A 56,437-nucleotide genomic window follows, 5' to 3' on the forward strand; every position below is an offset into this window, starting at 1 on the left:
TTGTGGCCTCTGCCAAAGCCTATATCCACGCGCTGAACCGCCTGATCGTACGGCGTGAGAAAGCGGGTCCCGGTGCTGATACGCGTGAGATCAGCTATAAAGACCTGACCTGAACGGCCCAAGGGCTCCCGCACCCGCGGCGGCCCGGCTTCGCCGTCCCTTCTTGGGTTTTGGGCCCGGCAGCGCGCTTAGAGCGCGCTGCCGGGCCCAACTTCTTTTCAAAGCTGGTCAAACAAAGCGGACAGGCGCTCCATTTCGTCTTCGATGCCAAACGGGGCGTTGATGATGAACATGCCGGAGCCGACCATCCGGTGGCCTTCACGAACCGGGGGGAACGTCACCTCGTGACAGACAGCTTTGGGCAAGTTTTGCGACTTCAAAGCACGGACCATGGCCTGGTGGCGCTTGTCCGAGAGGATTGGGTACCACAGCGCGATGACGCCAACGTTCCATTTGCGGTGCAGCTTGGCGATGATGCCGGGCAGGCGGTCATAATCGGTTTTCACCTCATAGCTCGGATCGATCAGCAGCATCCCCCTGCGTGGTGTGGGCGGAAGCAAGGATTGCGCCAGCGCAAAACCGTCTTGCTGGTAAACCTTGGCCCCATAGGGCGACATGGCCAAGGCCAGAGCGGCATGTTCTTGTGGGTGAAGTTCCGCAAAATGCAAACTGTCCTGATCCCGCAGCAGATTGGCCGCAACAAGGGGTGAGCCCGGATAGGCAGCATTGCCGTGACGATTTTGAACGCTTTCCAAAACTTGCGCCATTGGATGATCAGGTCCGAACCACCCTTCCTGCTGCGCCCGCTTAATCCCCGCTGCGGCTTCTCCGGTGCGCACGGCCTCCTCGGCATCCAGCTTGTACAACCCTCGACCGGAATGCGTTTCGACATAGCTGAGCGGCTTGTCCTTGCGTGTCAGATAATTCAGCACCCAGGCCAACAATGCGTGCTTTTGGACATCAGCCAGATTACCGGCGTGGTAAATGTGTTGATAAGAGAGCATTTTGCCTTCTAAAGTCCCAATCAATAAGGCGGAAAGGTGCAGATTGTCGCGGAATCAGCCCTTTTACCGGGCGTGATGGCACCCTATAAGTCATCCGTCCCGGAACCGTCGAGTCGCGGGCAGTTGAAAAACCGACATACAGGATCAGGGGAAACATGGGGATCTTTGGCAATCTGGGCGGCCTGTTCACAGCGGACATGGCTATCGACCTTGGAACAGCAAACACGCTGGTTTACGTCAAGGGGCGCGGTGTCATCCTGTCTGAACCCTCGGTGGTTGCCTATCACGTCAAGGACGGTGTGAAAAAGGTTCTCGCTGTCGGCGAAGACGCCAAGCTGATGCTGGGCCGGACCCCCGGTTCAATCGAAGCCATCCGCCCGATGCGCGAAGGTGTGATCGCGGATTTCGACACCGCCGAGGAAATGATCAAGCATTTCATCCGCAAGGTGCACAAACGCTCGACCTTCTCAAAACCCAAGATCATCGTCTGCGTACCTCACGGTGCGACCCCAGTCGAAAAACGCGCAATCCGTCAATCGGTTCTGTCCGCCGGCGCGCGCCGTGCGGGCCTGATCGCAGAACCGATTGCAGCCGCGATTGGCGCCGGGATGCCGATCACCGACCCGACCGGCAACATGGTCGTCGACATTGGCGGCGGCACAACCGAGGTTGCAGTTCTGTCGCTGGGCGACATCGTGTACGCTCGCTCGGTCCGCGTTGGTGGCGACCGGATGGACGAAGCCATCATTTCGTATTTGCGTCGTCAACAGAACCTGTTGGTCGGCGAATCCACGGCTGAACGGATCAAGACCACCATCGGCACCGCCCGTATGCCCGACGATGGCCGTGGTCAGTCGATGCACATCCGTGGGCGTGATCTGCTAAATGGTGTGCCCAAGGAAATCGAGATCAGCCAGGCTCAGGTGGCCGAAGCGCTCTCGGAACCCGTGCAGCAGATTTGCGAGGCGGTTATGACCGCTCTGGAAACCACCCCGCCCGATCTGGCGGCGGATATTGTGGACCGGGGCGTGATGCTAACCGGCGGAGGTGCGCTTCTCGGTGATCTGGATCTGGCCCTGCGCGAACAGACCGGTCTGGCCGTGTCGATTGCCGACGAAAGCCTGAATTGTGTGGCTTTGGGCACCGGCAAGGCGCTAGAATATGAAAAACAGCTGCGCCACGCGATTGACTACGAGAGCTGAGGCGCGCACCTTTTAGGGGCAGTCTGAATTCGGCACGAGCAGCACGGGAAGGTAACCTGTGGCAAAAGACCGATCACAGCGCGATGACTACACTACCCCCTTGCGTCGTTTGTTGCTGGGGATCGTGATCCTTTGTCTGTTGGGAATCTTCCTGATCTGGCGCATCGATAGCCCGCGCGTGGAACGGTTTCGCGCGCAAGTGGTGGATGCTGTTGTACCCTCGATGGAATGGGCCATGGTGCCTGTGACTGCGACAGTCAACCTTGTTCGTGACTTCCAAAGCTATCAGCGCCTGAGCGAGCAAAACCGCGAACTGCGCAGCGAACTTCGCCTAATGCGCGCCTGGAAAGAAGCGGCACTGCAACTGGAGCAGGAAAACGCGCGTTTGTTGGATCTCAACAACGTACGTCTTGATCCGCGCCTGACTTATATCACCGGTGTTGTGACGGCCGACAGCGGCTCACCTTTCCGGCAATCCGTTCTGCTGAATGTGGGCGAACGCGACGGCATCGTCGATGGATGGGCCACGATGGACGGCATCGGCCTTGTCGGACGGATCTCGGGCGTTGGTTCAGATACAGCCCGCGTCATTCTGGTGACAGATGCCACAAGCGCGATACCGGCTACCATCCAGCCCTCGGGCCAAACCGCGCTGATCAAAGGGGACAACACGTCGGCACCGGTTGTCGAATTCCTTGAAAGCCGTGAACTGGTCCGTCCCGGCGACCGGGTTATTACATCAGGTGACGGTGGCGTTTTCCCGGCTGGTTTGCTGATCGGCCAGATCGCAACGGATCCGGGCGGCCGGTTGCGGGTGCGTCTGTCCGCTGATTTCGAACGGCTGGAGTTTCTGCGCGTTCTACGCTTCAACTCGGCCCCGATCATTCGGGACCCAGGCGGTATAGTCGGCCCAACCCGGCCCGAAGCCGCCCTGTCGCCTGAAGAGCTTAGTGATGGATAAGTCTGCCTCGCATAACTGGGCGATGCGCGGTCTCTACACAGCGCTGGCATTTGGTGTGCTGTTCCTGCATTTGTTGCCGCTGGATGCACAACCAGATCGCTGGCCTTTTCCCGACGTTCTGATTGCCCTGACTTTCGCTTGGGTGTTGCGTCGCCCTGACTATGTTCCGACCTTGCTTGTGGCTGTCGTGATGCTGATGGCCGACCTTCTTCTGCAACGCCCACCGGGCCTTTTGGCGGCACTGGTTGTCTTTGGATCAGCCTATCTGCGTTCGGCGGCACCGGGTATGAAAGATGCCGGTTTCGTCGGAGAATGGATGTCGGTGGGCGTGGTTATTGCGGGTGTGTTTTTCGCAAACAGGATCATTCTTTCAATCTTGTCTGTGCAACAGGCCGCTTTGTTGCCTGTCATGATCCAGCTCGTGCTGACAATTGCCTGCTATCCGGTCATCGTTGCACTGAGCCAAAGCGTGTTCGGTGTCCGTCGCATGACCGTTTCTGATACCGGCGCGGTAGGAGGTCGGGCATGAAGCCGCGCAAGCCCAAATCACAAGGCCTGGCCTATAAACGCTTGCCACGGCGAGCACTGTTGTTGGGCGGCCTGCAGGCCGCCTTCATTGGTGGGCTGGCGGCACGTATGCGGTTCATGCAGGTGGATCAGGCCGATGAGTATCGCCTGTTGGCGGAAGAAAACCGCATCAACATCCGCCTGATCCCCCCAAATCGCGGACGGATCTATGACCGCAACGGGCAGATCATTGGCCAGAACTCTCCATCCTACCGTATCGTCATTGTGCGCGAAGATGCCGGCGATGTGGATCAGGTGATCGGAAAACTGTCAGAACTGATCCCTCTGAACGATGATGAAATCGAACGCGCCCGGACCGAGATGCGCCGCTCGGCCCCGTTCCTGCCGGTCACGCTGGCCGATCAGGTCACGTGGGAGGACATATCGAAAGTTGCCGTCAATGCCCCCGCCTTGCCGGGTGTCACACCCGAAGTGGGTCTGACGCGGCAATATCCACGCTATGAAGACTTTGCTCATATCGTGGGCTACGTCGGACCGGTCAGTGACTACGACCTCAGCCAGATCGAAGACCCTGAACCCGTTCTGCGAATCCCCCGGTTTCAGATCGGCAAAGTGGGTCTTGAGGCAAAACAGGAAATCTCATTGCGCGGCAAGGCCGGTGCAAAGCGTGTCGAAGTCAACGCGACCGGCCGTGTCATGCGCGAGCTGGACCGACAGGAAGGCCAGCCCGGGGCCGACTTGCAGCTGTCCGTTGACGCGGACCTGCAACAATACGCACAGGCCCGGTTGGCTGGCGAAAGCGCCGCTGCCGTAGTCATCGATTGTGAAACCGGTGACCTGCGCGCGATGGCCTCGGCCCCCAGTTTCGATCCCAACCTGTTTGTGCGTGGTATCTCGGTCGCAGATTACCGGATGCTGACGCAAGATAAGTACCGCCCGCTGGCAAATAAGACAGTTCAGGGTACTTACCCTCCGGGTTCGACCTTTAAAATGGTTACGGCGTTGGCAGCGCTTGAGGCCGGAGTCGTCGGCCCCGGAAACACCGTTTACTGCCCCGGCCATCTGAAAGTCGGCAGCCGTCGCTTCCACTGCTGGAAGCGTGGCGGCCATGGCATGGTGGACCTCAACACTTCACTGAAACGCAGTTGCGACGTGTACTACTACGACGTGGCGATAAAGGTCGGCATCGACAGAATCTCTGAGATGGCCAACACGCTTGGACTGGGCATCAAGCATGAAATTCCTATGTCCGCTGTACGCGCTGGACTGGCGCCCAATCAGGAATGGAAACAAAGGATCCACGGCGAAGAATGGCTAATCGGCGACACCGCAAACGCCTCCATCGGACAAGGCTTTATGTTGGCCTCGCCCATGCAATTGGCTGTCATGACCGCGCGGATCGCCACTGGCCGTGCGGTTTCGCCTCGTCTGGTGCGGTCGATCAACGGGGTTGAACAGCCCAGCGGCGCGGGGGAACCGCTTGAGATCAGTCCCGCCAATCTCAAGTATATCCGCGAAGCGATGTGGTCTGTTTCAAACGACCGTCGCGGCACGGCCTATCGTAGCCGTATTATTGCGGAAGATTTCCGCATGGCGGGTAAAACCGGCACCAGCCAGGTACGAAATATCACCAAGGCCGAACGTGCAGCAGGCGTGATCCGGAACGAAGACTTACCCTGGGAACGCCGCGACCACGCGTTGTTCGTCAGCTTTGCCCCGTATGACAAACCCAAATACGCGATTGCCGTCGTGGTCGAGCATGGCGGCGGGGGGTCCAAGGCCGCAGCCCCGGTGGCGCGGGACATCATGCTTCAGGCCCTTTATAACGGCACACCACCGCTCGACGCGTATCCGGTCGGCGACCGTGACCGTATCAAGGAACAGCAAAAACGGCTTGAGGGCGACCGTCGCCCCAAAGCGCGTCCTGACGGAAAGGACCGCGCATGAGCTATCTTGAGTACGCGGTCAAATCCACGCCATCTGGATTTCGCAAATTCCTGTACATGAACTGGCCGCTGACCCTGCTGCTGATCAGCACGGCCAGCGCTGGATTCCTGATGTTGTATTCGGTTGCGGGTGGTTCGTGGACGCCTTGGGCCGAGCCGCAGATGGAACGGTTCGGTCTTGGCCTGACTGCAATGTTCATCATTGCACTGGTGCCAATCTGGTTCTGGCGCAACATGTCCGTTCTGGCCTATCTGGGCTCGGTCGCGTTGCTGGTGTTTGTCGAGCTATTCGGCACTATCGGCATGGGCGCGCAGCGCTGGATAGACCTTGGCTTCATGCGCCTGCAACCCTCAGAGGTCATGAAGGTCGCGCTGGTCATGGTCCTGGCGGCCTATTACGACTGGCTGCCATCCCACAAGACGTCCCGACCGCTATGGGTCTTTATTCCGGTGGCCCTGATCATATTGCCTACCCTGCTGGTTCTGAAACAACCCGATCTGGGCACGTCGATCCTGTTGTTGGCGGCAGGCGGCGGCTTGATGTTCCTCGCAGGCGTCCACTGGGCGTATTTTGCGGCTGTTATCGCTGCGGTGGTAGGTTTGATCGCCGCTGTGTTCAACAGCCGCGGGACCGAATGGCAATTGCTCAAGGACTATCAGTTCCGCCGGATTGACACTTTTCTGGACCCTTCGACCGACCCACTTGGGGCCGGGTATCACATCACCCAGTCCAAGATCGCCCTTGGGTCCGGGGGCTGGAATGGACGTGGGTTCATGCAAGGGACACAGTCCCGGTTGAACTTCCTGCCTGAAAAGCACACCGACTTCATTTTCACGACGCTGGCGGAAGAGTTCGGCTTTGTCGGCGGCATCACCCTGTTAATCCTGTACGCGCTGATCCTTGTGTTCTGCATGGTTACAGCGCTTGCGACCAAGGATCGGTTTTCTTCGCTGGTCACTCTGGGCATTGCGCTGAACTTTTTCCTGTTCTTCGCCGTCAATATGTCGATGGTGATGGGCATGGCGCCGGTCGTTGGTGTGCCGCTGCCAATGGTCAGCTATGGCGGCTCGGCCATGTTGGTGCTGATGGCCGCATTTGGCATCGTCCAAAGCGCACATATCCACCGCCCCCGTTGATCTGAAAGGCCCCCGATGCCCGCAAACGTCCTGTTTTCCGCGCGCCCTGCGCTTTGGCCCGTGTATGAGCCGCTGCTGACCAATTTCCTGGCAGAGGCCAATGTAGACGCACGGCTGAGCACCGAGTTTGAGCCGGATCAAGTGGACTATGTCGTCTATGCTCCGAATGGCGGCCTGCAAGACTTCACCCCCTATACGCGATTGAAAGCGGTGTTGAGCCTTTGGGCAGGTGTCGAGAAGATCGCGGATAATGAAACGCTGACTGTCCCATTGGCGCGGATGGTGGATCACGGGCTGACGCAGGGCATGACCGAATGGGTTGTGGGCCACGTCCTGCGCTACCATCTGGGCATGGACCAGCACATTACCGTTCAGGATGGCGTCTGGACCCCTGTTGCCCCGCCCTTGGCCCAAGAGCGTAACGTCTGTATTTTGGGATTGGGCACGTTGGGTGAGGCCGCAGCCCGAGCCCTGACAGCGCTGAACTTTCAAGTCTCCGGTTGGAGCCGTACCGCCAAAGACATTCCCGGCATTGTTTGTCTGCATGGTCCAGAAGGATTGCGGCAAGCGCTTTCTCAGGCAGAGATCGTGGTGCTGTTGCTTCCTGATACACCTGCCACAGAAAACGCGCTGAACGCCGAAACGCTGGCCTTGCTGCCTAAGGGCGCGCGGATCATCAACCCGGGTCGCGGCCCGCTGATCGATGACGATGCGCTATTGGATGCCCTCAACACAGGTCACGTCGGTCACGCAACACTGGACGTGTTTCGTGTCGAGCCCTTGCCTGCCGATCACCCCTATTGGGCGCACCCGAATGTCACTGTCACTCCGCATATCGCGTCTGAAACCCGCCCGATCACAGCCGCGCAGGTCATTTGCGAGAATATCCGGCGCGGTGAGGCCGGAGAGCCCTTTGTGCACCTCGTAGATCGCACTCTGGGCTACTGAACTCAGGCCGCGATCAGACCGCGGCCTTTCAACAGGGCATCCACACCCGGCAATCGACCCCGGAACGCAAGATACAAATCTTCCGCCTCCTGTGACCCACCGGTGGACAGGATGTTGTCTTCCAGCGCCTTGGCGCGTTCGGGATCAAAGGCACCGCCTGCCTCTTCAAAGGCGGCGAAGGCGTCGGCATCCATCACCTCGGACCACATGTAGCTGTAATAGCCCGAGCTATAGCCATCACCGGCAAAGACATGGGCAAAATGGGGCGTGGCGTGGCGCATTCCGATAGCATGTGGCATACCCAATTCCGCCAGAACTTCGGCCTGTTTTGCCATCGGATCTGCCGGGGCATCGCCATCATGGAAGGCCAGATCAACGAGCGCGGAGGCAACATATTCCACTGTCTGGAATCCTTGATCGAAATTGGCGGCGTTTAACACCTTCTGCAGCATCTCTTGCGGCATTGGCTCGCCCGTTTCGGCATGGGTCGCAAACTCGGCCAGAACCTCGGGAACTTCCAGCCAGTGTTCGTAAAGCTGGCTGGGCAGTTCTACGAAATCACGCGCAACCGAGGTGCCAGAAATGCTTTCATAGGTTACATTCGACAGCATCTGGTGCAGGGCATGGCCGAATTCGTGGAACAATGTCCGCGCGTCGTCGTAAGACAGCAGCGCCGGATCACCTTTGGCAAAATTGCAGACATTGATCACAACAGGTGCCTGAACCTGCGGGAACTTCGCCTGCGCCCGCATCGCGCTGCACCACGCACCAGATCGCTTCGATCCCCGAGCAAAGTAGTCACCGATGAAAACGGCGATGTGCTGCCCGTCACGTGTGACTTCCCAAGCCCGGCAATCCGGGTGATAGAGCGGAACGTTCAGCGGCGCGAATTCCAGCCCGAACAGACGGTTTGCGCAGGCAAAAGACGCCTCGATCATACGGTCCAGTTGCAAATAGGGTTTCAGGGCCGCCTCATCCAGATCGTGCTCCGCCTTGCGCCGCTTTTCGGCGTAGTAGCGCCAATCCCAGGCTTCCAGCGGGCCGTTGATGCCGTCTTCCTGCATCATCTGTGTCAGGATCTCGGCGTCAGCATCGGCACGGGATTTGGCCGGTTCCCACACCTGCATCAACAGTTCACGCACGCGATCCGGTGTGCGGGCCATTTCGGTTTCCAGCTTGTAGTCGGCGAAACTGTCATAGCCCAGCAGCTTGGCGCGTTCCTCACGCAGCGCCAAAATCTCGGCAGCGATGTCGCGGTTGTCGGTGTCGCCCCCATTGGCCCCGCGCGCGGCCCAGGCGCGATATGCCTTTTCGCGCAGGTCCCGACGAGGTGAGAATTGCAGGAACGGTACAATCAGCGACCGCGACAGGGTCACCACTGGCCCTTGTGCCTCTTTCTCTTGCCCCGCAGCGCGGGCTGCATCCAGGACGAAATCCGGCAGGCCTTGCAGATCCTCTTCGGTCAGGTCCATGAACCAGTCCCGCTCATCTGCCAACAGGTTTTGAGTAAAGGACGTTCCCAAAGAGGCGAGGCGCGACTTGATCTCTTGCATCCGGGTGTCGTCTTCCCCTGCCAGTGCTGCGCCAGCACGCACGAAACCGCGATGGGTCAGCATCAGCACACGCGCCTGTTCCTCTTTCAGGTTCAGATCATCGCGCCGCGCCCATAGGTCGGCCACGCGTTTGAACAGCGCCTTGTTCGAGGAAATGCCGGAAAAATGTGCCGACAGTTTGGGGGAGAACTCTCGCTGCAACTCTTCCCGTCTGGGATTGCTGTCTGCCCCTGCAACCGTGAAAAAGACCGACAGAACCTTGTCCAACTGCTCGCCCGCAGCCTCCAAAGCCTCAATCGTATTGGCAAAGGTCGGAGCGTCAGAATTCTCGGCAATCGCCGCGATCTGATCGTTATGCGCCGTCATCGCCTGATCCAGCGCCGGGGCGAAATCATCGTCCGAGATTTCGGCAAAGGGGGCAATTTCAAACGGGGTGGTCCAGCTGGACAGGATCGGGTTGGTCATTCGGATCTCCTTTGACCCTATAGCTAAGTCGCCAAGGCCGGGTGTTCCAGAACCCCTAGCCTGCGTAAAGAAAGGTTAATCGTTCGCGGTGCCGCAGACTGGGCAATCGGCGCGACGGGTCAGCGTTATCTTGCGGCTTTCGCCGTACAGAGCGTCATAGATCAACATCTCGCCACGCAACGCCATGCCTGCGCCCGTGATCACCTTGATCGCCTCAACCGCCATCATCGACCCAACAACGCCGGGCAAGGGGCCGATTACTCCGGCCTCGGAACAGGACGGGGCCAGACCGGGGGCTGGCGCCTCGGGGAAAATGCACTGATAGCACGGGGTGCCATTGGCCGGGTCGAACACACTCAGCTGCCCTTCCCACTGCGACAAAGCCCCTGAGATCAGCGGTTTGCCCAGCGCGACGGCCGTGCGGTTGGCCAGATAGCGCGTGTCAAAATTATCGGTCCCGTCAAGGATCAGGTCGAAATCGGCAAACAGATCGGCCGCAATCTCATCGCTCAACCGGCGATGATAGGGCAGAACCACCACGTTCGGGTTCTGCGCCTCCATCGCCTGCTGTGCCGAAAAGACCTTGGGCATGCCGATATCTGTGTCCCGGTGAATGACCTGCCGCTGCAGGTTGGCGTTCTCGACAACGTCATCATCTATGACACCGATTGTGCCCACACCCGCTGCAGCCAGATATTGCAAAGCCGGGGCACCCAAACCACCCGCGCCAATCACAAGAACCCGTGCTTTTTTCAGCTTTTTCTGCCCCGGACCGCCCAATTCGCGCAAAACGATGTGACGGGCATAGCGGTCCAGCTCGGTCTCGGTAAATCGGTCGGTGGGCACGGCAGGTTCCTGATCTGAAACGGACTCTGCGCGATTGCGCAGGGCTTTCAGCCCCCTGCCATACACCAAAACAATCGCGCCGAAACCTACAAGGATCAACCACATTGCCGCCGAGCCGCCTGTCGCCTGACGCAGCGGATGCCCGTCTGGCAAGATCAGATGAGACAGGATCACTCCGGCCAACAACACACTGACCGAAACCACACGCGCTGTTTTTGACGTGCCGGCAATATAGCCAACACCCCAAAGTCCCGCAGCCAGAACAAAAACCAGCAGCATCAGCCGCGCCCGGTAGAGCCAAAGCCGCCGGACCCGCGACCGGTTTCACCCAATTCATCAGCCAGTTCGAATGTGGCTTGCACGACCGGAGCGACTACCAGTTGCGCGATGCGCTCGCCATGAACAATCTCGAACCGGTCCTGGCCCGCGTTCATCACGATCACCCCCAAGGGTCCGCGATAGTCACTGTCGATGGTGCCTGGCGTGTTGGGCAGTGTAATCCCGTGTTTCAGTGCAAGGCCCGAGCGAGGACGGACCTGAACCTCGTACCCCTGAGGTATTTCGATGCGCAGGCCGGTTGGCACGAGAGCGCGTTGGCCGGGTTCCAGCAAGATATGGGTGCCACCTGGCAAGTTGGCGCGCACATCCGCCCCGGCGGCCCCAGCTGTTTCATAAGACGGAAGCGCGACAGCAGGGTCAGCACCGTCTTCGCGGATCACTCGAATTGCAACCATGCCTTTGCCTTTCCTTCAGTCTGTCAATGCGTCCGCGATCTTTGCCGCCAGACGCCGGGCAACTTCGTCCTTGCCCAAGCGCGGCCATTCCTCGGCACCACTGTCCGAGATCAGAATGACCGCATTCTCGGACCCACCCATGATGCCGGTTGCCGGGCTGACATCGTTCGCAACGATCCAATCGCAGCCTTTGCGAAGGCGCTTGGCGGTGGCGTGTTCAACCACATCGTCCGTTTCCGCCGCAAAACCCACCACCAGCGGCGGGCGGCCCACATCCATCTGGGATACACGTTTCAGAATGTCCGGGTTTTCGGCAAATTCCAGAACCGGCAGGCCATCCCGGCTTTTCTTCAGTTTCTTGTCCGATGCACTGGCCACACGCCAATCCGCGACCGCCGCCGCGAACACGCCCGCATCGACGGGCAGAGCAGCATCGACCGCGTCAGACATCTGTTGCGCCGTCTCGACCGGTACGACCTGTACACCTGCCGGAGGGGGCACATCTGCGGGACCGGTAACAAAGATCACCTCGGCCCCCAAATCTGCCAGCGCTTGTGCCACAGCGGAACCCTGCGCCCCGGACGACCGGTTCGCGATATAGCGCACAGGATCAATCGGTTCGTGCGTGGGGCCCGAGGTCACGAGCACACGTTTGCCAGCCAAAGGTCCCGCTGTCAGTTGAGCCTCAATCGTCGCACCGATCTCCAAAGGTTCGGACATGCGGCCCGGACCGTATTCGCCGCAAGCCATGTCGCCTTCGTTTGGCCCAACAAAACGCACCCCATCGGCCTGCAGCTGCTTTAGGTTGCGTTGCATTGCCGGGTGATCCCACATCCGTACGTTCATCGCGGGCGCGCAAAGAACAGGCGTGTCCGTCGCCATCAGAAGGGTCGATGCCAGATCGTTTGCCAGCCCAGAGGCCATCTTGCCCATCAGATCCGCCGTTGCAGGGGCCACGACGATCAAATCGGCCGAGCGTGAGAGCTGAATATGCCCCATCTCAGCCTCATCGGTCAGATCAAACAGATCGCGATAGACTTTTTCGCCTGCAAGTGCGGACACGGACAAGGGGGTCACAAATTCTTCTGCTGCGCGGGTCAGAACCGGCGTCACATCAGCTCCACGCTCGCGCAGCCTGCGGATCAGATCCAGCGACTTATAGGCCGCAATCCCCCCGCCAATGATCAGCAAAATGCGTTTGGATGACAGCATGTTCAGCCCTTCCCGTCCCGGTCGGCCCCGACATTAGGCAAGGCCAGCAGGTAGTTCCAGAGATTAATTTTGCACCTGGAATGCCGCGCAGGGGTCTTCGCGCTCTATCGATGGGCTGTCGATTACCACGTCGAAATCGCCATCGATAATCCCGTCTTCGGATTGTCCTACTGCAACAACCTTCCACCCCGGGGAAAGACGCGCAAGATAGGTCGGGATCCCACGATCCTTGCGCGCATGACCATTGCCGGTGATCACGGCTACCGGTCCGCCGGTTTCTTCCATCGCAAGCACCACTGCACGGGCAAGCACCGCGTCACGCAAGCGTTGAATTGCAACCATCTGAGGCAGCATTTCAGCAGGCAACGCGTCGCAATGAGCGGCCAGTTGATCCGCCTCTCGCGCTGCCTGTTCATCGGGTGGTAAAGGAACCGTCAAACCAAATCGCGCCGCATCCGCGCCCAAAGCGGTGGCCGCCCCGCGTTCCATCGCAGCGCGTGCGGCAGTCCTTGGCACCATTGCCCCATACACGGGCGCAGTTGAGGCTTGGAAAACAGGATAATACATGCTGAGCGGAGGCCATCCGCTTTCAGCCCATTTCAGGATACGGCCCAACTCTTCCGGGTCCGACGCTGCCTTTTGCGCCAACCGCTGCGCGCCTTCTTCAGTGACCATTTCCCACACAACTGCCGAAGGAGAAAAAGCGGTCAGTGCTGCGGCCTGAATGTGGTGATGGGTGGGGTTGTCGTGTACCTCACCAAGGATCAAGACATCGGCGCCCTGCATCGCAGTCAGAGCTGTGTCAGGTATTAAAGCCTCTGCTCCGCCAGGTCGCACTGCGGCGACCATAAAGCCCAGAACACACACAAGAATCGCAAGATGTTTCATGCAATGAAGTGTTGCACCTCGCGCGACTGACCTTCAAGGTTCTTACGCATTTTTGAAAAAGCCGCGGCCTCTAGCTGGCGCACACGTTCTTTTGACAGACCCAGCTCATCTCCAAGGCTTTCCAACGTCCTTGCAGGCTCTCGCAGCTTGCGCTCGCGCACAATGAAACGTTCGCGGTCGTTCAGCGCGTTCATCGCGATCAGCAACCACTCGCGCAGTTGCGCTGTGTCATGGCTGTGTTCAACAGATTCTGCAGCCTGTTCGCGATCGTCCTCTAACGCATCGATCCACTCGCGCCCGTCTTCGTCCGCAGACTGCACCGCATTCAGCGAAAAGTCTGAACCGGAAAGACGCCCTTCCATCATTTCGACATCACGCAGGGGAACACCAATTTCGGTGGCAATCATCTGATGCAGCTGGTGACGATCCAACTCCAAACCTTCGGTGGCTGCCTCGCGTTCCAACCGGGCCTGAACCCGCCGCATATTAAAAAACAACGACTTTTGGGCGGATGTGGATCCTGTCCGAACCATTGACCAATTGCGCATCACATAGTCCTGAATGCTCGCTTTTATCCACCACACGGCATAGGTCGAGAAGCGCACACCGCGATCAGGGTCGAACTTGTCTGCCGCCTTCATCAGACCCAACCCAGCCTCTTGAATAAGGTCGTTCATCGGCGCGCCATAGCGTTTAAACTTAGCTGCCATCGAAATCGCCAGCCGCATATATGCGGTGATCAACCGATGCAGGGCTTGTTCATCACGCTCATCGCGCCACGCGTAAGCCAGCTTTAGTTCGGTTTCCGCATCCAGCAACTCAGCCTTCATCGCTTGCCGGGACATCGAAAAGTCTGTCGCGTTATCCAGTGCCATCAACCTCTCCCCTGTTTTGCAGGCGCTGGCCGGGCTTGCTTTGCCGACCTATGACCGATACGCAAAACAACACTAAGTGGATCATCCAAAGGTAAGAATTGTGTCGTCGGATTTAACCTTGGTTCTTGGGGGGGCTGCCTCGGGCAAGTCGGCTTTTGCTGAAGAACTTATTGTTTCCACAGGGAAAAGCAGGAGTTATCTTGCGACATCACAAGTGTTTGATGACGAGATGCGCCAAAAGGTTAAGCGCCATCTGACACAGCGTGGCGACGGCTGGACCACGTTTGAGGAACCTCTTGATCTGGGACCGTTGCTGGCCCGCTTGCCGCACGATCAGATTTGTCTGATCGACTGTGCCACCATGTGGTTAAGCAACCATCTTCTGGCGGAATCCGATCTGGAAGTGGCACAGACCAACCTGCTGGACGCCCTGAACGACTGCCCGGCCCAGGTTGTGATTGTCTCGAACGAGGTAGGTCACGGGATCGTCCCGGACAACGCCCTCGCTCGCCAATTCCGCGAGGCGCAGGGTCGACTGAACATAGCCTTGGCGGCGCAGGCGGATCTGGTCGTACAGGTGACAGCCGGATTACCATCTGTTCTGAAAGGCCAATTGCCATGACGCGCCTGCATCTTGTCCGTCACGGGCCGACACATGCAAAAACCATGGTCGGTTGGTCGGATCTGCCTGCGGACCTGAGCGATACAGCAGCCTTGAGACGCCTGCATGATCATCTGCCGTCCGAGGCAATTGTGATCTCTTCCGACTTGTCGCGCGCTGTAGACACAGCGTCAGCAATTCAGGGGCCACGCCTTCGCTTGCCTCACAATCCGGACCTTCGGGAAATCCACTTTGGAAGCTGGGAATTGCGCGGCTTCGCCGATATCGAAGCAGAAGACCCTGAACTGGCCTTTGCCTATTGGGATAACCCCGGCGACGTCCGCCCACCGAAGGGCGAAAGCTGGAACGACGTCCGCAATCGGGTCGATACCGCAATCGACGCGCTTGTGGCTCAGCACACGGGGCGCGATCTGGTGATCGTCGCGCATTTCGGCGTGATCCTCACGCAAGTGCAACGCGCTTTGAATCTAGATGGGCAGCAAACCTTTTCGCACCGGATCGATAATCTGTCTGTCACGGATATCGCCTTGGAAGACAACAAATGGTCGGTCGGTAAGATCAATCACCTTCCGTGAACTAACCCCGCACAAATCACTGTTTTACTGAGCCACCGGCCTGCGGCATCGTTCATATATGACTTATGATTTGTATATCGGTGACCGCCTCTTCTCCAGTTGGTCCATGCGCGGCTGGTTGATGCTTGAGAAATTCAATCTGCCTTATCGCAGCCACATGATCGGCCTGTACTCGGGCAGCATGAAACAAGACATGGAATCGCTGGCGCCAGCCCGTCTGGTTCCCGCGCTGCGCCTGCCCGAGGGAACGGTTGTGGGCGAAAGCCTGGCCATGGCCGAAACGTTGGCCGAGCGTCACCCAGACGCGCAGTTGTGGCCTGAAGATCCCGCCGCACGGGCAACCGCCCGCTGGCTTTGCTCTGAAATGGTCGCCAGTTTCAGCGCCCTGCGCGGCCAATGCGCAATGCAGTTGCGGCACGTTTGGAAAGGATTTGTTCCGTCTTCTGGAACGCTGGCAGATCTTGAACGGATTGAGACACTCTGGGCACACGCGCGGCGTATCTCGGGTGCGCAAGACGGTCCGTTGTTCGGCACCTATTCGCTGGCAGATGTGTTCTACACGCCCGTCGCAGCACGGATCATCAGCTACGGGCTACCCGTGTCCGAGGCGAACCGGGCCTATTGTTTAGACCTCCTGTCGGACCCAGCCGTCAGACAATGGCGCGCAATGGGTATGACAGTTCAGTATGACCCATTCCCCTATCCGCAGGAGTTGGCATCGATGCCCTGGCCGGTCGGAGGGGACTCGAACGCCAAACCGGTATCAGGCGGCCCTTCCCTCAACGAGACTTGTCCGTATTCCGGCAAACCGGTTGCGGATTTTCTGGAATTGGATGGTCAATGCTGGGGGTTCTGCAATCCATTCTGCCGCGATAAAACTGTGGCTGACCCCGGCGCGTGGCCCAAATTCACCGCCTTGCGCGCATCCGTTAACGACTCTTAAACCACAACCATGGCAGCAACGTCCTGTTAACCAAGAACAGGACTGCCATGGTCGCCCGTGCACATACCGTTGCCTTCCAAGGGGTCGATGCCCGCCCGGTCGAAGTGCAGTGCGCCGTATCCCCCGGCCTGCCCGCCTTTTCCATCGTGGGCCTGCCAGACAAGGCGGTATCCGAAGCCCGCGATCGCGTGCGCAGCGCGCTCAGCGCGATGGCAATCGCCTTGCCCTCAAAGCGGATCACCATCAACCTGTCCCCCGCCGACCTACCCAAAGAAGGCAGCCATTTCGACCTGCCCATAGCCGTCGCGCTGCTATCGGCCTTAGAGATCATTCCAGCCGACGCCGCTGAAAGCACCGTAGCTTTGGGAGAGCTTTCACTCGACGGTTCTCTGGTCCCGGTGGTTGGTGCCCTGCCCGCGGCGATGACGGCGGCATCTGATGATCGTATGTTGCTCTGCCCCCGCGCCTCCAGCGCCGAGGCGGCCTGGGTCGACGCAACGCAGGTGATCGGCGCGGGGTCTCTGGGCGATGTTGTGCGCCATTTCTCGGGCCAATCCCCCCTACCAGCCGCCCAGCCCGGCGAGGTGAACCTGACGCCCAGCGCGCGGGATCTGCACGATGTAAAAGGGCAGGAACGCGCCAAACGCGCCCTGGAGATCGCTGCCGCAGGACGTCATCACCTGATCATGATCGGAACGCCGGGATCGGGTAAATCCATGCTGGCCGCGCGGCTGCCCGGAATCTTGCCCCCCCTGACCGCAGTTGAGGCTTTGGAAACCTCGATGATCCAGTCCTTGTGCGGTTTGCTGGACGAAGGCGGCATCAATCGCACGCGCCCTTTTCGCGAGCCCCATCATACGGCATCCATGGCCGCAATCGTCGGGGGCGGCAAAGGGGCAAAACCCGGTGAGATTTCGCTGGCTCATAACGGCGTTTTGTTCATGGATGAATTTCCTGAATTTCCACGCACTGTTCTGGAAACCTTGCGCCAGCCCATCGAAACCGGCGAGGTTATGGTGGCGCGCGCAAATGCGCATGTGAAGTATCCCTGCCGGTTCATGCTGGTGGCCGCAGCCAACCCTTGCAAATGCGGCTATCTGACGGACCCCTCTCGCGCCTGCTCACGCGCTCCGGGGTGTGGTGAGGACTATTTGAACCGCATCTCAGGACCGTTGATGGACAGGTTCGACCTGAGGATTGAAGTACCGCCGGTGGAATTCACTGATCTTGACTTGCCGCCGTCTGGCGACAGCTCTGCCACAGTCGCTGAACGGGTTGAAAATGCTCGCGCCATTCAGGCAAACCGATTTCAAGAAACGCCACATCTGCGCCAAAACGCGGATGCAGAAGGGAAGGTTCTGGAGGAGATCGCAACACCCGATGCGGAAGGCAAAGAGCTTTTGCTGAAAGCGGCGGACCGGTTTGGCCTGTCCGCCCGCGCGTTTCATCGCATTCTTCGTGTGGCGCGCACAATTGCCGATTTGGAAGCATCCGCAAACGTGCGCAGAGCGCACGTAGCCGAGGCGCTGAGCTTTCGCATCAGCGCCCGGGTCATGGCTTAGATTTTGGCTTCGATGGCCTGCCAGATTTTTTCGGCGATGTTGACGCCATCAAAGCGCTCAAGCTCTTGAATGCCGGTGGGGGAGGTCACGTTGATCTCGGTCAGATAGTCTCCAATGACGTCGATCCCGACAAAGATCTGACCTTTTTCTTTAAGCAGGGGGCCGATGGCCGCGCAAATCTCAAGATCACGCTCTGACAAACCAATCTTTTCCGGACGCCCGCCCACATGCATGTTGGATCGCGTTTCGCCCGCAGCAGGAACCCTGTTGATCGCGCCAACGGGCTCACCATCGACCAAAATCACCCGCTTGTCGCCATTGCTGACGTCGGGCAGGAATTTCTGCACGATCAGAGGCTCACGCGAGAAGCCCGTGAACAGCTCGTGCAGAGACGTCAGGTTGCGATCATTGGCGTCCAGTCGGAACACGCCTGCGCCGCCATTGCCATAGAGCGGCTTGAGGATGATATCGCCGTGCTTTTCCTTGAACGCTTTGATCGCTTGCAGATCACGCGCAATCGTTGTTGGCGGTGTCAGGTCAGGGAAATCCAGCACCAACAGCTTTTCCGGATAATTGCGCACCCAGAACGGGTCGTTGACCACCAGAGTCTGACCCTTGAGACGATCCAGCAAATGCGTGGACGTGATATAATGCATGTCAAACGGAGGGTCCTGTCGCAACCAGACCACATCGAAATCAGCCAGATCAACCTCGCGTTCCGGTCCCAGCACCGCCGGATCACCTGCGACCCGCTGCACTGTCATGTCGTGGCCACGCGCCGTGATGCGGCCTTCCTGATAGGCCAGTTGATCCGGCCCGTAGAAAAACAACGAATGCCCGCGCGCCTGCGCCTCTTCCGCCAGCCGGAATGAGCTGTCGGCGTTGATGTCCACGGCCCCGATCGGGTCCATTTGAAAGGCGATTTTCATGGCGTATCCCTCAGTTTCACGCCAGATACATGGCCCAGCAGGCCCTGGGGTTCAATGGGGCTTAGTTGTGACCAAAGGCGTTTTCGATGATTTGAACTGCGCCAGAGCCATCCACCAGAGCTGCGTCAAAGCGCACTTCGGTGAGTTGCCCGTTTGGTTCATTCTCCAAAAACTGAGCTGCTGAGGCGTAGATTCTGTCGATCTGTCTGGCGCTGATCCGGGCCGCCGCCTTGTCAAAACTACTGCTTTTCTTGACCTCGATGAACACAAGCCCAGCCCCGTTGCGCGCGATCAGGTCGATTTCACCACCCCCGCCGCGCCAGCGTCTATGCAGAATGGCCATGCCACGGCGCTCATAATCCTCAGCAACCCGAAGCTCTGCCGCCTGCCCGGCGTGGTAGGAAACAGAGCCCTGATTTGTCCGCCGACCCATGTCATCATTTTCCCAGCTTCAGAGCTTTCTGGTAAATCGGTCGGCGCGGCAGGTCATACATTTTTGAAACAAGATCCGCCGCATCCCGAACCGAGTGGCTTTCCAACGCTCGCATCAAAGCCTCTTCTACATCGGATTCGTTAACGCTTTGCGAATGGCCGCGATCGACCAACACAACGATTTCACCTTTGACCGTTTTGTCTTGGTACTCCTCGGCCAAATCGGCCAGGGTGCCTCGGCGGATCTCTTCGAACTTCTTGGTCAATTCGCGACACAGCGCTGCCTGTCGATCCGCCCCCAGAACCATGGCCAAATCTGACAAGCTGGTGGATACACGTTTTGGGGATTCGTAGAACACAAGCGTGCCGGGTATGTCCTTCAATGCCTCAATCCGGGCGCGGCGTGCCCCGGATGCATTGGGTAGAAAACCAGCAAAAAAGAACGCGTCGGTCGGAAGACCTGCCAAGGTCAGCGCTGTCAAGGCAGCCGACGCACCGGGGGCGCAGGTCACCATGTGCCCGGCCTCAGCCGCCTGCTTGCCCAGATCATAGCCCGGATCCGCAATCAGCGGCATGCCCGCCTCGGACGCATAGGCAACCGATTGCCCCTGCGCCAATGCCTGCATGAGTTTATCGCGCGCACCTGCGCCGCTGTGGTCGTGATAGGCTTGAATCCGGCGCCCCTCGAGTGGGATGCCGTGAATCTCCATCAAACGGCGCAAACTGCGGGTGTCTTCCGCTGCGATCACGTCGGCTGAAGCAAGAACATCCAACGCCCTGAGCGTAATATCGCGCGCGGTTCCAATCGGAGTGGCAACAAAATACAGGCCCGCAGCCAATCTGATCTTTTGGAAATTCAAAGCTGGACCCTCACAGCGTGACGTTTATTATCGCGGCTCGACAGAACAGAAGCATTCATAGCCGTCGGATCAGGGAGTTTTCATTTAGATGTTCACCGTTTGCAAGCCCGTTAGCAAGTTGGCGAAAGCTGCTGCTGCCCTGACAACCGCGGCGTTTCTGGCCGCCTGTGAACCAGGCGGCCTTGGGGGTGGACCTTCGATCAATACCTCTGCTCCGGTCCCGGTTGCCTTGCTTGTTCCCAGCGGATCTGGCCAGTCAGGCGATGCGGCATTGGCGCAAAGTCTGGAAAATGCCGCGCGTCTGGCAATGTCTGATCTGCCCAATGTGACAATTGACCTGCGCGTTTACGACACTGCCGGAAACCCGAACACGGCGACAGCGGTGGCCCAGCAAGCCGTTGCGGACGGCGCCAAGATCATCATCGGACCGGTCTATGCGCAGGCTGCAAATGCCGCCGGGTTGGCGGTATTGAACAACAATATCAACGTTCTTTCGTTTTCGAACAATACCAGCATAGCGGGTGGGAACGTCTTTGTCCTTGGCCCTACGTTTGACAATACGGCCAACCGGTTGGTGAGCTATGCGGGCAGCCAGGGCAAGGCTAATACGGTGATCGTGCACAGCAACGACGCCGCAGGTCAGCTGGGACAAGCCGCCATTGCCAGCGCGCTGGCCAGCAGCCGGGTCAACAACGCCGGCACTGTTGGATACGACCGCTCGCAGCAAGGCGTTATCAACTCGGTGCCCTCCATCAAAGCCACAGTTGATTCGACAGGGGCCGATTCGATTTTCCTGACGGCCACAACGGCTGGTGCGCTGCCATTGTTCTCGCAATTGCTGCCCGAAGCTGGAGTGTCACAGGCCACGACGCAATTCATCGGTCTGACGCGCTGGGATATTCCCCCGCAAACATTGGAACTGCCGGGTGTTCAGGGTGGATGGTTTGCCCTGCCTGATCCGTCCAAGGCACAAGCTTACCGCCAACGTTACAACGCGACATATGGCGAAGCGCCCCATCCGATCAGCGGGTTGGCCTATGACGGTATCGCAGCCATCGGCGCGTTGGTCAGCCAGGGCAAATCCGACGCGCTGACCGCGTCAGCGCTGACTCAGAACGCCGGTTTCCAGGGCGTTGGCGGCATATTCCGCCTGCGTCCGAACGGCACCAACGAACGCGGTCTGGCCGTGGCCACGATCCAGAACAAACAGGTGGTTGTGATTGACCCTGCCCCACAAAGCTTCTCTGGCGCCGGCTTCTGATCTGCCGGGCGCCAGCCCTGTGCCTGAAACCTCATTAATCTGCCCCGCTGAAGACATCTTCGACAATGCCAGCGTCCGTGACGCGCTGGCGCTGGCGTTTGAGTCATGCACAGACAACAGCAAAATGCGGGCTGAAACGGTGCGTATTCTGCGCGACGCGCAAAAGGCCGGGCGCGCTGCTATTGCCGAAGCCTTTGGCAAACAACCCTTTGCGGCGCACGCACTGACGCGGTCCTACACCTATCTAACGGATCAGCTGGTCGGTACGGCGATGCTGGTGTCCAGCACACGCCTACATCCGCTTGCGACGCCCACCCAAGGCGAGAAGATTGCGGTTTTGGCCGTTGGCGGATACGGGCGCGGGGAAATGGCGCCATCTTCGGACGTCGACCTGCTGTTCCTAACCCCCTACAAAATCACAGCCTGGGCCGAGAGCGTCATCGAATCGATGCTCTACATTCTGTGGGACTTGCGGCTGAAAGTCGGCCATTCCTCTCGTACGATAAAAGACTGCTTGCGGCTGGGCGCCGAGGATTTCACGATCCGCACCGCCATGTTGGAACAACGCTATCTGGCCGGTGACAAGGCCCTGGCAGACGAGCTGGATCAACGTCTGAAAAGCGATTTGTTCAAAGGAACCGAACGCGAATTCATCGAAGCCAAGCTGAAAGAACGGGACGAACGCCATCTCAAACAAGGTGAGCGCTATATGGTCGAACCCAATGTGAAAGAAGGCAAAGGCGGTCTGCGTGACCTTCAATCGCTTTATTGGATCGCAAAGTATGTCTATGGCGTGCAGGACGTGGCCGAACTCGTTCCTCTGGGTCTGTTCACCCCGGAAGAGTTCGAGACCTTTGTTCAGGCCGAAGATTTCCTGTGGGCCGTGCGATCGCATCTGCATCTGGTGACGGGCCGCGCCACCGAACAGCTAACCTTCGACATGCAGGTCGAAGTGGCCGCACGCATGGGCTATGAGGACCGCGCCGGGCGGCGCGCGGTCGAGGTGTTCATGCAGCGCTACTTCCGCGAGGCCACTCGGGTCGGTGAGCTGACGCGGATTTTCCTGACCAAGCTCGAAGCGCTCCACATGAAAGGCGCGCCGTTGCTGGAGCGTATTTTCCGCAGAAGACCAAAGGTCAAAACCGGGTACAAAGTGGTTCACGGTCGCCTCGACGTAGCCGATCCCGATGCGTTCCTGTCGGACAAACTGAACCTTCTGCGTTTGTTCGAAGAAGGGCTGCGCACCGGCATGTTAATCCATCCAGATGCTATGCGGCTGGTCAGCGCCAATCTGCATCTGATCGATGACGAAATGCGCAACGACAAAGAAGCCAAGCGCATTTTTCTGGATCTTTTGCTGAAACACGGCAACCCGGAACGTGCTTTGCGAAGGATGAACGAATTGGGCGTCCTGTCGGCCTTTTTGCCCGAGTTCGAACACATCGTGGCGATGATGCAGTTCAACATGTATCACAGCTACACGGTGGACGAGCATACCATCCAGTGCATCATCAACCTGGCCCAAATCGAACGCGGAGAACTGGTGGAATCCTTGCCGCTTGCCTCTTCGATCCTTGAGCGCGGCGTAAATCGAAAAGTGCTGTATGTCGCGCTACTGCTGCACGACATTGCCAAAGGTCGGCCCGAGGATCATTCGATCCTGGGTGCACAGATCGCGCGCAAAGTGGCCCCGCGATTGGGGCTGAGCAAATCAGAGTCGGAAACGGTTGAATGGCTGGTCCGGTATCACCTGCTGATGTCAGACATGGCGCAAAAACGCGATATTTCGGACCCGCGAACTGTTCGTGATTTTGCCAAGGCCGTTCAAACGGTCAAACGGCTGGATCTGCTGACCGTTCTCACCGTCTGTGACATTCGCGGCGTCGGTCCCAACACCTGGAACAATTGGAAAGCCACGTTGCTGCGCGCCTTGCACGCAGAGACAAAGCGCGCGCTGGAAACTGGTATGGAAGACCTCAATCGCGCCAATCGCGGGGCAGAGGCCAAGAAGGTCCTGCGCACGGAATTGGCGGGTTGGTCCAAGTCAGACCTCAAAACTGAAACAGCGCGTCACTACGATCCGTATTGGCAGGGTCTCAATCTGGCGACGCATGTCGAGTTTGCAGAGATGCTCCACGCACTGGACCAAAGTGGTGATCCGGGCGCGATGGAGATCAGGCTTGAACCTGACGAAGATCGCGACGCGACGCGGGCTTGCTTTGCAATGGGCGACCATCCCGGGATTTTTGCCCGCATTGCCGGGGCATTGGCCCTTGTCGGCGCAAACGTCGTGGATGCCCGCAGTTACACAACCAAAGACGGTTACGTCACGGATGCGTTCTGGATTCAGGACGCTGAAGGACGTCCTTTCGAAGCCGCGCGACTGCCCCGCCTGACGCAGATGATCCACAAGACACTGCGCGGCGAAGTGGTTGCCAAGGAAGCCCTGAAATCACGCGACAAGATCAAGAAACGCGAACGGGCCTTCAACGTGCCGACCCATATCACTTTCGACAATGATGGGTCCGAAATCTACACGATCATCGAAGTTGATACACGCGACCGCCCTGGTCTGCTCTATGACCTGACCCGGACGTTGGCGGCGGCGAATGTGTACATTGCCAACGCCGTGATTGCGACCTACGGCGAACAGGTGGTGGACGCCTTTTACGTCAAGGACATGTTCGGACTGAAATACCACTCGGAAAGCAAGCAGCGCGGGCTTGAGGCGAAGTTGCGCAAGGCGATCACCGAGGGTGCCGAGCGTGCAGCCTCATGAAGCAAATCCGGTTGATTTCGGGCTTTTTCACGGTTGGCTTTTGGACACTCGCCAGCCGCATTCTAGGATTTCTGCGGGAAATTCTGCTGACCGCGCTGATCGGCCCCGGGCCGGTGATGGACGCGTTTGTTGCCGCCTTCCGCCTGCCGAACATGTTCCGCCGCTTTTTTGCCGAGGGTGCCTTTAACGCGGCCTTCGTGCCCATGTTCTCAAAGCGGTTGGAAGCGGATGAGAATCCGCAGGGCTTTGCGCAGGATGCGTTCAACCTGTTGGCGCTTGCCGTTCTGGCACTGGTTGGGCTGGCGCTGGTTTTCATGCCCGGTCTGGTGTGGCTGACAGCAGAAGGGTTTTATGGCGACGAGCGCTTCGATTTGGCTGTGGACTATGGCTATGTCGTCTTTCCTTACATCCTGTTCATGTCTCTGGCCGCGCTATTCTCCGGTGTCCTGAATGCGACGGGGCGGTTCGCGGCCGCAGCTGCCGCACCGGTTTTGTTGAACATCTTTGCCTGTACGGCGCTGATCGCCGGAGCCCTTTCAGGCGGCGAGGTCATTCGGTGGCTGATCTCGGTTATTCCGGCTGCAGGTATCGCTCAATTGGCGCTGGTCTGGGTTGCAACGGAACGGGCAGGTATCCGCATTCGGCCCGGCCTGCCTAAACTCACGCCCGAGATGCGTAGGATGGTCCGCATCGCGGTCCCCGCAGCTCTGGCGATGGGGGTCACGCAGGTCAATCTGGTGGTCGGCCAATTGGTGGCGTCGAAAACCGAAAAGGCCGTGAGCTGGCTGTTTGCGGCAGATCGACTGTACCAACTGCCGCTTGGCGTGGTTGGTATCGCCATCGGTATTGTTCTGCTGCCCGACCTGTCACGCCGTCTGCGCGCCGAAGACAAAGAAGGTGCGCGCAACGCGTTTTCCCGTGCCGGAGAGTTCATGTTGCTGCTGACCCTGCCTTCGACCGTGGCGTTTCTGGTCATCCCGAACCCGCTGGTCTCGGTTCTGTTCGAACGGGGGCAATTCACCTCTGAAGATACCACAGCCACAGCGCTGGCCGTTGCCATCTATGGCATCGGACTACCTGCCTTCATGCTGCAAAAACTGCTGCAGCCTCTGTATTTCGCACGCGAGAATACGCGTTCTCCGTTTCACTATGCTGTTGTGGCAATGATTGTGAATGCGGCTTTGGCGTTTGGCCTCTTCCCGCTTGTGGGCTGGATCGCCCCCGCCATTGCTGCATCAACAGCGGGTTGGGCCATGGTCGTTCTGTTGGCCATAGGCGCGCGCAACATGGGAGGCGAAGCCCGGTTCGATGACCGGTTCAAACAGCGCGCGGGTCGGATCGTGCTGGCCTCAATTGGCATGGGCGTGGTCTTGTATGCGGCGCTTCTGGCGTTTGGTTGGACGTTGAGTGTTCCCGGTTGGAGATATCTGGCGCTGCTTGTCCTGATTATGGTCGCTGCGGCTTCTTACTTCGGCCTGTGCCACCTCTTGGGCGCATTCAAACTTTCCGAGTTCAAACGCGCCCTGCGCCGCTCCTGATCAGTCGCGGCGTATGCGCCCAACGATTCGATCCCAGGCGCCGGGTGCGACAAGGAAAGAGACGCCGAAACCGGTGGCAAACCCGCCCAGATCGGCGACCCATTCCCAATTGCCGCCAAAGATCAGGCCAAACAGGAATTGAATGCCCATCAGGACGGCAATGAGCTGAAATGCCCGCGCCTGATTTGCGCCAACCAAGGATAGTTTGCGCCACAACAACCAGGTAAATGCGCCGATCAGGCCGTAAACCGGTGGAAACCCTCCGATCAGAGGATAGCGCGGGTCCAGCAGAACGGCATAGGCCAACGCCCCCCCGATACCAGAGACGACAAAGATCAGCAGCATGGGGAAGCCGCCAAACACTTCACCGACCATCTTGCCCATGGCCAGAACGAAAACGCAGACAAACACCGCCTGCGTGAAATTGGCCGAGACAAACGGATAGGTCACGAACCGGATCACATGTTCAAACGGCCAGCGCCCGTTCAGCACCATCCAGTCGAAGATATCCGCCGAAAACGCATAGTGTTGTATCGCGTCCAGCCGCCAGCCGACCGCTGTTGGCCCTCCGACCAAACCGCGCGATCCCAGCGTAAAAGCGAGTTCAATGCCGATGATGAACAGAACCAGCGCCACAACAACGGGCGGCAAAGGGTTCACGGCGGGTGTGTAATGCTCACTGCTCATTGGGCGGGCCTTTCGCGGCTGTTGACGTCCCTGTGCCTCATGGGTAAGCGACGGGGGCTGATTTTTCCAGACGGGAGTTCCCTTCGATGACCGAGACCCAGTTCACGCCGCGCGTGTTTTCCGGCATCCAGCCTTCGGGCGGGCTGACCCTGGGCAACTATCTGGGCGCAATGAAGCGCTTTGTGGATATGCAGGGTGCAGATTTCGAGACCATCTATTGCATGGTCGATCTGCACGCGATCACCACATGGCAGGACCCCGCAGCGCTGTCCCACAACACCCGTGAACTGTGCGCAGGTTTTATCGCGGCGGGCATCGACCCCGAACAGTCGATTTTGTTCAACCAAAGCCAGGTGCCCGAACATGCACAACTGGGCTGGATCTTTAACTGCGTCGCCCGGATGGGGTGGATGCAACGGATGACCCAGTGGAAGGACAAGGCAGGCAAGAACCAGCAGAACGCTTCGCTGGGGCTTTTTGCCTACCCGTCGCTGATGGCGGCTGACATTCTGATCTATCACGCGACCCATGTGCCGGTCGGTGAGGATCAGAAACAGCATCTGGAGTTGACCCGTGATATCGCCATCAAGTTCAACAACGACTTTGGCGTCGACTTCTTCCCAATCACCGAGCCGGTGATCGAAGGCGCGGCCACACGCGTCATGAGCTTGCGGGACGGGTCCAAGAAGATGTCAAAATCCGATCCGTCGGACATGAGCCGGATCAACCTGACCGATGATGCCGACGCGATTGCCAAGAAAATCCGTAAGGCCAAGACCGACCCGGACGCGCTGCCGTCGGATGTTGACGGGCTGGAGGATCGCCCCGAGGCGCGCAATCTGGTCAATATCTACGCGGCGCTGAACGATCAAAGTGTCGAACAGGTTCTGGCCGAGGTCGGCGGCAAGCAGTTTGGTGACTTTAAACCGATGCTTGCCGATCTGGCGGTGGCGAAACTGGCGCCGATCTCGACCGAAATGTCTCGTTTGATGGCAGATCAGGGCGAAATTGATCGCATTCTGGCCCGCGGGGCCGAGCGTGCGCGTGAGATCGCTGCTCCGATCCTGCAAAAGACCTACGAAATCGTAGGCATGGTTGGGTCAGCATCACGCTGATTGCACTGGACCTTTTTCTGACGCCCTCCTAGGTTTGCCCAAAGCTTGGGAGGGCATCATGGCAACAGGCAAGAATATCCGCACATATTTCGAAGGCCAGTGGCATGAAGGGGATGCACCCATCATGCGCGCCGCCGATCACGGGGCCTGGTTGGGGTCTTCTGTCTTTGATGGCGCTCGATATTTCGAGGGCCTTGCACCCGACTTGCATGCGCATTGTGCGCGGGTAAACCGATCTGCAGAAGCTTTGATGCTGACCCCGACTGTAACAGCTGAACATATGGTGGAGTTGGTGCGCGAAGGGTTGCAATCCTACGACGCAGATACCGCCGTCTATATTCGGCCGATGTATTGGGGGATCGACGGCGACCAGACCGCCATTGTCCCACAGGAAAACAGCACGGGCTTTGCCATTTGTCTGGAAGAGATCCCGATGGCACCGGACACCGCCTCGGTCACTTTGACAACCACAAGGTTTCGCCGCCCTGTTTTGGAAAGTGCAGTTGTAAACGCCAAGGCCGGTTGCCTGTACCCCAACAACGCACGCATGTTGCAAGAGGCCCGGTCAAAGGGGTTCTCGAACGCTCTGGTCGCTGACGCGATGGGGAACGTGGCTGAAACCGCAACGGCCAACATCTTTATGGTCAAAGATGGTGAGGTCTTCACCCCGGCCCCAAACGGCACGTTTCTGGCGGGGATCACGCGCGCGCGACATATCAAGAACTTGCGCGACGACGGTGTTGCGGTCCACGAAACGGTTTTGAGTTTCGAGGATTTTCACGGGGCAGACGAAGTGTTCATGTCAGGCAACATGAACAAGGTGACACCAGTTACAGCTCTGGACGATACGCAATTTCAAGTTGGCCCTATTGCCCGCCGCGCCCGTGGACTTTACTGGGATTGGGCTGCAAGCGAACGCTAGCATGTCACTTTGAACGTGTCCGAGTTGCCACAGCGCAACCGCTGGGGCATGATCCCTGAAACTTGAAGAGGACACCCATGCGTAAGTTTCTAGTTGTTCTGGATGACAGCCGCGAATGCTTGAACGCCATGCGCTTTGCCGCGATGCGTGCCGCGCATACCGGTGGCGGAGTGACGATACTGTCGGTGATCCCGCCAGACGAGTTCAACCATTGGATTGGTGTCGCCGAAACCATGCGCGAAGAAGCGCGTGAACGTATCCATGCGCATTACGAAGTTTTTGCAAAATGGATGCGCGACAAACAGAATGTGGAACCGGAATTGGCCATCCGCGAAGGCGATCCGGTGCCACAGATCATAGAACATGTTCAGTCCGATCCCGAAATCGGAGTTCTTGTACTTGGGGCGGGCACCGACAAAAAGGGCCCAGGCCCACTGGTAACTCAGTTGACGAAAAACTCGGGCAGCCTTCCGATCCCGATCACCATTGTTCCCGGCGATCTGAGCAAAGAAAAGCTGGAAGAAATCACCTGAGGACCGACGATGGCGAAGACGATACAGTTCTGGTTCGAATTCGCCTCGACCTATTCCTATCTCAGCGCAATGCGAATCGAAGCCGCGGCGCAAGCCAAGGGTGTTTCGGTCGAATGGCACCCTTTTCTGCTTGGTCCCATTTTTGCAGCTCAGGGATGGCAAACGTCTCCGTTTAATCTCTACCCTGCCAAAGGGCGGTATATGTGGCGTGACATGGAACGCCTGTGTGCGGCGAGGGGGTTGCCATTTGTACGACCTGATCCCTTTCCGCAGAATTCTCTTTCGGCCGCACGTCTCTCACTGGCTATTGAAGGTCAAAATGAGCGGGCCGGTTTTGTCAGGGCGGTCTACAGCGCAGAGTTTGGGATGGGGCGCGATATCTCGAATCAGAATGTGCTGATGGATTGTCTGGAAACGGCAGGCTTGCCAACTGACACCTTGGGCCGCGTGCAGGACCCGGACATCAAGGCTGCGCTGTTTGCGCAATCCAACCGCGCCAAAGACCTTGATCTGTTCGGAGCGCCCAGTTTTCTGGTCGAAGCAGAGCTGTATTGGGGCGATGACCGTCTGGATGAGGCGCTGGAACACGCGGCTTCAATTTAGAACCGTTCCAAATCTTGACTTCCCGCGCCCCTGCGCGCATATCAGAGGCACATCAGACGGAGCTGCCTCATGTTCATCCAGACCGAATCCACCCCAAACCCGGCCACGTTGAAGTTCCTGCCCGGCCAAACGGTGCTTGAGGCTGGAACTGCAGATTTCCCAACGCCAGAAGCGGGCGAGAAATCTCCTCTGGCCAAACGAATCTTTGGTGTTAACGGTGTGACCGGCGTGTTCTTTGGCAACGATTTTGTCACTGTCACCAAATCTGATGAGGTTCAGTGGGATCACATCAAACCGGCGATCCTGGGTGCGGTGATGGAACATTACCAATCCGGTCAGCCTGTTATGGGTGCAGATGCAACTGCCGCATCTGGCCATGCGGAGCACACTGGCGAAGACGCTGAAATCGTCAACCAGATCAAAGACCTGCTGGACAGCCGCGTGCGTCCTGCGGTGGCTCAGGACGGTGGTGACATCACCTTCCACGGTTTTGATCGCGGCATCGTTTACCTGCACATGCAGGGGGCCTGCGCAGGCTGCCCGTCTTCGACGCTGACACTGAAGATGGGTATCGAGAACCTGCTGCGTCACTACATCCCCGAAGTGACCGAGGTTCGCCCTGTTGCCGTCTGACCCGACGATCCTGGCATTTGATACATCGGCCGCGCATTGCGCGGCCGCTTTGTTGCGCGGCGATGAAATCATAACTTCTCGGGCCGAAGCAATGTCGCGCGGGCAGGCCGAACGCCTGATGCCGATGCTCGAAGACATACTCGCCCAGGGTGGTTGCGCGTGGTCCGATCTTGACGCCATAGGCGTGGGTGTCGGCCCGGGTAATTTCACTGGAATTCGAATCTCGGTATCTGCCGCACGCGGACTTGCCTTGGGCCTCGGCGTCCCTGCCGTTGGTGTTTCAGGCTTCGATGCCTTGATGAAGCTAGGCGGTGCGGACCAGATTCCATGTATACCAGCCCCGCGCGATCAGGTTTATGTTCAGGCCGTCGGCGATGATCCACGCCTGATGCCCAGGGTAGAGGCCGAGGCACTTGGATCGCTGTTTTCCTGCAATGACCCGGACCAACACACCCAAGCCATTGCACGTCTGACGGCTGTACGTTGGCGCGATGTCAGCGCACCGCCGGCACCGCTATATGTCCGGCCCGCAGACGCGGCCCCGTCGCGTGATGTGCCTCCGGTCTTGTTAGACGAATGACGCCGCGCGATATGGCAACGACTCATGCCGCTGCGTTTACGCAGTCGCGCCCCTGGTCCGCCAGCGAATTTGAAACCCTTCTGGACAACCCGTTTACGCATTACGTTGGTGATCCGCGCTGCTTTGCGTTGTTTCAGGTGATCGCGGGCGAGGCCGAGTTGCTGACAATTGCGACTCACCCTTCGGTACAACGTCAGGGGCTGGCCCTGGAAACGATGCGTGAATGGCACCGTCAGGCCGCGGCCATGGAGGCAAACCGGGCCTTCCTGGACGTAGCAGCCGACAATGTGGCGGCAATCGCCTTGTATGAACGCTGCCGGTATCATCGGTGCGGCGTGCGGCGTGCGTATTATTCGCGCGATACGGGCATAAAAACCGACGCTCTTGTGATGGAATGCCGCCTGCCCTAAGGGCAAGTGAACATTTTTTGGACCATTTGGTCAGGAATCAATTGACCATGACGGTTGCAAACCCCCTTAATACCCGCCATCACAACAGTTATGCTCGCTAAACGTGGGTAAACGGGACTAATCTGATCCCGTGCCAACATAAAACTGGGAGACCGAAATGACCCTGATGAAATCCTTGATGAGCGCTGCCGCTGCCGTCGCTCTGACTGCAGGTGCCGCTCTGGCTGAACCGGCGCTGATCTTTGATCTGGGCGGCAAATTTGACAAATCGTTCAACGAAGCCGCCTATAACGGCGCGCAGCGTTGGGCAAATGAGACCGGTGGAAAGTACCGTGAGATCGAAATCCAGTCGGAAGCACAGCGTGAGCAGGCCCTGCGCCGCTTTGCCGAATCCGGTGCAAACCCGATCATCACCATGGGCTTTGGCATGGCTGATCCGCTGTCAGCAGTCGCGGGCGATTATCCGGATACCAAGTTCGTCGCCGTTGACGTGAATTGGCTGGACATTCCAAACATCCGTCAGATTGGCTTTGCCGAGCATGAAGGTTCGTACCTGGTCGGCATGATGGCCGCGATGGCGTCGGAATCAGGAACTGTTGGTTTCATCGGCGGTATGGATATTCCGCTGATCCGTCACTTTGGCTGTGGATACGCGCAGGGTGCCAAGGCTGTGAACCCTGACATCAACGTCGTGGCCAATATGACCGGCACCACTCCGGCAGCATGGAACGATCCTGTGAAAGGATCTGAACTGACCAAGGCACAGATCAGCCAAGGCGCAGACGTGATCTACGCAGCCGCCGGTGGCACCGGCGTTGGCGTTCTGCAAACCGCTGCCGACGAAGGCATCCTGTCGATTGGCGTGGACAGCAACCAGAACCACCTGCATCCGGGCAAAGTTCTGACCTCGATGCTCAAGCGCGTTGATGTTGCCGTTTATGAAGCAATGAAAGCAGGCGACGACGTAGAAACCGGTATCTTCACCATGGGTCTGGCCGAAGACGGTGTTGGCGTTGCGATGGATGAAAACAACGAAGCCCTCGTGTCCGTCCGCATGGCAGACGCTGTGGACGATGCGCGTAGCGCCATCATCAACGGCGACATCAACGTTGTCAGCTATTACGAGAACGACAGCTGCCCGGCACTGCAGTTCTAAAAATACATACGGGGTGGGGGTTTCCTCCGCCCCGTTTTCCACTCTGCCGCGCCGTCCGTGCGGCCCTTTCGGCAATTGAGGACAAGACATGACCGTCCCCGCCATTGAGCTCAAAGGGATTTCCAAAGCCTTTGGGCCGGTTCAGGCCAACAAAGACATCTCCATCAGTGTCGCCCCCGGTACAATACACGGGATCATCGGTGAAAACGGCGCGGGCAAATCCACGCTGATGAGCATCCTCTACGGCTTCTACAAAGCCGACAAAGGCGAGATCTGGATCAACGGATCCAAGACAGATATCCCTGACAGCCAGGCCGCAATCGCTGCTGGCATCGGGATGGTATTCCAGCATTTCAAGCTGGTTGAAAACTTTACCGTTCTGGAAAATATCGTGCTGGGTGCCGAAGATGGCGGGCTGCTCGCCCCGTCTCTGGCAAAGGCGCGTAAAGAGTTGAAAGACCTGGAAGAAGAGTACGAACTGTTCGTCGACCCAGACAAACGCATCGACGAGATCGGCGTCGGTATGCAACAGCGCGTCGAAATTCTGAAGGCGTTGTATCGCAAGGCTGAGATTCTGATTCTGGACGAACCAACAGGCGTACTGACCCCGGCTGAAGCAGATCAGTTGTTCCGCATTCTCGACCGCCTGCGGGCCGAGGGGAAAACGATCATCGTGATTACGCACAAACTGCGTGAGATCATGGAGAATACCGACACCGTCTCGGTCATGCGACGGGGACAGATGACGGCAACTGTCAAAACGTCCGAAACCAGCCCCGAAGAGTTGGCCGAGCTGATGGTAGGCCGCAAGGTTCTGCTTCAGGTCGACAAAGTTCCTGCCAAACCCGGTAAACCCATTCTTGAGATTGAAAAACTGAGCGTTTTCGATTCGACAGGAGTGGAACGGGTCAAAGGCATTGATCTGACCGTCCGCGCAGGCGAAATCGTCGGCATCGCCGGGGTGGCTGGCAACGGACAATCCGAGCTGCTTGAGGTTCTGGGCGGTATGCGCCCGGGCCAGGGTTCGATCAAATTGAATGGTCAGCCTTTGGCGCTGAGTGGCGCAGGATCGGACGGTCAGGCCCGCCGCGCCCAGCATATCGCACATGTGCCGGAAGACCGGCAGCGCGAAGGTTTGATTATGGATTTCCATGCGTGGGAAAACGTCGCCTTCGGCTATCATCGTGACCCGGCATACAAACGCGGCATCTTCATGGACAATGCCGCCTTGCGCGCCGATACCGAAGCCAAGATCGAAAAATTCGACGTCCGCCCGCCGGATCCATGGTTGGCGGCCAAGAGCTTTTCGGGCGGCAACCAGCAAAAGATCGTTGTCGCACGCGAGATCGAGCGCAACCCGGATCTGCTGCTGGTCGGACAACCCACACGCGGCGTAGACATCGGTGCGATCGAGTTCATTCACAAGCAGATCGTCGCTCTGCGTGATCAGGGCAAAGCCATTCTGTTGGTCTCGGTCGAGCTGGAAGAGATCTTTTCGCTTTCCGACCGGATTGCGGTGATGTTTGACGGACACATCATGGGTGAACGACTGCCCCATGAGACGGATGAAAAAGAACTGGGCCTGTTGATGGCCGGTGTTGCGGGAGAGGCCGCGTAACATGGAAAAAATGCCCAAATGGGCCGATGTCATCCTGATCCCGCTGATCAGTCTGATACTGGCCGCAATCCTGTCGGCGCTGGTCATCCTCGCCATCGGAGAAAACCCAATCGAAGCGGTTCAGCTTATGGTGACCGGCGCGCTGGGGTCGACCTATGGCTGGGGCTACACGCTCTACTACGCGACAAATTTCATGTTCACCGGGCTTGCAGTTGCCGTGGCGTTTCATGCGCGCCTCTTTAACATCGGTGGCGAAGGTCAGGCGATGCTGGGCGGGCTTGGCGTCGCCATGGTCTGCCTTTATGTCGACTGGCCCCATTGGAGCATTGCGTTGCTTGCGGCCTGCGCCGCATCAATGCTGTTCGGCGCATTTTGGGCCGCCATTCCGGCCTATTTGCAGGCCAAACGTGGTAGCCACATCGTGATCACCACGATCATGTTCAACTTCATCGCAGCCGCGTTCCTGAACTACATGCTGGTCAACATCATGCGCCCGCAAGGATCGCAGGACCCAGCCACCGCACGATTCCCCGAAACCGTTCACCTGCCGACCTTCCAGTCGATGTTCTCAACCGCTGAGAATGTGGTGTTCCGCGGGGCTCCGGCGAACATCACGTTCTTCATCGCGCTGCTGGCCTGTGTCGTTGTCTGGGCACTGATCTGGCGGACCCGCCTGGGGTACGAAATCCGCGCCTATGGCCACTCGGAAACCGGGGCGGTTTACGCTGGTATTTCACCCGTGCGGATCACCATCATAGCCATGCTCATTTCGGGCGCGCTGGCAGGTTTGATGGCCATCAACAACGTGATGGGCGAGGCCGAGCGGCTGGTTCTGAACTCGACCGAAGGCGCGGGCTTTATCGGAATCGCCGTCGCGCTGATGGGCCGATCCCACCCGTTTGGCGTTTTTCTAGCCGCCTTACTGTTTGGCTTCCTCTATCAGGGCGGGGCGGAACTGGCTTTGTGGGCCTCGATCCCACGTGAGCTGATCGTTGTTATTCAAGCGTTGGTCATTCTATTCACCGGGGCGTTGGACAACATGGTGCGAATGCCGCTTGAAAAACTGTTCCTTGGTATGCGGAAGAGGGCTGAGTGATGGAATTCTTCGTTACCCTCATCCAGGTCCTGGATTCGACCATCCGCCTGTCCACCCCGCTGTTGCTGGCCTGTCTGGCCGGGCTTTATTCGGAACGTGCTGGTATCTTTGACATTGGCCTCGAAGGCAAAATGCTGATAGCGGCGTTCTTTTCCGCAGCCATTGCGGCTGTTACCGGTTCAGTTTGGTTGGGCTTGCTGGCGGGCATTGCAGCTTCATTATTGCTATCGGGACTCCACGGGCTGGCGTCAATTACATTCCGAGGTAATCAGCTGATCTCGGGCGTGGCGATCAACTTTCTCGCCTCGGGTTTGACCGTACTGGTCGCCCAAAGCTGGTTCCAGCAAGGCGGGCGGACACCGTCCCTGTTTGGAGGTGGGCGATTTGAACCCATCAATTTCCCATTTGCGGAAGCGATCAGCGGTGTGCCGATTATCGGCCCGATTTATTCTGAATTGCTCTCGGGTCACTCGATCCTGGTCTATGTGGCGTTTCTGATGGTTCCGGCGACATGGTGGGTTCTGTATCGCACCCGCTTTGGCCTGCGATTGCGCGCAGTGGGTGAGAACCCGGCAGCGGTTGATACAGCGGGCGTATCCGTGGTTGGCCTGCGCTTCGCAGCAGTCGCGATCTGTGGCGTTTTGTGCGGCATTGCAGGTGCCTATCTGGCCACCGCATTGCAGGCCGGGTTCGTCAAGGAAATGACAGCCGGGCGCGGGTTCATCGCACTGGCGGCGCTCATCTTTGCGAAATGGCGCCCCTGGCATGCCATGTGGGCCTGTCTGCTGTTTGGCCTGTTGCAAGCCGTTGCCCTGCGATTCCAGAATATCGACCTGGGCGGAATTGTGATCCCGGTGCAAGTCATGGACGCCCTGCCCTACATCCTGACAGTTGTGATTCTGGCCGGGTTTGTCGGCAAAGCCGTTCCCCCACGCGCCGGTGGCGAACCGTACGTGAAGGAACGCTGATAAGTCCAGTTCAGGATCAATTCTGGGTCCTGTTCGCTGCAGAGCGGCATGCAGAGTTGATTTTGCATGCCGCACCCGCTCTAAGGGGGTATGCAAGTCTATCTGCCCATAGCCAAAGTATCTGTCGGCGCTTCCCTAACGTTGGGCGGTGCCTTCAAAATCGAAGCTGATCTCGTTTTGCAATCAGAAGACATCTTTGGGCTCATCGAGCCGGGAGGCATGTGACAATGATATACATGCAAAAAACTGCATCAATGGCTTACCAATGGACTGCATGCGGCAGCGCGGCGACGCAAAACACAAAGTGACGGTATTATGTACATTTACCTGCCCATAGCCGAAGTATCGGTGAATGCATTCCTCCTGCTTGGTTTGGGTGGAATGGTTGGCGTCTTGTCCGGAATGTTCGGGGTCGGCGGCGGTTTTCTTATGACGCCGCTGCTGTTCTTCATTGGCATTCCACCAGCGGTGGCGGTTGCGACCGAGGCCAATCAGATTGTTGCTTCGTCCTTTTCCGGCGTGTTGGCCCATTTCCGACGAAAAACCGTAGACCTAAAGATGGGGACTGTGTTGCTTGTCGGGGGCCTGATCGGGGCCGCTTTGGGTGTGGTTGTCTTCAACTATCTCAAAAGCCTGGGTCAGGTCGATCTGCTGGTCAAACTGTGTTACGTCGTTTTCCTTGGCGTCATCGGCAGCCTGATGTTCGTCGAAAGCCTCAGGGCGCTGCGAAAGGCAAAAAGAGGCGGAGCTGTTGCCGCGAAACGCCGTCAACGGGGCTGGATTCATGCCCTGCCCTTCAAAATGCGATTCCGCACATCTGGTCTTTACATCTCGGTCATTCCACCCGTTTTGGTTGGGCTTTGCGTCGGGGTTTTGTCTGCAATCATGGGTGTCGGCGGCGGATTTATCATGGTTCCCGCCATGATTTACCTGTTGGGCATGCCCACAAAGGTTGTTGTCGGCACATCGCTGTTTCAAATCATCTTTGTGACGGCCTTCACCACGATGCTACACGCCACCACGAACTATACGGTGGACATTGTTCTGGCGGTTCTGCTGCTGGTTGGCGGCGTGATTGGCGCGCAGATCGGTACTGTGATTGGCGCGCGTATGCCGGCAGAGCAACTGCGCGTTTTGCTGGCTGCTTTGGTTCTGGCGGTGTGCGGTAAGCTTGCGCTTGATCTGCTTCTTGAACCTGCCGAGCTTTATTCGCTTGGAACCGGCGGAGGGCACTGAGAATGCTGCGTTCACTCATTGCCGTCTTTTGTCTTATGTGCCTGCCCGCGTTTGCTGCGGAAGAACAGGTTGTCCTTGGTCTTAGCCAGGATCGCGTTGCGATTACAGCGACCTTTGACGGCTCTGAGCTTCTCATTTTCGGGGCCATCAAACGGGAAACCCCGATTCCATCCGGCCCACCGGTCGAGGTCATCGTTGCGGTCGCTGGTCCGTCCGAGCCTGTCACGGTACGCCGCAAAGAACGGAAGCTGGGGATCTGGGTCAACACCGACAGTGTTCTCGTCGATCTTGCGCCCAGCTTTTACGCGGTCGCAACCAGCGGGCCGTTGGATGACATTCTGACTGACACCGAAGATCTTCGTTATCGTATTTCGATAGAACGTGCGATCCGGTCCGTTGGTGCCGCGATGCATATCCGCGGCGCGCAGGATTTCGCAGACGCGGTAGTTCGCATTCGCGAGGAAGAAGACTTGTATTCCATCCGCGAAGACACGGTCGCCGTGGACGAACAAACACTGTTCCGCACCTCAATCGACATGCCTGCCGACCTGACAGAGGGGGATTATGCCGCCCGTATCTTCCTGACGCGCGGTGGAGAGGTGGTTTCGCAGTACGAAACAACCATCGATGTTCGCAAAGTTGGCTTGGAACGGTTCCTGTACAACATGTCGCGTCAGCAACCTGTCTGGTACGGTCTGATGTCTCTGGTCATCGCAATTGCTGCTGGCTGGGGTGCTTCGACGGCATTCCGTCTGTTGCGCGACAAGTAACGGTTATCCCCTGCCGATATAGGGCATGGTCGTCGCCATGACGGTCATGAACTGAACATTCGCCTCGGGCGGCAGGGTTGCCATGTGCAGAACTGATCGCGCCGCGTCTTCGACGGCCATGGTCGGGTCAGGCGTTTCCCCCGCCGCCTGCGCCGCGTCCACCAGCCCCTGAACCATCTGTGTCCGGGCGTTCCCGATGTCGATCTGCCCGCAGGCTATTCCAAAGCACCGCCCATCCAGAGACAGGCTGCGGGTCAGCCCGGTAATTGCATGTTTAGTCGCCGAATAATGCACAGAGTTCGGACGCGGAACATGGGCGGCAATCGAGCCGTTATTGATAATGCGTCCGCCCTGAGGGTCCTGATGCCGCATGATCCCAAAGGCTTCGCGTGCGCACAGGAACACGCCGTTCAGGTTGACATTGACGCTTTGATACCAATCCTCCAGCGCAATTTTGTCAATAGTACCGCCCAGCGCAAATATGCCTGCGTTGTTGAACAGGACGTCCAGACGCCCAACCTCGTCCGTAAACTTTCGGAACGCAGTCTTCACTGCCTCAGGGTCTGTTACGTCCGCAGGCAGCGCAACGGCGTTGCCGTGCTTTTGTGCCAGGGCATTCAGCTTATCCGCACTGCGTGCCAACACACCGACGGTCCACCCCTGGGCCAGGAACAGTTCCGCCGTGGCCAGTCCTATACCAGAGCTTGCGCCGGTAACAATAATGGATGTCATGTCTCTTCCGCCTCCAATGTCAGTGACGCCGCCGGGACAGCCCGCAGGTCGTCCACTCGCAGCGGATAAGTTGGCTTCGACAATCGGTTGCGGACGACCCAGATCAGACGTTCCTGCGCGCGCGTGATCGCCACATAAGCCAAACGTTTCCACAAGGGTTGTCCTGCCTCGGTCCGGCCCATTCGGGCTGCGGCGTAGATGTCCGGTGCAAAAACCTGAACCGTGTCCCACTGAGAACCTTGCGCCTTATGTATCGTCACTGCCGCACCGTGCAGGAACGTTGCGCCCATACGCGCCGCAAAGGGAATGAACGGTTCTTCCTCATCCGGCTTCTCGATCTGGACAATCGACGCCGCGCTGACCTGAGGGTCTTCGGCACCCATCACATGCAGCCGCGAGAATCCCGGCTTTCGCCCCGGCCCCAGGTACACCACCTGAGCCCCCTTGATCAGCCCACGCGCTTCAAGATCCAGCCGTTTTTTGCGGTGTTTCAAAGGCAGTTCGATCCCGTCGCAAATCAGCGGTTCCCCTTCCAGAAGCTCGGTCTCTGGTGCGCCATGGACGTTCCTGAAAGCCTGAATAAGTCGAATGCGTGTCGCGTTGCGCCAAACCAAAACCGGGCTGCGCGCCATCAGGTCGACCTCGACCCGCTGCCCCCAGACCACCCTGTCGTCGCGGCGCGCCGTCTCTTCGACCAAACGCTCGAAGTCTTCAAACCCCATCGCCGGGTCAGCCAGAGCATGGGCCAAATCGAGGATTGGGTTGTCTGCATCCTGTCTGTGAACGCGTTGAAGCGTCAGTTTTCTGGGCTCGGGCAAGGCCTCGAACACCATGCTGCCCGATTGATTTACAGGTGCCAGCTGTGCCGGATCACCGAATAACAGAAGGGTTGGAAAAATTTCTTTCAGGTCTTCGAATTGACGGTCGTCCAGCATCGACGCTTCATCGACAAACCCGATGTCCAAAGGTTCGTCGCGCCGTTTCCACCCCGTGATGAAATCCGATCCCCGCAAACCGGCTGCGGCCAGTGCCCCGGGCATGGACTTGTTGTTTTCGTAAAACGCCGCAGCCCGATCCAGGGCTTCATCGGTCAGTCCTTCAATCTCGGGTCGTTCATCGTTGCCCGCCAGCCATTCAGCGATGCGCTCGTATTCCGGGTCGTACACAGGCGTGTAGAGAATGCGGTGAATTGTGGTGGCGGGCACGCCGCGCAGACGCAGAACACTTGCGGCCTTATTGGTGGGGGCCAGGATAGCAAGGCTACGCTTGTCCCTGGACTTGCGACTTTCATAGTCGCCGGACACGACCTGTACCCCGGTCTCTGCCAGCGCCTTATACAGTTCAGCCAGCAGCAGGGTTTTACCAGAGCCAGCCTTGCCGATCACGGCCATTACGCCCGATTTCCCCGCCCCCGGCAGTTTGAGAAGGGCGTCATCTTCCAGATCGACACCTGCTGATCTCAGCATCTCGGCGATGCTGTCAAATGCGGCGGCCTGATCATCCGAGAAGGTTACATTTTGCAAAGACATGGCGCGACCCTACAGGGCCGCGCCGACCATCACCAGATGCGGAATGGCGTTTTCAACTGCTTATGCGGACAAGGCAAACCGGTGCTGTTTTTTGGGCCCAAACGCTGTGTTGAACCACAGACGCGACAGTTCGCGCGGGATGCCAGCACGTTTCGCGACGCGGTTGCAATCATCCGCAGAATAAGGCCACAACCCGACCGAGATCTGATCCCGCCCACTGCCCTGAGTGCCCAGAACCTCGGGCGATGAGCCGATCAGACGATAGATACGGATCATACGCGCATCAAACACACCGGCGATGTGAGTCAGGCCAAACCCTTCCATCATTTCACCACCGCTCAGCATAATGGCCCCGGCAGTATGAGGGCCTGCGTTGCGTGACAGGCAGAACCGTGTCACTTCCCAGATCAACGGGCTGCAAATGGGTTTGCCGCCGTTGAGATGCCCGAAAACCTCGTTGATCATCACCCGACCCGTTGTGGGCAACACCCGCATCGACCCGCCATGACTGCCGTCTGGCTCTTCCCAGATGACATAAAGCGGGTTGAGTGCGTCATACTCGTCCCGCTCTTCCCCCTGTTCATTGACATGGACATCCCACCCCAGCCGGGTTTTGAACTGATCCGCACGATCCTTGAACATCCCCTCTGCCAGAGTTGGAAATCTGTGCAACTCATCGGCATATAAATAACGCAACATGACTTATTCCCCTTGTCGTCCTGTGCAGGAACGAAGGGGGTACAGAGTCGTGGTTAATATTGCGTGTGGGGTGCGCGCTGGTCTTAAACCACTATTAATCCTCGGCTGAGCGCGGTTGCGATTGCATGCGTGGTGTTGTGAGCGCCCAATTTCGATCGGGCGCTTTCGATATAGACCCGCAGCGTATGCTCTGAAATCGACAGCGAATGCGCCACTTGGGCACGGCTGTAGCCCAAAGCCAAAAGGGTAATAGCGTCTATTTCCCGTGGTGACAGATTACGTGTGGAATCCGGTTGCCTGTCTTTTTCGAACTCAAGCGCTTTGCGGTTGATGAAATGCGCAACCAAAATCAAATCTCGCCCGAAGGTAGAAATAAAGCGCTGCCAGGTCTGATCATCGCAACTGTGGTTTACGGTGAATAGGGCAAACTGTCCGTTCGGACCTCGGATCGGAATGGAATAGCCTTGATTGCCAACGCCGTGGTTACGGGCGTCTTGAAGAAAGGATTTTGCGATCCTGCTTGACCAGTCCAGAGATTTCCAGTCGACCGGATGAAATCTTTGGAAACACCCAAGAATAACCGGATCAATCCGATGGTAGTTCTTGTCGCGGTAGCGTTCGTCCCAGGTGTCTGAATACGTGGTGTAACCGTACTGATCGCCCGCGCCATCAACCCAGTGATAGGTCAGATGTTCAACCTGAAGAATACTACGCAATCGCTCGGCGACATTGCTGAGCTCTTCAAGCGTGTTGGTGTTTTCCAAATCCAGTAGGATTTGACCCAATTCGACTTCCGTTCCCATCCGGGGGCGCTCGTGCCTCGTTCTTCAGGGACGCAATCTCGGCCGCAGCGATCAGCCTTGTGTCATCCAGCTGCTCGGCAAGCGCGCTCAAACCGTTCGCAACGGCGAAAGCATTGAGGTCCGACAATACGTCCAATATCCACTCATTCTGCGCCATTAGGGTCTCTCTGAAACAGTTAACGAAGCGTTAACACAACCATAACGTGTATGATCTTTTTCGACCTATTCACCGGTTTCTACTCCCCAAAAATAGCGGGGGAAGAAAATGTAAGTGTTTGAAAGTCCGCAAGGCTCTGTCAAAACGCAAAACACCCGCGAACCGGCCAGGCGATTCGCGGGTGTTTTTTTGTCTACGTTCCTAAAGAGAGATCAATCTGCGTCGAGAACTTCTTCCAGGGTGCGCAAGCCAGTGCGGGGTGCCTGCACAAGGACAGACATGTTGCCCGGCTTATGTTCGTTCCGCAGCATCTTCATGTGCGCCTCGGGCAGATCGTTCCAGGTGAACACTTCTGACATGCAGGGATCCAGGCGACGTTCGACCATCAGCTTGTTTGCGGCAGCCGCCTGTTTGAGATGCGCAAAGTGCGACCCTTGCAGGCGCTTTTGATGCATCCACATGTAGCGCACATCGAAGGTACAGTTGAAACCGGTAGTGCCGGCGCAGATCACGACCATACCGCCTTTTTTGACAACAAAGGTCGAGACCGGGAACGTGCTTTCGCCGGGGTGTTCAAACACCATATCCACGTTGTTGCCTTTGCCGGTGATGTCCCAGATCGCCTTGCCGAACTTGCGTGCTTCTTTGAACCATTCGGCATATTCCGGCGTGTTCACCGTAGGCAATTGCCCCCAGCAGTTGAAGTCCTTGCGGTTCAGAACACCCTTGGCACCCAAGCCCATGACGAAGTCGCGCTTGCTTTCGTCCGAGATCACGCCAATCGCATTTGCACCGGCTGTGTTGATCAGCTGGATCGCATAGGACCCCAGACCGCCCGACGCACCCCAAACCAGAACGTTCTGGCCCGGTTTCAGATCATGCGGTTCATGGCCAAAAAGCATCCGGTAAGCGGTCGCCAGAGTCAGGGTGTAGCATGCTGCTTCTTCCCAGGTCAGATGCTTGGGGCGCGGCATCAACTGCTGTGCTTGAACGCGAGTGAACTGGCTGAACGACCCGTCCGGCGTCTCATAGCCCCAGATTCGCTGGCTGGGAGAATACATCGGATCACCACCGTTGCATTCCTCGTCGTCGCCATCGTCCTGGTTGCAGTGGATGACGACTTCATCACCCACTTTCCACCGCTTCACCTTGTCGCCGACAGCCCAGACAATGCCTGACGCATCCGAACCGGCGATATGATAAGGGGCTTTGTGGCCATCAAACGGACTGATCGGCTGCCCCAGAGCAGCCCAGACGCCGTTGTAGTTGACGCCTGCCGCCATCACCAGAACCAGCACCTCGTTGCTGTCCAGTTCGGGCACGTCGACCACTTCCTGCTGCATTGCAGTATTCGGCTCGCCGTGGCGTTCCTTGCGGATGGCCCAGGCATACATCTGCTTGGGGACAAATCCCATCGGAGGAATCTCACCCATTTCATAGAGGTCCTTTTCGGGTGCCTCGTACGACGCGATACCGCTTTCGGTGTCCAAAGCCATGCTGGCCTCCTTTTTCTCAATACCATTGCCGCAACGCAGAATCGCGCGCTTCACAGACTGGAATATTGACCGCCAAGTAATAATGCAACCGTTTTCGGCCTTGATTTGTAATTTTATGACCCAGCGGATGCAGAAAGTTATTTTGCAGCCGCAGTATTGTCGGATTTCCTGTCGATTGGCACAGAAGCTGCATAATAGCCCAACAGATCCTCACGTTGACCTGAAAGGGTCAGATTGTCCCCCTGGCGGCTTAATATCCTGCGCTCGACCAACTGATTCACGGCGTTATCCACTGCCGTTTCGTCTTGATCCGACGTGTGGCCGTCTTCGGCCAACATGGACAGTATTTGGGATCGAACGGCCTCTTCAGGCAAAGATCCGTTCTGTTGCAACAACCGGCAAGCCGCAGGGGCCGGAACCAGCGGGATCGCCTGCCCGATGCGTTGCATCAGTTCTCGGGCCAAATCCGTCATGACATCGTCATCGCTGACAGCGCGGAATTCCTTCAGCGAAATCGGAACTCCATATCGTACAGAGGCAACGCCAAATCGCTTGTACCGCCCGATCAGACGTCGCCAGAGCTGCTTGAGGATCCAGCGCGAGATCACGCCGATCCGAGCGCGAAACCGGCGCTCTGACCCCAAGGCAGCGCGGGTCAGGATGGTATCTTCAAGCACCCGGTCATAGTTCAGTGCGACGGGGACAAAAACCACATCACGCCCGTCGGGCGAGGTGCCATCTATAATGTATTTCAGCAAACCCAACTTTGGGCGACCCAGTGCGCCGGTCAGGCTTAAGCCGCCTTCCGGGAACATGGCTTGCGTCACACCAGCTTCGGTCGCATGGCGCACATAGCAGGACAGCACTTGCCGATAGAGCTCGCTGCCTGATTTTCGCCGAATAAAGTAAGCTCCCATCGCGCGAATCAAACGGCTTAGCGGCCAAACGCGCGCCCATTCGCCAACAGCATAAGACAAGGCTGATTGCTGTGCTGCCAGATAGGTCACAAGCACATAGTCCATATTGCTGCGATGGTTCATCACAAAAACCACGGTGGCGTCCGGATCGATGTTCTTTATCGCAGCCTCGTCTTGATGGCTGAGTCGGACTTCGTAAAACGTATTGCTCAACAGACGGGCGAGACGGATGGCAAAGCTGAAATACGCAAAAGCGGAAAACGACGGAACAATCTCGCGCGCATAGCGACGGGCTTTTTCAAAAGCGACCGCCTCGGGAATGCCTTCGTCCTGCGCATGTTGTTGAACCGCACGCCCGACCTGAGGGTCGTAAATCAACTGCTGAATCATGTCGTGTCGCCGCGCCAGCTTAAACGGCTGGATAGGACGTTGAAGCCTTTGATTCAGGCGCGAAACGGCGCGTTCCAACCTGCGGCGAAAAAACCAACGCACCGAAGGGAACAGGAAATGCGAAGCAAAAGTGACCATGGCAAAGACCACGATCAGCAGGAAAAGCCAAAGCGGAAGTTCCACGGTTTGCGTCATGGCGGCACATTGCCACCAATCGCAACTGCCCACAATCTGAACAATTAATGGATGCCGCAACGCAGCGAATTGACATATCCCAAAAATTGCGCTTTAGAACCCCAAGACGTAATTTTATTGCCCACCGAAACGCGAGGCCCCGCTATGACGCAGACGCAGAAAGATCGCCCCTGGCTCATCCGAACCTATGCCGGTCATTCCACGGCCAAAGCCTCGAACGCGCTTTACCGGGGGAACCTGGCGAAAGGGCAAACCGGTCTGTCCGTGGCCTTCGATCTGCCGACGCAAACGGGCTATGACAGCGACCACACCTTGGCGCGCGGTGAAGTCGGTAAAGTAGGTGTTCCCGTTTGTCATCTGGGCGACATGCGGGTTCTGTTCGACCAAATCCCGCTTGAGCAGATGAACACCTCGATGACGATCAACGCCACTGCCCCATGGCTTTTGGCGCTTTATATCGCTGTCGCGGAAGAGCAAGGCGCAGACGTGTCGAAATTGCAGGGCACGGTTCAGAATGACCTGATCAAGGAATATCTGAGCCGCGGCACCTATGTTTGCCCGCCCAAACCGTCGCTCAAGATGATCGCGGACGTGGCCGAGTATTGCTATACCAACGTTCCCAAGTGGAACCCGATGAACGTGTGCTCGTACCACCTGCAGGAAGCTGGCGCGACACCGGAACAGGAACTGGCCTATGCGTTGGCCACTGCCATCGCCGTGTTGGACGAACTGCGCCCGCGCGTACCGGCAGAAGATTTTCCAGCGCTGTGCGGTCGGATTTCGTTTTTCGTAAACGCGGGTATCCGTTTTGTTACCGAAATGTGCAAGATGCGCGCCTTTGTGGATCTTTGGGACGAGATTCTGCAACAACGCTATGGTGTCGAGAACCCCAAATTCCGCCGATTCCGCTATGGCGTGCAGGTGAACTCGTTGGGTCTGACGGAACAGCAGCCAGAAAACAACGTCTATCGCATCCTGATCGAGATGCTGGCCGTGACGCTGTCGAAAAACGCGCGCGCCCGTGCAGTGCAGTTGCCCGCGTGGAACGAGGCTCTTGGCCTGCCGCGCCCCTGGGATCAGCAATGGTCGATGCGGATGCAGCAGATTCTGGCATATGAGACCGACTTGCTGGAATTCGACGATTTGTTCGATGGCAACCCCGCCGTCGATGCCAAAGTTGAAGACCTGAAAACAGGTGCGCGGGCCGAGTTGGCAAACCTGGACTCGATGGGTGGAGCGGTAGCTTCCATCGAGTACATGAAATCCCGCCTCGTAGACTCGAACGCAGACCGGTTGAACCGGATCGAACGGAACGAAACCGTTGTTGTTGGTGTGAACAAATGGATTGAAGGTGAGGCCTCACCTTTGCAGACCGAAGATGGCGGCATCATGGTTGTCGATCCTGCGGTTGAACAAAAACAGATCGACCGCCTGAGCCAATGGCGTGCAGAACGCGACGACGCAGCAGTCACGGCAGCCTTGGCAGCCTTGCGCGAAGCAGCGCAGACCGGAGCCAACGTGATGGAACCTTCGATCGCTGCGGCCAAAGCAGGTGTCACCACTGGCGAATGGGCGGAAGAGATGCGCAAGGTCTATGGCACGTATCGCGGCCCAACCGGTGTCTCGGGATCTGTTTCGAACAAAACTGAAGGGTTGGACGATCTGCGCGCTGCGGTCGACGCGGTCAGTGACAAACTGGGTCGTCGCCTCAAGTTCCTAGTCGGGAAACCCGGATTGGATGGCCATTCCAACGGGGCAGAACAGATCGCCTTCCGTGCGCGTGATTGCGGTATGGACATCAGCTATGAGGGCATCCGCCTGACCCCTGAAGAAATCGTGGACGCCGCGCGCGAAGACGACGCGCATGTGATTGGCCTGTCCATCCTGTCCGGCAGCCACCTGCCGCTGGTTGAAGAGGTATTGTCACGCCTGCAAAAAGAAGGGCTGTCCCATATTCCGGTTGTTGTCGGTGGGATTATTCCCGATGAAGATGCCGAAAAATTGAAAGCCATGGGGGTGGCCAAAGTTTACACCCCTAAGAACTTTGAATTGAACGCAATTATGGGCGATATCGTCGTTTTGGCAGACCCCAAAACGCTTGCCGCTGAATAACTGAGGCGTTTACTTCTTTTTTCCCCGTTTCTGTCCTTTATATCTTTGGGATGGAATAATCCTGTTTTTGGAAATACGGTGCGCGCAAATGCGCACCGTAATTTAATTCAATCGGAGAGGACTGATGGGGATCAATCTGGAACAAATGTCGCGAAAAGAACTGTTATCTTTACGTGATGAAATAGAAAAAGCGCTTGTCAGCGCCGAAAAACGCGAACGGCAAGAGGCTTTGAAGGCGGCAGAAAAAGCCGCGGCAGAGTTCGGCTTTTCGTTGTCTGAATTGTCCAGCGATGCGCCACGTGGCGGAAAAACGCCTAAAACCAAAGCGAAGTACCGCAACCCGTCGAACCCGGAACAGACCTGGACGGGGCGAGGCCGCAAACCTCAATGGGTGCATGACGCCTTAAAAGCTGGTGCGGATATTTCCGAACTGGAAATTTGATCAAGGTAAACGGAACAAATGACCATTCACATTGGCGCTGAAAAAGGCGAAATCGCAGAAACGGTTCTTTTACCCGGAGATCCTTATCGGGCGAAATGGGCTGCTGAAACGTTTTTGACAGATGTAAAGCAGGTCAATGACGTTCGGGGAATGCTTGGCTTTACCGGAAAATGGAAAGGAAACCCTGTTACTATTCAGGGCAGTGGTATGGGGATGCCCTCTCTTTCCATTTACGTGAATGAACTGATCCGCGATTACGATGCTAAAACTCTGATCCGTATCGGCTCATGTGGCGGCATGCAGGACAGCGTTAAAGTGCGTGATGTCATTCTGGCAATGACATCAACTACACTCGGCACCCCTTCGCGGGGCATCATGAAAGAGCTGAACTTTGCGCCCTGCGCCGACTGGGGTTTGTTGCAGGCGGCGGCAGCAGCGGCAGCGGCCAAAGGAACGCCGACGCATGTTGGCGGAATTTACTCCTCCGACGTCTTTTATGACGAGCGCCCGGATCTGAACGAGCAGATGGTGCGTCACGGCATTCTGGGCGTCGAAATGGAAGCTGCAGAGCTGTACATCCTGGCGGCACGCCACAAGTGCCGGGCGTTGGCCGTACTCACTGTTTCCGATCACCTTTTGACCGGAGAAGCTCTGCCGTCGTCTGAGCGCGAGCGGAGCTTTGGTGACATGGTGGAAATCGCCCTTCAGGCGGCTTTCCCGAACACCTGACAATAGGCAGGCACCACCAGATGCCTGTCGTATTTATCGCCCGTGCGTGCGATCATACCCATTGCGCGCCGGGCTTTGCCATCCTTTCAAATCACCTTCAGCGGGTGCAAATGTTTCGACCAGCAGCGGGAAACAGGCGGCCGTGTCCGAGGAATGCTCGGACGAACAATCCCCGCCCGGACAAGCACTCAGATTCCCGAGCAGATCAATCTCGGCAAAGAACTCAAGATAATCACCCGGGAGCACGGGTGAGGCTTTCATAAAGTACTGACCTGTATCGCGCGTAAACCCGGTGCACATAAAGACGTTCAGTACGTCATGCACTGCAAGTTCGGCCTCGGCCAGCGGAAGATCCAGATGGTCTGCAAGCGCGCGGGTCAGGTTTGAATGGCAGCAGTGGTGGTATTGCGTACCCGACAACAGGTTGCCCGTATACGGATCGCACCGCGTACCGATAACGTCATGGACCGACCCGCCAAAGGCGTCGATCCCGTACCATTCCAGCGTGTCCTCAATGATCGTGGCCATAGGGCGCAGATGGGGAAAACTAGACCACATCTGTTCTCCGGTAGTCAGATGCGTTCCATGCAAGGCGCGGGTTTTACCTGAATAGAACCGCTCGGACAGGTCATTGCGATTCCATATGTTCAAATCACCGACCTGTGGGCCTTCGACGGACGTAACTCGAAAAAAGTGCCCTGCCGGCACCTCAAAACATCGCGCATCGCGCGGGGGAACCAGAACCTCGCCCGTTTTGATTGCGCCTTGGCGCAGGGTTCGCATCCACGACACATCTGGTCGTGGCAACGCGTCGTTCGGGTAGCAGATTACGGGGGCCAGCGCGCGACGCGCCTCAGCATCTTCAGGAACGGGGATAGGGCGTTCAGAACGTGTCATGCGATGCAGACTGGCGCATAACGCTGCCTGCGAAAAGCAAATAATTAGTTGTCGCGCGCCCTCAAACACCGCAAAGGCTGGTCCTGAGAAGTGATTTCAGCGCCGCAGAAGCTGCACCGCCAGACGCCATGGCTTTTGTCTTGGCGCCACCGACAATTACGCGTCAGCGTAGAATGACGAGCGCGCCAGACAAAATAGCCGAATACACCGGCCGCCAGCAGAAGCAGAAGAACAGGCATTGCCTTGCTTTGCCGATTAGCCGTCGTAATTCAAGTCTTACCGCCCGTATCAGGCTGCGTTTGCGTATTCGAACAACTCAGGTTCTTTGTCAGCTTTCACGGGTTCTGGCACGTAATACGCCCATGCCTGCTCAAGCAGTTCCAACGCTTCTTTCGCGTCGGTTTTTTGTTTGGAAGTGTCCTTGCTCATTGGAGTGATCCTGACTTAATCTCATCACCCCTCCCTGCTCAAAAAAATAAGGCAACGCAGCCGGGGCTGCATCGCCTAAATTTGCAAGTTTGACATGCGCTTAACGCAAAACGCAGTGGCGCTTAAACGGCGCGTTCGACCATCATCTTTTTGATTTCGGCAATCGCCTTTGCCGGGTTCAGACCTTTGGGACAGGTCTTGGCGCAATTCATGATGGTGTGACAGCGATACAACTTGAACGGATCTTCCAGCTCATCCAGACGTTCGCCTGTGGCCTCATCGCGGCTGTCGATAATCCAGCGATACGCATGCAGCAACGCGGCGGGACCAAGATACCGGTCACCGTTCCACCAATAGCTGGGGCACGAGGTCGAGCAGCTTGCGCACATCACGCATTCATAGAGACCATCCAGCTTCTTGCGGTCCTCGATCGACTGTTTCCATTCTTTCGCAGGACGGTTAGTCTTGGTTTCCAACCACGGCATGATCGACGCGTGTTGCGCGTAGAAGTGGGTTAGATCGGGGATCAGGTCCTTGACCACCGGCATATGCGGCAGCGGATAAATTTTCACGTCGCCCTTGATCTCGTCCATGCCGTAAATGCAGGCCAACGTGTTGATCCCGTCGATGTTCATCGCACAAGAGCCACAGATGCCTTCGCGGCAGGACCGGCGGAAGGTCAAAGTTGGGTCGATCTCGTTCTTGATCTTGATCAGCGCGTCCAGAACCATCGGGCCGCAGGTATCCATGTCGACGAAATAGGTATCAACCCGCGGGTTCTGACCGTCATCGGGATTCCAGCGATAGATCTGGAACTTGCGCACATTCTTCGCGCCATCCGGCTTGGGCCAGGTCTTGCCGGTAGTAATCCGGGAATTCTTGGGCAGGGTCAGTTGAACCATGTCAATTCTCCATTCAGCACAAGGCCGCCTTTCAGCCTGTCCGGGCGCGATCAGACGCCCCTCGGTTATAATGGCCCCAATGGGCAATGTTTACGTCGAAATCCGGTGAGAGCCAGTCCGCAACGCGTTGTGGGTCATCTTTGTCGATATCATAGCGCAGGAAGCGAGGTTTTCCGTCGAAATAGGTTTCGACTTCGGCATGGTGCACATCGTACATATGCCTCCAGCCCTGTTTCACCTCATCCGCCGTTTGGCCATTTGCCTTGCAGCACCGCTCCAGATAGCCACCGCTGGAATGGCTGGCCCGTGACGTGATCCAGTCCTCGCAATTGCGCGTGTTCAGCAGGAAGTAAGCATCCGGGTAAGCCGCGTGCAGTTCACGAAAGAGCCGAGCGCCGTCCAGCATGAAGCGTGAATTGACAAAGGCAATGTCAGTGAATGCCCGGACTGCACCGAACCCGTCCAAGGGCCTGCGCCCCATGGCAATGTTGGTCATCATACGATGCGCTAGGTTTTGTCCCTGTTCATCTTCCCAATGCGCGGACGGAATTCCGCTGTTCAGAAACAGCTTGTGAAACGAAGTCGTCGCACAACGGTTCAAACCGATCAGGATGATCTTGGGGTCACTTGACCCGGACTTCAAAACTTCGACCGTCATGACAAGCACCAAGTACGCGCCATCCGCAGGCTAATTGCCTGCTTCAGGATCGTGGATATTTGGCGCTTGTGCAGCATTGCCTGCTTTCCCTGCCCTTAGAACGTCCGCGCTTTGGGCGCGATTTTCTGAAGGCTGATACCGCCCTGTTCCTCGGTTGTCAGCGGATCAACGATGACCGGGCGATAGCTCAGCTCAACTGCGTTGCCCTCAACCCGGCTGACTGTATGTACGCGCCAGTTTTCATCGTCACGCTCGCTGAAATCCTCGTGCGCGTGGGCGCCACGGGATTCTTTACGCGCCTCAGCACCGACGATGGTCGCCAGCGCGTTGGGCATAAGGTTGGTCAGCTCTAACGTTTCCATCAGATCACTGTTCCAGACCAACGAACGGTCTGTGACTTTCAGATCGTCCATCTTGGCAGCAATCGCGGTCATGTTTTCGACGCCTTCAGCCATTGTTTTGGCCGTACGGAACACGGCTGCGTCCGCTTGCATGGTTTTCTGCATCTCAAGCCGCAATTCCGCGGTCGCGACCGAACCGTTGGCGTTGCGGACCGCGTCAAACCGATCAAAGGCTTTGTCGACCGACGCCTGGTTCAAAACCGGGTTCGGCGCTTCGGCATCAACGACTTTACCAGCGCGGATCGCAGCCGCGCGGCCAAACACCACGAGGTCGATCAGCGAGTTAGATCCCAGACGGTTCGCACCGTGGACCGAGGCACAACCCGCTTCACCCACAGCCATCAAACCGGGGACAACAGCGGTCGGGTCTTCGGCGGTGGGGTTCAGAACCTCACCCCAATAGTTGGTCGGAATGCCACCCATGTTGTAGTGAACGGTCGGCAGAACCGGGATTGGTTCCTTGGTCACGTCGACACCCGCAAAGATCTTTGCGCTTTCCGAGATACCCGGCAAACGCTCTGCCAGAGCTTCGGCAGGCAGGTGCGACAGGTTCAGGTGGATGTGATCCCCTTCCGCGCCGACACCACGGCCTTCTCGGATCTCCATCGTCATCGAGCGCGAGACATAGTCACGTGGCGCGAGGTCCTTGTACTGGGGCGCATAACGCTCCATGAACCGCTCGCCTTCCGAGTTTGTCAGATAGCCACCCTCGCCCCGCGCACCTTCGGTGATCAGACAGCCCGAGCCGTAGATGCCGGTCGGGTGGAACTGCACAAACTCCATGTCCTGCAATGCCAGACCTGCGCGGGCCACCATACCGCCACCGTCACCAGTGCAGGTATGGGCCGAGGTCGCGCTGAAATAGGCGCGGCCATAGCCGCCGGTCGCCAGAACAACCATTTTGGCGTTGAAGACATGCATCGTGCCGTCGTCCAGCTTCCAGCAGACGACGCCCTGACATTGCCCATCCTCGGACATGATCAAATCGATGGCGAAATATTCGATGTAGAACTCGGCGTTGTTCTTCAGCGACTGACCGTACAGCGTATGCAGGATCGCGTGGCCAGTCCGGTCGGCGGCAGCGCAGGTCCGCTGCACGGCGGGGCCTTCACCGAATTCGGTTGTGTGACCGCCGAACGGGCGCTGGTAAATCTTGCCTTCTTCGGTGCGGCTGAAGGGAACGCCGTAGTGCTCCAACTCGTACACGGCCTTGGGTGCTTCCCGCGCGAGGTATTCCATCGCATCGGTATCACCCAGCCAGTCAGACCCTTTGACAGTGTCATACATGTGCCACTGCCAGTGGTCAGGACCCATGTTCGACAAGGACGCCGCGATACCACCCTGAGCCGCCACAGTGTGCGAACGGGTTGGGAAAACCTTGGTCACGCACGCGGTGCGCAACCCCTGTTCCGCCATGCCCAAAGTCGCCCGCAGACCGGCCCCACCGGCGCCGACAACGACCACGTCATAATCATGCGTTTCGTATTCGTATGCAGCCATTTCTTTCAGCTCCGGGAATTAAAGGGCAATGCGTGCGATGGCGAAGATGCCAGCCGCAGCTGCGCCGTAGGACAGGCAGGTCACCAGAATGATCAGGACCTTTTCAAGCGTGCCGTGAACATAGTCTTCCAACATCACCTGCGCGCCATCTGCGAAGTGTTTGAAGCCAACCGCCAGCGTCAGCGCTGCAACAATCGCAGGGAAGGGCCGTGAATAGTAGTCCAGAACCACATCAAACGGCTGACCCAGAACCGGGCCAAACGTGAAGACAAACAAAGGCACGAGGATCAGCAGCGCCACCGAGCTGACTTTCATGGCCCAGAAATGGGCGGTGCCGGATTTCGCCGAGCCAAGGCCAGCGGCGCGTTTGCGGTCGGTCAGATAACGCATCTCAGTCCTCCAATCACGCGACGATGACAAGGGTCAGAAGGGTCAACACAACCGACCCGATGACAACGGCCCAACCCAGTTTGGTCGCTGTTGGAAGGTCCAAGCCAAGCGCATTGTCCCAGATCAGGTGCCGCACACCGGCCAGCGTGTGATACCACAGGCCCCAAACGGAAAGAGCCATCACCAGATCCCCGATCATCGAGGTGATTACCCCGTTCGCTATGGCAAACGCTTCGGGCGATGTAGCAGCGGCCAGGAACCACCAAACGATCAGCAGGCCCGCGACTAATAAGGCGTTTCCTGTGATACGGGTCAGGATGGATGTGACCGACGTCAGCTGTGGACGATAGATCGACAGATGCGGCGAAAGTGGGCGATTGCCCCGATTTACATCGGCCATGGCGGCTCCTTTTCGGTTGGCTACCGAACGTTTTACTGTTTTTTGCGACACTGTCACGTGCTGCGGCTGCAAAATACAGCAAATTCGGCTCAAACCGGCGGATATTCCCAATATGTGATCACACAAAATAATGTCGTGATCACATATGACATTCCCCTTCATCAATGTTAGCGATTTCAAAGGCAAAAGGATGTGATCACGAATCTTTTGACGCGTCACTTAAGCCCTGCGGTTTGCTGCGTCACTTCGCGCAACAGTTTTCTGCGAATTCGTTCCGGGTAATCGGCAAATCCGGCTGCTGAAACTACAAATGCACCTTCACCCACAATGACATTCTCAAAGAAATATGCTGTCAGGTCCGGCTCACTCTCCTCAATGGCCAGGGCGTTGACGACAACGCCTCTGTCCCGCAGGGCGGCGTGAACTTGCGTCGGCTCGACGCCTTCATTGGATACCCCGTCGCCGGACAAATCGATCAGATGTCGGGTGCAGTGGGACACAGGCTCGAAGGAGTCGAGCGTTGTCTGAAGCGCTTCCCCAATCGCGGTTGAAAAGTTCCGCCAGATGCGCGGATCCTCAGAAACCTGTTCCGCAAACCGATCCAAAGCTGCGAAACTGTCGATACGAGTCCAGGGGATCGTGATCCGCTGACGCGACGACCCGGTCCATTGCACCAGCATCAACTGTGCCTGACCGCGGACCAATGCCTCGGATACGATCGGGTCGCGCAGTCCAGCGGCCAGACCATCCATCTGGATGCGGTACTCGCTGCCGTCGACCGAACCAGACACATCTACGGCCAAGGCCAAAGCCAGATCACAGGCTTGGGCTGCGGGTGCCAGAAACAGACTGGCCACTATCGCGCGAAGGGTATGCATGGTGCAAACCTAGCACGGCTTGCACGCATTGCATTCACATAACTGTCAGTTCGTCTATTGCGGCATCAGCGCCCAATAATCGAGGTCCAGAAGTACGTCCGACACGTACCGACCCTCGTCATTTTTTAACGCGAATGGTGCGCCTCCTTTGGTGGCGACCAGACGCAACCGGATCGCCCCCACGCCGGGTACGCCAGTCTCGGCCTTGTCCAGAACCTCGGACCACGCTTTGATGGTATCACCTGCAAAACAAGGGTTGGCATGCGCGCCACCATTCAGGCCAACGATCATCTGCGCATTTGCCAAACCGTTAAAGGACAGGGCGCGCGCCATCGAAATGACATGACCCCCATAGATCAGGCGGCCTTCAGGTCGAAACGTCAGGTCGAAATGCACTTTGGCGGTATTCTGCCACAAGCGCGTGGCCAACATATGCTCGGCCTCTTCCACGGTCACACCGTCCACGTGGTCGATGGTCTCACCTATTTCATAATCGCTCCAGCGATGTGGCTCACCAGCCAATGCAAAATCGTAGTTCGAGAAATCAAGGCCCTCGGGCACGATGAGGTCTTGAGGATCTAGAACCTTCTTCAACTCGGGAACAACTGTCTCAGGCGCAGGTGCATCGACATTTGCTTTGCGCACCATAACCCAACGAACATATTCGATGACCACCTCGTCCAACTGGTTCAGCCCGCGGGTACGTACCCAGACAACACCGGTTTTCCCGTTCGAGTTCTGCTTGACCCCGATCACCTCGGACACCGAACGCAACGTGTCGCCTGCATAGACGGGCTTTAGCCAACGGCCTTCGGCATAACCAAGATTGGCAACTGCATTCAGCGAAACATCGGGCACCGTTTTGCCAAACACCAAATGGAAGGCCGCCAGATCATCGATCGGGCTTTCCGGCAAACCACAATCCCGGGCAAATTCATCCGAGGAATACAGCGCATGACGCGCGGGATAGAGCGCGTGATACAAACCACGCTCTCCTTCGGTCACCGTGCGCGGTACGGCATGTTGCAGCACCTGTCCGACGGCGTAGTCCTCGAAAAAACGTCCCGGATTTGTTTTTGCCATCACTGCTGTCCCAGTTTCATTTCAGGGGAATAGTCGGCCTCGACCTCTTTGGTCACAGCCTGCGCACAACGCATCACGTTGTTTGCTGTGTCGAAGGCATAGGACGGGTCGCCATACAGTTCCCACCCTTTGGCCAGCGCGTCCGACACTTTGTGACAGAAGGCAGACGTGTCTTCTTCGGTCAACAAACGATAGAGTTTTGCCATTGCCTGAGGTCCTTATGAGCCGAACGGAGACGGGCCGACCAGCCCATGGATATAGCCGATAATCCCCAACAGGACGATCGAGGCCACAAAGAACATCGCGTCCTTACCGTAAGTTCCGGGTTCAGCCGGGCTCCATTCGGGTTCGGACTTGTTGATCACGATCACCTCGACCACGGCCCATGCCAAAAGCCCGCCAAACAGGATGATCGAAGCCAGATCGCCGTTCACCAGCAAATGCGCAAAGGCCCACAGCTTGAAGCCGCCCAGCATCGGATGGCGCAGCTTGTTCAGCAAACGGCCTTTTGTGCCAGCAGGGCTCATCATGTAGATCGCGATCAGCACCAACAGGTTGTTGACGTGGATCA

58 protein-coding genes (2 of these 58 running past the window's edge) are annotated in these 56,437 nt (G+C 57.6%); 30 read left to right on the forward strand and 28 right to left on the reverse strand.

The window, feature by feature from the left end; translation table 11 throughout:
- Positions 1-113: the 3' portion of a 2-isopropylmalate synthase gene (locus tag GOV90_RS15180; RefSeq protein ID WP_171093561.1), read on the forward strand. It extends 1,456 nt beyond the left edge of the window; 113 of the gene's 1,569 nt are visible here — the last part of the coding sequence; the start codon falls outside the window, past its left edge; the stop codon is at positions 111-113.
- Between the two features lie 105 nt (positions 114-218).
- Here the strand turns inward: GOV90_RS15180 and GOV90_RS15185 are convergent, their stop codons facing one another.
- On the reverse strand, positions 219-1,004 hold the full coding sequence (locus tag GOV90_RS15185) for a 23S rRNA (adenine(2030)-N(6))-methyltransferase RlmJ (protein ID WP_171093563.1): 786 nt from the start codon (positions 1,002-1,004) through the stop codon (positions 219-221).
- 155 nt (positions 1,005-1,159) lie between these two features.
- Between GOV90_RS15185 and GOV90_RS15190 the strand changes: the two genes are divergently transcribed.
- The 6 genes from GOV90_RS15190 to GOV90_RS15215 are packed head-to-tail and all read left to right on the forward strand — an operon-like array spanning position 1,160 to position 7,726.
- Complete coding sequence (locus GOV90_RS15190) at positions 1,160-2,206, forward strand: rod shape-determining protein (protein WP_039523195.1); 1,047 nt, start codon at positions 1,160-1,162, stop codon at positions 2,204-2,206.
- Positions 2,207-2,264: 58 nt separating this feature from the next.
- Positions 2,265-3,167 carry a rod shape-determining protein MreC gene (mreC, locus tag GOV90_RS15195; protein ID WP_171093566.1) on the forward strand — a complete coding sequence of 301 codons (903 nt, stop codon included), beginning with the start codon at positions 2,265-2,267 and terminating at the stop codon, positions 3,165-3,167.
- Positions 3,160-3,696 carry a rod shape-determining protein MreD gene (locus GOV90_RS15200; protein WP_171093568.1) on the forward strand — a complete coding sequence of 179 codons (537 nt, stop codon included), beginning with the start codon at positions 3,160-3,162 and terminating at the stop codon, positions 3,694-3,696. Before mreC ends, GOV90_RS15200 begins: the two co-directional genes overlap by 8 nt.
- A complete protein-coding gene (mrdA, locus tag GOV90_RS15205) occupies positions 3,693-5,642 on the forward strand; it encodes a penicillin-binding protein 2 (RefSeq protein ID WP_171093570.1) in 1,950 nt (649 codons plus the stop codon). Before GOV90_RS15200 ends, mrdA begins: the two co-directional genes overlap by 4 nt.
- Positions 5,639-6,778: a rod shape-determining protein RodA gene (rodA, locus tag GOV90_RS15210; protein ID WP_171093572.1), complete on the forward strand. Its 1,140-nt coding sequence runs from the start codon at positions 5,639-5,641 to the stop codon at positions 6,776-6,778. The genes mrdA and rodA overlap by 4 nt, the downstream gene beginning before the upstream one ends.
- A 15-nt stretch (positions 6,779-6,793) precedes the next feature.
- A complete protein-coding gene (locus GOV90_RS15215; RefSeq protein ID WP_171093575.1) occupies positions 6,794-7,726 on the forward strand; it encodes a glyoxylate/hydroxypyruvate reductase A in 933 nt (310 codons plus the stop codon).
- Positions 7,727-7,728: 2 nt separating this feature from the next.
- Here GOV90_RS15215 and GOV90_RS15220 read toward each other — a convergent pair whose 3' ends face one another.
- The 6 genes from GOV90_RS15220 to GOV90_RS15245 form a co-directional block, all read right to left on the reverse strand.
- Positions 7,729-9,744, reverse strand: coding sequence for a M3 family metallopeptidase (locus tag GOV90_RS15220; RefSeq protein ID WP_171093576.1), 2,016 nt, complete (start codon positions 9,742-9,744; stop codon positions 7,729-7,731).
- 75 nt (positions 9,745-9,819) lie between these two features.
- Entirely contained in the window at positions 9,820-10,869 is a 1,050-nt protein-coding gene (locus GOV90_RS15225) for a molybdopterin-synthase adenylyltransferase MoeB (protein WP_171172868.1), read from the reverse strand.
- Positions 10,869-11,324: a dUTP diphosphatase gene (dut, locus tag GOV90_RS15230; RefSeq protein WP_171093580.1), complete on the reverse strand. Its 456-nt coding sequence runs from the start codon at positions 11,322-11,324 to the stop codon at positions 10,869-10,871. Before dut ends, GOV90_RS15225 begins: the two co-directional genes overlap by 1 nt.
- A 15-nt stretch (positions 11,325-11,339) precedes the next feature.
- Entirely contained in the window at positions 11,340-12,536 is a 1,197-nt protein-coding gene (gene coaBC / locus GOV90_RS15235) for a bifunctional phosphopantothenoylcysteine decarboxylase/phosphopantothenate--cysteine ligase CoaBC (protein WP_171093582.1), read from the reverse strand.
- 63 nt (positions 12,537-12,599) lie between these two features.
- Entirely contained in the window at positions 12,600-13,424 is an 825-nt protein-coding gene (locus tag GOV90_RS15240) for a ChaN family lipoprotein (protein ID WP_171093584.1), read from the reverse strand.
- On the reverse strand, positions 13,421-14,299 hold the full coding sequence (locus GOV90_RS15245) for an RNA polymerase factor sigma-32 (RefSeq protein ID WP_171093586.1): 879 nt from the start codon (positions 14,297-14,299) through the stop codon (positions 13,421-13,423). The genes GOV90_RS15240 and GOV90_RS15245 overlap by 4 nt, the downstream gene beginning before the upstream one ends.
- Positions 14,300-14,399: 100 nt before the next feature.
- On the opposite strand from GOV90_RS15245, the gene cobU reads away from it, so the two are divergent.
- Genes cobU through GOV90_RS15265 form a run of 4 tightly spaced genes read left to right on the forward strand, consistent with a single transcriptional unit; the run spans position 14,400 to position 18,001 of the window.
- A complete protein-coding gene (cobU, locus tag GOV90_RS15250; protein WP_171093588.1) occupies positions 14,400-14,921 on the forward strand; it encodes a bifunctional adenosylcobinamide kinase/adenosylcobinamide-phosphate guanylyltransferase in 522 nt (173 codons plus the stop codon).
- Positions 14,918-15,496 carry a histidine phosphatase family protein gene (locus GOV90_RS15255; protein ID WP_171093591.1) on the forward strand — a complete coding sequence of 193 codons (579 nt, stop codon included), beginning with the start codon at positions 14,918-14,920 and terminating at the stop codon, positions 15,494-15,496. Before cobU ends, GOV90_RS15255 begins: the two co-directional genes overlap by 4 nt.
- A 58-nt stretch (positions 15,497-15,554) precedes the next feature.
- Positions 15,555-16,439 carry a glutathione S-transferase gene (locus GOV90_RS15260; protein ID WP_171093593.1) on the forward strand — a complete coding sequence of 295 codons (885 nt, stop codon included), beginning with the start codon at positions 15,555-15,557 and terminating at the stop codon, positions 16,437-16,439.
- A gap of 47 nt (positions 16,440-16,486) precedes the next feature.
- The gene (locus tag GOV90_RS15265; protein ID WP_171093595.1) at positions 16,487-18,001 is read left to right on the forward strand and encodes a YifB family Mg chelatase-like AAA ATPase; all 1,515 of its coding nucleotides are present in this window, start codon (positions 16,487-16,489) and stop codon (positions 17,999-18,001) included.
- Here GOV90_RS15265 and gshB read toward each other — a convergent pair.
- From gshB to rsmI, 3 genes are all read right to left on the reverse strand, one after another.
- Positions 17,998-18,930, reverse strand: a complete 933-nt coding sequence (gshB, locus tag GOV90_RS15270) for a glutathione synthase (RefSeq protein WP_171093597.1) — start codon at positions 18,928-18,930, stop codon at positions 17,998-18,000. The genes GOV90_RS15265 and gshB overlap by 4 nt on opposite strands.
- Positions 18,931-18,991: 61 nt before the next feature.
- Positions 18,992-19,363: a YraN family protein gene (locus tag GOV90_RS15275; RefSeq protein ID WP_171093599.1), complete on the reverse strand. Its 372-nt coding sequence runs from the start codon at positions 19,361-19,363 to the stop codon at positions 18,992-18,994.
- A gap of 4 nt (positions 19,364-19,367) precedes the next feature.
- The gene (gene rsmI / locus GOV90_RS15280) at positions 19,368-20,222 is read right to left on the reverse strand and encodes a 16S rRNA (cytidine(1402)-2'-O)-methyltransferase (RefSeq protein ID WP_171093601.1); all 855 of its coding nucleotides are present in this window, start codon (positions 20,220-20,222) and stop codon (positions 19,368-19,370) included.
- Positions 20,223-20,310: 88 nt separating this feature from the next.
- On the opposite strand from rsmI, the gene GOV90_RS15285 reads away from it, so the two are divergent.
- The 3 genes from GOV90_RS15285 to murJ are packed head-to-tail and all read left to right on the forward strand — an operon-like array spanning position 20,311 to position 25,800.
- Positions 20,311-21,483: a penicillin-binding protein activator gene (locus tag GOV90_RS15285; RefSeq protein WP_171093602.1), complete on the forward strand. Its 1,173-nt coding sequence runs from the start codon at positions 20,311-20,313 to the stop codon at positions 21,481-21,483.
- Positions 21,443-24,262, forward strand: a complete 2,820-nt coding sequence (locus tag GOV90_RS15290; protein ID WP_171093604.1) for a [protein-PII] uridylyltransferase — start codon at positions 21,443-21,445, stop codon at positions 24,260-24,262. The genes GOV90_RS15285 and GOV90_RS15290 overlap by 41 nt, the downstream gene beginning before the upstream one ends.
- A complete protein-coding gene (gene murJ / locus GOV90_RS15295; protein ID WP_171093606.1) occupies positions 24,259-25,800 on the forward strand; it encodes a murein biosynthesis integral membrane protein MurJ in 1,542 nt (513 codons plus the stop codon). Before GOV90_RS15290 ends, murJ begins: the two co-directional genes overlap by 4 nt.
- Here murJ and GOV90_RS15300 read toward each other — a convergent pair whose 3' ends face one another.
- On the reverse strand, positions 25,801-26,487 hold the full coding sequence (locus tag GOV90_RS15300) for a rhomboid family intramembrane serine protease (protein ID WP_171093608.1): 687 nt from the start codon (positions 26,485-26,487) through the stop codon (positions 25,801-25,803).
- 86 nt (positions 26,488-26,573) lie between these two features.
- Here GOV90_RS15300 and trpS point away from each other — a divergent pair, with 86 nt between their 5' ends.
- The 13 genes from trpS to GOV90_RS15365 all read left to right on the forward strand — a co-directional run bounded on the left by trpS (position 26,574) and on the right by GOV90_RS15365 (position 38,127).
- On the forward strand, positions 26,574-27,602 hold the full coding sequence (trpS, locus tag GOV90_RS15305; RefSeq protein ID WP_171093610.1) for a tryptophan--tRNA ligase: 1,029 nt from the start codon (positions 26,574-26,576) through the stop codon (positions 27,600-27,602).
- A gap of 58 nt (positions 27,603-27,660) precedes the next feature.
- On the forward strand, positions 27,661-28,524 hold the full coding sequence (locus tag GOV90_RS15310; protein WP_171093612.1) for a branched-chain amino acid aminotransferase: 864 nt from the start codon (positions 27,661-27,663) through the stop codon (positions 28,522-28,524).
- Positions 28,525-28,601: 77 nt separating this feature from the next.
- Complete coding sequence (locus GOV90_RS15315) at positions 28,602-29,057, forward strand: universal stress protein (RefSeq protein WP_171093614.1); 456 nt, start codon at positions 28,602-28,604, stop codon at positions 29,055-29,057.
- Positions 29,058-29,066: 9 nt separating this feature from the next.
- Positions 29,067-29,660: a 2-hydroxychromene-2-carboxylate isomerase gene (locus GOV90_RS15320; RefSeq protein WP_171093616.1), complete on the forward strand. Its 594-nt coding sequence runs from the start codon at positions 29,067-29,069 to the stop codon at positions 29,658-29,660.
- Positions 29,661-29,729: 69 nt separating this feature from the next.
- The gene (locus GOV90_RS15325; RefSeq protein WP_171093617.1) at positions 29,730-30,293 is read left to right on the forward strand and encodes a NifU family protein; all 564 of its coding nucleotides are present in this window, start codon (positions 29,730-29,732) and stop codon (positions 30,291-30,293) included.
- Positions 30,283-30,873 (forward strand): tRNA (adenosine(37)-N6)-threonylcarbamoyltransferase complex dimerization subunit type 1 TsaB, encoded by a 591-nt coding sequence (gene tsaB, locus GOV90_RS15330; protein ID WP_171093619.1) that lies wholly within the window; start codon positions 30,283-30,285, stop codon positions 30,871-30,873. The genes GOV90_RS15325 and tsaB overlap by 11 nt, the downstream gene beginning before the upstream one ends.
- Positions 30,874-30,884: 11 nt before the next feature.
- Complete coding sequence (locus GOV90_RS15335) at positions 30,885-31,283, forward strand: GNAT family N-acetyltransferase (RefSeq protein ID WP_253284748.1); 399 nt, start codon at positions 30,885-30,887, stop codon at positions 31,281-31,283.
- A gap of 157 nt (positions 31,284-31,440) precedes the next feature.
- Positions 31,441-32,439 (forward strand): BMP family protein, encoded by a 999-nt coding sequence (locus GOV90_RS15340; protein WP_171093623.1) that lies wholly within the window; start codon positions 31,441-31,443, stop codon positions 32,437-32,439.
- An 88-nt stretch (positions 32,440-32,527) separates the two neighbouring features.
- Entirely contained in the window at positions 32,528-34,057 is a 1,530-nt protein-coding gene (locus GOV90_RS15345) for an ABC transporter ATP-binding protein (protein ID WP_171093625.1), read from the forward strand.
- Position 34,058: 1 nt separating this feature from the next.
- Positions 34,059-35,153 (forward strand): ABC transporter permease, encoded by a 1,095-nt coding sequence (locus tag GOV90_RS15350; RefSeq protein WP_171093627.1) that lies wholly within the window; start codon positions 34,059-34,061, stop codon positions 35,151-35,153.
- Positions 35,153-36,121 (forward strand): ABC transporter permease, encoded by a 969-nt coding sequence (locus GOV90_RS15355; RefSeq protein ID WP_171093630.1) that lies wholly within the window; start codon positions 35,153-35,155, stop codon positions 36,119-36,121. Before GOV90_RS15350 ends, GOV90_RS15355 begins: the two co-directional genes overlap by 1 nt.
- A 315-nt stretch (positions 36,122-36,436) precedes the next feature.
- The gene (locus tag GOV90_RS15360; RefSeq protein ID WP_171093632.1) at positions 36,437-37,357 is read left to right on the forward strand and encodes a sulfite exporter TauE/SafE family protein; all 921 of its coding nucleotides are present in this window, start codon (positions 36,437-36,439) and stop codon (positions 37,355-37,357) included.
- 2 nt (positions 37,358-37,359) lie between these two features.
- Entirely contained in the window at positions 37,360-38,127 is a 768-nt protein-coding gene (locus GOV90_RS15365; RefSeq protein WP_171093634.1) for a TIGR02186 family protein, read from the forward strand.
- Between the two features lie 3 nt (positions 38,128-38,130).
- Here GOV90_RS15365 and GOV90_RS15370 read toward each other — a convergent pair whose 3' ends face one another.
- The 6 genes from GOV90_RS15370 to GOV90_RS15395 all read right to left on the reverse strand — a co-directional run bounded on the left by GOV90_RS15370 (position 38,131) and on the right by GOV90_RS15395 (position 45,045).
- A complete protein-coding gene (locus tag GOV90_RS15370) occupies positions 38,131-38,859 on the reverse strand; it encodes an SDR family oxidoreductase (protein ID WP_171093636.1) in 729 nt (242 codons plus the stop codon).
- Positions 38,856-40,388 (reverse strand): ATP-dependent RecD-like DNA helicase, encoded by a 1,533-nt coding sequence (locus tag GOV90_RS15375; protein WP_171093638.1) that lies wholly within the window; start codon positions 40,386-40,388, stop codon positions 38,856-38,858. The genes GOV90_RS15370 and GOV90_RS15375 overlap by 4 nt, the downstream gene beginning before the upstream one ends.
- Positions 40,389-40,448: 60 nt before the next feature.
- Positions 40,449-41,087, reverse strand: coding sequence for an acyl-homoserine-lactone synthase (locus tag GOV90_RS15380; RefSeq protein ID WP_171093640.1), 639 nt, complete (start codon positions 41,085-41,087; stop codon positions 40,449-40,451).
- 83 nt (positions 41,088-41,170) lie between these two features.
- Positions 41,171-41,890 carry a LuxR family transcriptional regulator gene (locus tag GOV90_RS15385; protein ID WP_171093642.1) on the reverse strand — a complete coding sequence of 240 codons (720 nt, stop codon included), beginning with the start codon at positions 41,888-41,890 and terminating at the stop codon, positions 41,171-41,173.
- 369 nt (positions 41,891-42,259) lie between these two features.
- Entirely contained in the window at positions 42,260-43,543 is a 1,284-nt protein-coding gene (ccrA, locus tag GOV90_RS15390; protein WP_171093644.1) for a crotonyl-CoA carboxylase/reductase, read from the reverse strand.
- Between the two features lie 137 nt (positions 43,544-43,680).
- The gene (locus GOV90_RS15395; RefSeq protein ID WP_171093646.1) at positions 43,681-45,045 is read right to left on the reverse strand and encodes a 1-acyl-sn-glycerol-3-phosphate acyltransferase; all 1,365 of its coding nucleotides are present in this window, start codon (positions 45,043-45,045) and stop codon (positions 43,681-43,683) included.
- Positions 45,046-45,096: 51 nt separating this feature from the next.
- On the opposite strand from GOV90_RS15395, the gene GOV90_RS15400 reads away from it, so the two are divergent.
- The 3 genes from GOV90_RS15400 (at position 45,097) to deoD (ending at position 48,328) form a co-directional block, all read left to right on the forward strand.
- Positions 45,097-47,157, forward strand: coding sequence for a protein meaA (locus GOV90_RS15400; RefSeq protein WP_256367961.1), 2,061 nt, complete (start codon positions 45,097-45,099; stop codon positions 47,155-47,157).
- Positions 47,158-47,281: 124 nt separating this feature from the next.
- Positions 47,282-47,599: an H-NS family nucleoid-associated regulatory protein gene (locus GOV90_RS15405; protein ID WP_171093651.1), complete on the forward strand. Its 318-nt coding sequence runs from the start codon at positions 47,282-47,284 to the stop codon at positions 47,597-47,599.
- Between the two features lie 18 nt (positions 47,600-47,617).
- On the forward strand, positions 47,618-48,328 hold the full coding sequence (gene deoD, locus GOV90_RS15410; RefSeq protein WP_171093653.1) for a purine-nucleoside phosphorylase: 711 nt from the start codon (positions 47,618-47,620) through the stop codon (positions 48,326-48,328).
- A gap of 33 nt (positions 48,329-48,361) precedes the next feature.
- On the opposite strand, the gene GOV90_RS15415 is transcribed toward deoD, so the two are convergent.
- The 11 genes from GOV90_RS15415 to GOV90_RS15465 all read right to left on the reverse strand — a co-directional run.
- Positions 48,362-49,225 (reverse strand): DUF1989 domain-containing protein, encoded by an 864-nt coding sequence (locus GOV90_RS15415; RefSeq protein WP_171093655.1) that lies wholly within the window; start codon positions 49,223-49,225, stop codon positions 48,362-48,364.
- A 288-nt stretch (positions 49,226-49,513) separates the two neighbouring features.
- On the reverse strand, positions 49,514-49,654 hold the full coding sequence (locus GOV90_RS15420; RefSeq protein ID WP_171093657.1) for a hypothetical protein: 141 nt from the start codon (positions 49,652-49,654) through the stop codon (positions 49,514-49,516).
- Between the two features lie 122 nt (positions 49,655-49,776).
- Positions 49,777-50,556 (reverse strand): succinate dehydrogenase iron-sulfur subunit, encoded by a 780-nt coding sequence (locus tag GOV90_RS15425; protein WP_050604073.1) that lies wholly within the window; start codon positions 50,554-50,556, stop codon positions 49,777-49,779.
- A gap of 31 nt (positions 50,557-50,587) precedes the next feature.
- The gene (locus GOV90_RS15430) at positions 50,588-51,214 is read right to left on the reverse strand and encodes a sulfotransferase (RefSeq protein ID WP_171093659.1); all 627 of its coding nucleotides are present in this window, start codon (positions 51,212-51,214) and stop codon (positions 50,588-50,590) included.
- A 95-nt stretch (positions 51,215-51,309) separates the two neighbouring features.
- Positions 51,310-53,115, reverse strand: coding sequence for a succinate dehydrogenase flavoprotein subunit (gene sdhA / locus GOV90_RS15435; protein ID WP_171093661.1), 1,806 nt, complete (start codon positions 53,113-53,115; stop codon positions 51,310-51,312).
- Positions 53,116-53,133: 18 nt separating this feature from the next.
- Complete coding sequence (gene sdhD, locus GOV90_RS15440) at positions 53,134-53,505, reverse strand: succinate dehydrogenase, hydrophobic membrane anchor protein (protein WP_050604070.1); 372 nt, start codon at positions 53,503-53,505, stop codon at positions 53,134-53,136.
- Positions 53,506-53,518: 13 nt separating this feature from the next.
- Entirely contained in the window at positions 53,519-53,905 is a 387-nt protein-coding gene (gene sdhC, locus GOV90_RS15445; protein ID WP_171093663.1) for a succinate dehydrogenase, cytochrome b556 subunit, read from the reverse strand.
- A 215-nt stretch (positions 53,906-54,120) separates the two neighbouring features.
- Complete coding sequence (locus GOV90_RS15450; RefSeq protein ID WP_171093665.1) at positions 54,121-54,783, reverse strand: DUF1194 domain-containing protein; 663 nt, start codon at positions 54,781-54,783, stop codon at positions 54,121-54,123.
- A gap of 54 nt (positions 54,784-54,837) precedes the next feature.
- On the reverse strand, positions 54,838-55,866 hold the full coding sequence (locus GOV90_RS15455) for a MaoC family dehydratase (RefSeq protein WP_171093667.1): 1,029 nt from the start codon (positions 55,864-55,866) through the stop codon (positions 54,838-54,840).
- The gene (locus GOV90_RS15460) at positions 55,866-56,072 is read right to left on the reverse strand and encodes a DUF1737 domain-containing protein (RefSeq protein WP_171093669.1); all 207 of its coding nucleotides are present in this window, start codon (positions 56,070-56,072) and stop codon (positions 55,866-55,868) included. Before GOV90_RS15460 ends, GOV90_RS15455 begins: the two co-directional genes overlap by 1 nt.
- A gap of 12 nt (positions 56,073-56,084) precedes the next feature.
- Positions 56,085-56,437: the 3' portion of an NnrU family protein gene (locus tag GOV90_RS15465; protein ID WP_171093671.1), read on the reverse strand. It continues 202 nt past the right edge of the window; only the last 353 of its 555 coding nucleotides appear in the window; its start codon lies off the right edge, out of view; it ends in the stop codon at positions 56,085-56,087.

Source organism: Ruegeria sp. HKCCA5929 (assembly GCF_013034525.1).
In the GTDB taxonomy this organism is placed as follows: domain Bacteria; phylum Pseudomonadota; class Alphaproteobacteria; order Rhodobacterales; family Rhodobacteraceae; genus Ruegeria.

Bases quoted from the DNA above. Each gene is read 5' to 3' on its own strand.
- GOV90_RS15185 (WP_171093563.1), bottom strand. From the start codon at position 1,004: ATGCTCTCTTATCAACACATTTACCACGCCGGTAATCTGGCTGATGTC.
- GOV90_RS15190 (WP_039523195.1), top strand. From the start codon at position 1,160: ATGGGGATCTTTGGCAATCTGGGCGGCCTGTTCACAGCGGACATGGCT.
- GOV90_RS15200 (WP_171093568.1), top strand. From the start codon at position 3,160: ATGGATAAGTCTGCCTCGCATAACTGGGCGATGCGCGGTCTCTACACA.
- mrdA (WP_171093570.1), top strand. From the start codon at position 3,693: ATGAAGCCGCGCAAGCCCAAATCACAAGGCCTGGCCTATAAACGCTTG.
- rodA (WP_171093572.1), top strand. From the start codon at position 5,639: ATGAGCTATCTTGAGTACGCGGTCAAATCCACGCCATCTGGATTTCGC.
- GOV90_RS15215 (WP_171093575.1), top strand. From the start codon at position 6,794: ATGCCCGCAAACGTCCTGTTTTCCGCGCGCCCTGCGCTTTGGCCCGTG.
- GOV90_RS15220 (WP_171093576.1), bottom strand. From the start codon at position 9,744: ATGACCAACCCGATCCTGTCCAGCTGGACCACCCCGTTTGAAATTGCC.
- GOV90_RS15225 (WP_171172868.1), bottom strand. From the start codon at position 10,869: ATGCTGCTGGTTTTTGTTCTGGCTGCGGGACTTTGGGGTGTTGGCTAT.
- dut (WP_171093580.1), bottom strand. From the start codon at position 11,324: ATGGTTGCAATTCGAGTGATCCGCGAAGACGGTGCTGACCCTGCTGTC.
- coaBC (WP_171093582.1), bottom strand. From the start codon at position 12,536: ATGCTGTCATCCAAACGCATTTTGCTGATCATTGGCGGGGGGATTGCG.
- GOV90_RS15240 (WP_171093584.1), bottom strand. From the start codon at position 13,424: ATGAAACATCTTGCGATTCTTGTGTGTGTTCTGGGCTTTATGGTCGCC.
- GOV90_RS15245 (WP_171093586.1), bottom strand. From the start codon at position 14,299: ATGGCACTGGATAACGCGACAGACTTTTCGATGTCCCGGCAAGCGATG.
- GOV90_RS15255 (WP_171093591.1), top strand. From the start codon at position 14,918: ATGACGCGCCTGCATCTTGTCCGTCACGGGCCGACACATGCAAAAACC.
- GOV90_RS15260 (WP_171093593.1), top strand. From the start codon at position 15,555: ATGACTTATGATTTGTATATCGGTGACCGCCTCTTCTCCAGTTGGTCC.
- GOV90_RS15265 (WP_171093595.1), top strand. From the start codon at position 16,487: ATGGTCGCCCGTGCACATACCGTTGCCTTCCAAGGGGTCGATGCCCGC.
- gshB (WP_171093597.1), bottom strand. From the start codon at position 18,930: ATGAAAATCGCCTTTCAAATGGACCCGATCGGGGCCGTGGACATCAAC.
- GOV90_RS15275 (WP_171093599.1), bottom strand. From the start codon at position 19,363: ATGGGTCGGCGGACAAATCAGGGCTCTGTTTCCTACCACGCCGGGCAG.
- GOV90_RS15285 (WP_171093602.1), top strand. From the start codon at position 20,311: ATGTTCACCGTTTGCAAGCCCGTTAGCAAGTTGGCGAAAGCTGCTGCT.
- murJ (WP_171093606.1), top strand. From the start codon at position 24,259: ATGAAGCAAATCCGGTTGATTTCGGGCTTTTTCACGGTTGGCTTTTGG.
- GOV90_RS15300 (WP_171093608.1), bottom strand. From the start codon at position 26,487: ATGAGCAGTGAGCATTACACACCCGCCGTGAACCCTTTGCCGCCCGTT.
- trpS (WP_171093610.1), top strand. From the start codon at position 26,574: ATGACCGAGACCCAGTTCACGCCGCGCGTGTTTTCCGGCATCCAGCCT.
- GOV90_RS15310 (WP_171093612.1), top strand. From the start codon at position 27,661: ATGGCAACAGGCAAGAATATCCGCACATATTTCGAAGGCCAGTGGCAT.
- GOV90_RS15315 (WP_171093614.1), top strand. From the start codon at position 28,602: ATGCGTAAGTTTCTAGTTGTTCTGGATGACAGCCGCGAATGCTTGAAC.
- GOV90_RS15320 (WP_171093616.1), top strand. From the start codon at position 29,067: ATGGCGAAGACGATACAGTTCTGGTTCGAATTCGCCTCGACCTATTCC.
- GOV90_RS15325 (WP_171093617.1), top strand. From the start codon at position 29,730: ATGTTCATCCAGACCGAATCCACCCCAAACCCGGCCACGTTGAAGTTC.
- GOV90_RS15335 (WP_253284748.1), top strand. From the start codon at position 30,885: ATGGCAACGACTCATGCCGCTGCGTTTACGCAGTCGCGCCCCTGGTCC.
- GOV90_RS15340 (WP_171093623.1), top strand. From the start codon at position 31,441: ATGACCCTGATGAAATCCTTGATGAGCGCTGCCGCTGCCGTCGCTCTG.
- GOV90_RS15345 (WP_171093625.1), top strand. From the start codon at position 32,528: ATGACCGTCCCCGCCATTGAGCTCAAAGGGATTTCCAAAGCCTTTGGG.
- GOV90_RS15350 (WP_171093627.1), top strand. From the start codon at position 34,059: ATGGAAAAAATGCCCAAATGGGCCGATGTCATCCTGATCCCGCTGATC.
- GOV90_RS15355 (WP_171093630.1), top strand. From the start codon at position 35,153: ATGGAATTCTTCGTTACCCTCATCCAGGTCCTGGATTCGACCATCCGC.
- GOV90_RS15360 (WP_171093632.1), top strand. From the start codon at position 36,437: ATGTACATTTACCTGCCCATAGCCGAAGTATCGGTGAATGCATTCCTC.
- GOV90_RS15365 (WP_171093634.1), top strand. From the start codon at position 37,360: ATGCTGCGTTCACTCATTGCCGTCTTTTGTCTTATGTGCCTGCCCGCG.
- GOV90_RS15370 (WP_171093636.1), bottom strand. From the start codon at position 38,859: ATGACATCCATTATTGTTACCGGCGCAAGCTCTGGTATAGGACTGGCC.
- GOV90_RS15375 (WP_171093638.1), bottom strand. From the start codon at position 40,388: ATGTCTTTGCAAAATGTAACCTTCTCGGATGATCAGGCCGCCGCATTT.
- GOV90_RS15380 (WP_171093640.1), bottom strand. From the start codon at position 41,087: ATGTTGCGTTATTTATATGCCGATGAGTTGCACAGATTTCCAACTCTG.
- GOV90_RS15385 (WP_171093642.1), bottom strand. From the start codon at position 41,890: ATGGGAACGGAAGTCGAATTGGGTCAAATCCTACTGGATTTGGAAAAC.
- ccrA (WP_171093644.1), bottom strand. From the start codon at position 43,543: ATGGCTTTGGACACCGAAAGCGGTATCGCGTCGTACGAGGCACCCGAA.
- GOV90_RS15395 (WP_171093646.1), bottom strand. From the start codon at position 45,045: ATGACGCAAACCGTGGAACTTCCGCTTTGGCTTTTCCTGCTGATCGTG.
- GOV90_RS15400 (WP_256367961.1), top strand. From the start codon at position 45,097: ATGCCGCAACGCAGCGAATTGACATATCCCAAAAATTGCGCTTTAGAA.
- GOV90_RS15405 (WP_171093651.1), top strand. From the start codon at position 47,282: ATGGGGATCAATCTGGAACAAATGTCGCGAAAAGAACTGTTATCTTTA.
- deoD (WP_171093653.1), top strand. From the start codon at position 47,618: ATGACCATTCACATTGGCGCTGAAAAAGGCGAAATCGCAGAAACGGTT.
- GOV90_RS15415 (WP_171093655.1), bottom strand. From the start codon at position 49,225: ATGACACGTTCTGAACGCCCTATCCCCGTTCCTGAAGATGCTGAGGCG.
- GOV90_RS15420 (WP_171093657.1), bottom strand. From the start codon at position 49,654: ATGAGCAAGGACACTTCCAAACAAAAAACCGACGCGAAAGAAGCGTTG.
- GOV90_RS15425 (WP_050604073.1), bottom strand. From the start codon at position 50,556: ATGGTTCAACTGACCCTGCCCAAGAATTCCCGGATTACTACCGGCAAG.
- GOV90_RS15430 (WP_171093659.1), bottom strand. From the start codon at position 51,214: ATGACGGTCGAAGTTTTGAAGTCCGGGTCAAGTGACCCCAAGATCATC.
- sdhA (WP_171093661.1), bottom strand. From the start codon at position 53,115: ATGGCTGCATACGAATACGAAACGCATGATTATGACGTGGTCGTTGTC.
- sdhD (WP_050604070.1), bottom strand. From the start codon at position 53,505: ATGCGTTATCTGACCGACCGCAAACGCGCCGCTGGCCTTGGCTCGGCG.
- sdhC (WP_171093663.1), bottom strand. From the start codon at position 53,905: ATGGCCGATGTAAATCGGGGCAATCGCCCACTTTCGCCGCATCTGTCG.
- GOV90_RS15450 (WP_171093665.1), bottom strand. From the start codon at position 54,783: ATGCATACCCTTCGCGCGATAGTGGCCAGTCTGTTTCTGGCACCCGCA.
- GOV90_RS15455 (WP_171093667.1), bottom strand. From the start codon at position 55,866: ATGGCAAAAACAAATCCGGGACGTTTTTTCGAGGACTACGCCGTCGGA.
- GOV90_RS15460 (WP_171093669.1), bottom strand. From the start codon at position 56,072: ATGGCAAAACTCTATCGTTTGTTGACCGAAGAAGACACGTCTGCCTTC.